General features: G+C 40.9%; 45 protein-coding genes and 2 pseudogenes. 33 read left to right on the top strand and 14 right to left on the bottom strand.

The window, feature by feature from the left end:
• Window positions 1–489 (bottom strand): response regulator (locus tag AB4114_RS30870; RefSeq protein WP_441991841.1); only part of this gene is annotated, 489 nt, incomplete at its 3' end.
• Between the two features lie 185 nt (window positions 490–674).
• Between AB4114_RS30870 and AB4114_RS30865 the strand changes: the two genes are divergently transcribed.
• The 4 genes from AB4114_RS30865 to AB4114_RS30850 all read left to right on the top strand — a co-directional run bounded on the left by AB4114_RS30865 (window position 675) and on the right by AB4114_RS30850 (window position 5,031).
• Window positions 675–1,592 (top strand): ABC transporter permease, encoded by a 918-nt coding sequence (locus AB4114_RS30865; protein ID WP_441991840.1) that lies wholly within the window; start codon window positions 675–677, stop codon window positions 1,590–1,592.
• A 27-nt stretch (window positions 1,593–1,619) separates the two neighbouring features.
• Window positions 1,620–2,519 carry a carbohydrate ABC transporter permease gene (locus tag AB4114_RS30860; protein ID WP_441991839.1) on the top strand — a complete coding sequence of 300 codons (900 nt, stop codon included), beginning with the start codon at window positions 1,620–1,622 and terminating at the stop codon, window positions 2,517–2,519.
• A gap of 72 nt (window positions 2,520–2,591) precedes the next feature.
• A complete protein-coding gene (locus tag AB4114_RS30855) occupies window positions 2,592–4,157 on the top strand; it encodes an ABC transporter substrate-binding protein (protein WP_441991838.1) in 1,566 nt (521 codons plus the stop codon).
• Between the two features lie 220 nt (window positions 4,158–4,377).
• Window positions 4,378–5,031: a hypothetical protein gene (locus AB4114_RS30850; protein ID WP_441991837.1), complete on the top strand. Its 654-nt coding sequence runs from the start codon at window positions 4,378–4,380 to the stop codon at window positions 5,029–5,031.
• Between the two features lie 53 nt (window positions 5,032–5,084).
• Here the strand turns inward: AB4114_RS30850 and AB4114_RS30845 are convergent, their stop codons facing one another.
• Entirely contained in the window at window positions 5,085–5,642 is a 558-nt protein-coding gene (locus AB4114_RS30845) for an NADPH-dependent FMN reductase (RefSeq protein ID WP_441991836.1), read from the bottom strand.
• A 305-nt stretch (window positions 5,643–5,947) separates the two neighbouring features.
• Here AB4114_RS30845 and AB4114_RS30840 point away from each other — a divergent pair, with 305 nt between their 5' ends.
• On the top strand, window positions 5,948–6,166 hold the full coding sequence (locus AB4114_RS30840; protein ID WP_171636023.1) for a hypothetical protein: 219 nt from the start codon (window positions 5,948–5,950) through the stop codon (window positions 6,164–6,166).
• A 74-nt stretch (window positions 6,167–6,240) separates the two neighbouring features.
• Here AB4114_RS30840 and AB4114_RS30835 read toward each other — a convergent pair whose 3' ends face one another.
• Both AB4114_RS30835 and AB4114_RS30830 read right to left on the bottom strand, forming a co-directional pair.
• On the bottom strand, window positions 6,241–6,720 hold the full coding sequence (locus tag AB4114_RS30835; RefSeq protein ID WP_441991835.1) for a hypothetical protein: 480 nt from the start codon (window positions 6,718–6,720) through the stop codon (window positions 6,241–6,243).
• Between the two features lie 77 nt (window positions 6,721–6,797).
• Window positions 6,798–7,676, bottom strand: coding sequence for a LysR family transcriptional regulator (locus tag AB4114_RS30830; protein ID WP_441991834.1), 879 nt, complete (start codon window positions 7,674–7,676; stop codon window positions 6,798–6,800).
• A 147-nt stretch (window positions 7,677–7,823) separates the two neighbouring features.
• Between AB4114_RS30830 and aroC the strand changes: the two genes are divergently transcribed.
• The 4 genes from aroC (at window position 7,824) to AB4114_RS30810 (ending at window position 12,501) form a co-directional block, all read left to right on the top strand.
• On the top strand, window positions 7,824–8,879 hold the full coding sequence (aroC, locus tag AB4114_RS30825) for a chorismate synthase (RefSeq protein WP_441991833.1): 1,056 nt from the start codon (window positions 7,824–7,826) through the stop codon (window positions 8,877–8,879).
• Between the two features lie 138 nt (window positions 8,880–9,017).
• Window positions 9,018–10,361, top strand: a complete 1,344-nt coding sequence (locus AB4114_RS30820; protein WP_441991832.1) for a spore germination protein — start codon at window positions 9,018–9,020, stop codon at window positions 10,359–10,361.
• A complete protein-coding gene (locus tag AB4114_RS30815; protein WP_441991831.1) occupies window positions 10,358–11,419 on the top strand; it encodes a GerAB/ArcD/ProY family transporter in 1,062 nt (353 codons plus the stop codon). Before AB4114_RS30820 ends, AB4114_RS30815 begins: the two co-directional genes overlap by 4 nt.
• Window positions 11,416–12,501 (top strand): Ger(x)C family spore germination protein, encoded by a 1,086-nt coding sequence (locus AB4114_RS30810; protein ID WP_441991830.1) that lies wholly within the window; start codon window positions 11,416–11,418, stop codon window positions 12,499–12,501. Before AB4114_RS30815 ends, AB4114_RS30810 begins: the two co-directional genes overlap by 4 nt.
• Window positions 12,502–12,702: 201 nt before the next feature.
• Here the strand turns inward: AB4114_RS30810 and pdxR are convergent, their stop codons facing one another.
• The gene (gene pdxR / locus AB4114_RS30805; protein ID WP_441991829.1) at window positions 12,703–14,139 is read right to left on the bottom strand and encodes a MocR-like pyridoxine biosynthesis transcription factor PdxR; all 1,437 of its coding nucleotides are present in this window, start codon (window positions 14,137–14,139) and stop codon (window positions 12,703–12,705) included.
• A gap of 562 nt (window positions 14,140–14,701) precedes the next feature.
• Between pdxR and AB4114_RS30800 the strand changes: the two genes are divergently transcribed.
• The 18 genes from AB4114_RS30800 (at window position 14,702) to cydS (ending at window position 35,251) form a co-directional block, all read left to right on the top strand.
• On the top strand, window positions 14,702–15,103 hold the full coding sequence (locus AB4114_RS30800; RefSeq protein ID WP_441991828.1) for a GNAT family N-acetyltransferase: 402 nt from the start codon (window positions 14,702–14,704) through the stop codon (window positions 15,101–15,103).
• Window positions 15,104–15,407: 304 nt separating this feature from the next.
• Window positions 15,408–16,103 (top strand): DUF7002 family protein, encoded by a 696-nt coding sequence (locus tag AB4114_RS30795; protein WP_441991827.1) that lies wholly within the window; start codon window positions 15,408–15,410, stop codon window positions 16,101–16,103.
• Between the two features lie 107 nt (window positions 16,104–16,210).
• Window positions 16,211–17,293, top strand: coding sequence for an endospore germination permease (locus AB4114_RS30790; protein WP_441991826.1), 1,083 nt, complete (start codon window positions 16,211–16,213; stop codon window positions 17,291–17,293).
• Window positions 17,290–18,693 carry a spore germination protein gene (locus AB4114_RS30785; protein WP_441991825.1) on the top strand — a complete coding sequence of 468 codons (1,404 nt, stop codon included), beginning with the start codon at window positions 17,290–17,292 and terminating at the stop codon, window positions 18,691–18,693. The genes AB4114_RS30790 and AB4114_RS30785 overlap by 4 nt, the downstream gene beginning before the upstream one ends.
• A complete protein-coding gene (locus AB4114_RS30780; protein ID WP_441991824.1) occupies window positions 18,690–19,799 on the top strand; it encodes a Ger(x)C family spore germination protein in 1,110 nt (369 codons plus the stop codon). The genes AB4114_RS30785 and AB4114_RS30780 overlap by 4 nt, the downstream gene beginning before the upstream one ends.
• Window positions 19,800–20,073: 274 nt before the next feature.
• Window positions 20,074–21,123, top strand: a complete 1,050-nt coding sequence (gene selD / locus AB4114_RS30775; protein WP_441991823.1) for a selenide, water dikinase SelD — start codon at window positions 20,074–20,076, stop codon at window positions 21,121–21,123.
• 50 nt (window positions 21,124–21,173) lie between these two features.
• The gene (mnmH, locus tag AB4114_RS30770; protein WP_441991822.1) at window positions 21,174–22,232 is read left to right on the top strand and encodes a tRNA 2-selenouridine(34) synthase MnmH; all 1,059 of its coding nucleotides are present in this window, start codon (window positions 21,174–21,176) and stop codon (window positions 22,230–22,232) included.
• Window positions 22,233–22,259: 27 nt separating this feature from the next.
• Window positions 22,260–23,408: a cysteine desulfurase family protein gene (locus tag AB4114_RS30765; RefSeq protein WP_441991821.1), complete on the top strand. Its 1,149-nt coding sequence runs from the start codon at window positions 22,260–22,262 to the stop codon at window positions 23,406–23,408.
• A 224-nt stretch (window positions 23,409–23,632) separates the two neighbouring features.
• Window positions 23,633–24,727: an endospore germination permease gene (locus AB4114_RS30760; protein WP_441991820.1), complete on the top strand. Its 1,095-nt coding sequence runs from the start codon at window positions 23,633–23,635 to the stop codon at window positions 24,725–24,727.
• Window positions 24,711–26,189 carry a spore germination protein gene (locus AB4114_RS30755; protein WP_441991819.1) on the top strand — a complete coding sequence of 493 codons (1,479 nt, stop codon included), beginning with the start codon at window positions 24,711–24,713 and terminating at the stop codon, window positions 26,187–26,189. The genes AB4114_RS30760 and AB4114_RS30755 overlap by 17 nt, the downstream gene beginning before the upstream one ends.
• 5 nt (window positions 26,190–26,194) lie before the next feature.
• On the top strand, window positions 26,195–27,361 hold the full coding sequence (locus AB4114_RS30750; protein ID WP_441991818.1) for a Ger(x)C family spore germination protein: 1,167 nt from the start codon (window positions 26,195–26,197) through the stop codon (window positions 27,359–27,361).
• Between the two features lie 599 nt (window positions 27,362–27,960).
• A complete protein-coding gene (locus AB4114_RS30745) occupies window positions 27,961–28,836 on the top strand; it encodes a PepSY-associated TM helix domain-containing protein (protein WP_441991817.1) in 876 nt (291 codons plus the stop codon).
• A gap of 214 nt (window positions 28,837–29,050) precedes the next feature.
• On the top strand, window positions 29,051–31,291 hold the full coding sequence (locus AB4114_RS30740; RefSeq protein WP_441991816.1) for a heavy metal translocating P-type ATPase: 2,241 nt from the start codon (window positions 29,051–29,053) through the stop codon (window positions 31,289–31,291).
• A 228-nt stretch (window positions 31,292–31,519) separates the two neighbouring features.
• Complete coding sequence (locus AB4114_RS30735) at window positions 31,520–31,732, top strand: heavy-metal-associated domain-containing protein (protein ID WP_441991815.1); 213 nt, start codon at window positions 31,520–31,522, stop codon at window positions 31,730–31,732.
• Window positions 31,729–32,358 carry a hypothetical protein gene (locus AB4114_RS30730; RefSeq protein ID WP_441991814.1) on the top strand — a complete coding sequence of 210 codons (630 nt, stop codon included), beginning with the start codon at window positions 31,729–31,731 and terminating at the stop codon, window positions 32,356–32,358. The genes AB4114_RS30735 and AB4114_RS30730 overlap by 4 nt, the downstream gene beginning before the upstream one ends.
• A gap of 378 nt (window positions 32,359–32,736) precedes the next feature.
• Window positions 32,737–34,095, top strand: a complete 1,359-nt coding sequence (locus tag AB4114_RS30725; protein ID WP_441991813.1) for a cytochrome ubiquinol oxidase subunit I — start codon at window positions 32,737–32,739, stop codon at window positions 34,093–34,095.
• Window positions 34,092–35,120, top strand: coding sequence for a cytochrome d ubiquinol oxidase subunit II (locus AB4114_RS30720; RefSeq protein WP_441991812.1), 1,029 nt, complete (start codon window positions 34,092–34,094; stop codon window positions 35,118–35,120). Before AB4114_RS30725 ends, AB4114_RS30720 begins: the two co-directional genes overlap by 4 nt.
• A 35-nt stretch (window positions 35,121–35,155) precedes the next feature.
• On the top strand, window positions 35,156–35,251 hold the full coding sequence (gene cydS, locus AB4114_RS30715) for a cytochrome bd oxidase small subunit CydS (RefSeq protein ID WP_441991811.1): 96 nt from the start codon (window positions 35,156–35,158) through the stop codon (window positions 35,249–35,251).
• A gap of 76 nt (window positions 35,252–35,327) precedes the next feature.
• Here cydS and AB4114_RS30710 read toward each other — a convergent pair.
• Both AB4114_RS30710 and AB4114_RS30705 read right to left on the bottom strand, forming a co-directional pair.
• A pseudogene (locus tag AB4114_RS30710) lies at window positions 35,328–35,795 on the bottom strand (DUF1775 domain-containing protein); the annotation flags it as partial.
• Between the two features lie 45 nt (window positions 35,796–35,840).
• Window positions 35,841–36,380: a hypothetical protein gene (locus AB4114_RS30705; protein WP_441991810.1), complete on the bottom strand. Its 540-nt coding sequence runs from the start codon at window positions 36,378–36,380 to the stop codon at window positions 35,841–35,843.
• Window positions 36,381–36,584: 204 nt separating this feature from the next.
• On the opposite strand from AB4114_RS30705, the gene AB4114_RS30700 reads away from it, so the two are divergent.
• Window positions 36,585–38,798, top strand: a complete 2,214-nt coding sequence (locus tag AB4114_RS30700) for a heavy metal translocating P-type ATPase (protein ID WP_441991809.1) — start codon at window positions 36,585–36,587, stop codon at window positions 38,796–38,798.
• A gap of 360 nt (window positions 38,799–39,158) precedes the next feature.
• Here the strand turns inward: AB4114_RS30700 and AB4114_RS30695 are convergent, their stop codons facing one another.
• Complete coding sequence (locus AB4114_RS30695; protein ID WP_441991808.1) at window positions 39,159–39,776, bottom strand: SCO family protein; 618 nt, start codon at window positions 39,774–39,776, stop codon at window positions 39,159–39,161.
• 14 nt (window positions 39,777–39,790) lie between these two features.
• A complete protein-coding gene (locus AB4114_RS30690; protein WP_441991807.1) occupies window positions 39,791–40,201 on the bottom strand; it encodes a FixH family protein in 411 nt (136 codons plus the stop codon).
• Between the two features lie 267 nt (window positions 40,202–40,468).
• Between AB4114_RS30690 and AB4114_RS30685 the strand changes: the two genes are divergently transcribed.
• Genes AB4114_RS30685 through AB4114_RS30675 form a run of 3 tightly spaced genes read left to right on the top strand, consistent with a single transcriptional unit; the run spans window position 40,469 to window position 41,894 of the window.
• Window positions 40,469–40,846 (top strand): hypothetical protein, encoded by a 378-nt coding sequence (locus tag AB4114_RS30685; protein WP_441991843.1) that lies wholly within the window; start codon window positions 40,469–40,471, stop codon window positions 40,844–40,846.
• A gap of 14 nt (window positions 40,847–40,860) precedes the next feature.
• The gene (locus tag AB4114_RS30680) at window positions 40,861–41,520 is read left to right on the top strand and encodes a response regulator (protein ID WP_441991806.1); all 660 of its coding nucleotides are present in this window, start codon (window positions 40,861–40,863) and stop codon (window positions 41,518–41,520) included.
• 11 nt (window positions 41,521–41,531) lie between these two features.
• Complete coding sequence (locus AB4114_RS30675) at window positions 41,532–41,894, top strand: c-type cytochrome (protein ID WP_441991805.1); 363 nt, start codon at window positions 41,532–41,534, stop codon at window positions 41,892–41,894.
• A gap of 61 nt (window positions 41,895–41,955) precedes the next feature.
• Here the strand turns inward: AB4114_RS30675 and AB4114_RS30670 are convergent, their stop codons facing one another.
• Window positions 41,956–42,255, bottom strand: coding sequence for a winged helix-turn-helix domain-containing protein (locus tag AB4114_RS30670; RefSeq protein ID WP_441991804.1), 300 nt, complete (start codon window positions 42,253–42,255; stop codon window positions 41,956–41,958).
• Between the two features lie 257 nt (window positions 42,256–42,512).
• Between AB4114_RS30670 and AB4114_RS30665 the strand changes: the two genes are divergently transcribed.
• On the top strand, window positions 42,513–43,406 hold the full coding sequence (locus AB4114_RS30665) for an ABC transporter substrate-binding protein (protein ID WP_441991803.1): 894 nt from the start codon (window positions 42,513–42,515) through the stop codon (window positions 43,404–43,406).
• Window positions 43,407–43,410: 4 nt separating this feature from the next.
• Window positions 43,411–43,644 carry an ATP-binding cassette domain-containing protein gene (locus tag AB4114_RS30660; RefSeq protein WP_441991842.1) on the top strand — a complete coding sequence of 78 codons (234 nt, stop codon included), beginning with the start codon at window positions 43,411–43,413 and terminating at the stop codon, window positions 43,642–43,644.
• A gap of 406 nt (window positions 43,645–44,050) precedes the next feature.
• On the opposite strand, the gene AB4114_RS30655 is transcribed toward AB4114_RS30660, so the two are convergent.
• The 4 genes and pseudogenes from AB4114_RS30655 to AB4114_RS30640 form a co-directional block, all read right to left on the bottom strand.
• Window positions 44,051–45,070, bottom strand: a complete 1,020-nt coding sequence (locus tag AB4114_RS30655; RefSeq protein ID WP_441991802.1) for a phosphotransferase enzyme family protein — start codon at window positions 45,068–45,070, stop codon at window positions 44,051–44,053.
• 601 nt (window positions 45,071–45,671) lie between these two features.
• Window positions 45,672–45,797 (bottom strand): annotated as a pseudogene (locus AB4114_RS30650) (class I tRNA ligase family protein); the annotation flags it as partial.
• Window positions 45,798–45,998: 201 nt separating this feature from the next.
• Window positions 45,999–46,469, bottom strand: coding sequence for a hypothetical protein (locus AB4114_RS30645; protein ID WP_441991801.1), 471 nt, complete (start codon window positions 46,467–46,469; stop codon window positions 45,999–46,001).
• Complete coding sequence (locus AB4114_RS30640) at window positions 46,435–48,231, bottom strand: site-specific integrase (RefSeq protein WP_441991800.1); 1,797 nt, start codon at window positions 48,229–48,231, stop codon at window positions 46,435–46,437. The genes AB4114_RS30645 and AB4114_RS30640 overlap by 35 nt, the downstream gene beginning before the upstream one ends.
• Between the last annotated feature and the right edge of the window lie 1,100 nt (window positions 48,232–49,331).

The following is a 49,331-nucleotide window of genomic DNA, read 5'->3' as shown; positions in this document are numbered from 1 at the left end:
GCGACTATGCAGCATATCCTCATCGTAACCGCCGCGAATCAACTGCAAAGCGGCTTCTTGCTTCATGTAGCTCTTGTTTTCTTTGGCTACCGTATCATTGGCAACATGTCGCTGTTCTTCCAGCACGATATCAATTGCTCCCCGCAGAGCATCTTCCAACTCTTCCACATCAATTGGTTTCTCGACATAACTAACCGCCTTCAAGGTTATCGCGGCTTTCAAATATTCTTTATCGGCATAGCCGCTCATAAAGACGATTTTGCACTGCGGGTACTTGCGGCGAAGATGAAAGGCAAGTTCGATGCCATCCATCCGCGGCATGCGAATATCAGTGAGCACGATGTCCGGTTTAAACTGTTCCGCAATAGCCACAGCATCCAGACCGTCTACAGCTTCATGGAGTTCGGTGATGCCAAGACGCTCCCAACTGACGGATTTGAGTACGCCTTCTCGCGTGAATTTCTCATCTTCTGCAAATAGAAGTTTCATGACAGGCAACCCCCCTTAGATGTAGCTATAGATTATCTCATATTTACACGCAATACCACTAGCTACAGGACGTATCTGCAAAAGTTACAGGGAATCGATATTTTGTCGGGTTATCACGTTCCAAGTAACCTGTTAATTTAGTTATAGGAGAGAGACAACTAGAAACGGATGGGGGAAAGGTAGAGATGAGAACAGGACTCCTGTATCGCATGAGATCCAAGAAAGCGCTGTTATTCATGATTGCGCCGGCTGTTATTTACTTCTTGCTGTTCAGCTATGTACCGATGGCAGGCATTGTGCTGGCGTTCAAGCAGTATCGCTATGATTTAGGAATAATGGGGTCCCCATGGGTAGGTTTGGACAACTTTAAGTTCTTCTTTATGACAGGAGATGCCTTCCGAGTAACCAGGAACACACTGCTGTACAATGCGGCATTCATTCTAATTAATAATGGTTTGCAAATTATTGTCGCCATCTTCATGGCGGAGATCGGGTCCAAGCTGTTTCGAAAAACAGCGCAAACGGTTATGTTTTTACCTTACTTTTTATCCTGGGTTGTCGTAGGGGCGGTTGCTTACAATTTGTTTAACTACGAGCATGGAACCGTAAACACGGTTCTGCGTGCGTTGCACATTCCTGAATTAGATATCTATACAACGACGGAGTATTGGAAATATATCTTGGTATTCTTCTCGGCTTGGAAAGCAGTGGGGTATGGCGCCGTGTTCTATATGGCCTCCATTCTGAGCATTGACCGTGAGACATATGAAGCAGCCGAAATCGATGGAGCCAACGTGTTCCAGCGCATTCGATACATCACCTTACCATCACTTCGACCAACGATTACAATACTTGTGCTGTTAGCGATTGGCGGCATTTTCCGTGGTGATTTTGGACTGTTCTATCAGCTTGTKGGTAATAACGGCCTGCTTTATGAAACGACAGATGTCATTGACACTTATGTATACCGCTCACTACTGGTCAATAATGAAATCGGCATGTCGTCTGCGATCGGTTTCTATCAATCCATTCTGTGTTTTGTAACCATCATGGTGACGAATTTCCTAGTACGTAAATCCGATAAAGATAATGCGTTATTCTAAACTTACAGCAACTTGCGAGGTGGAACTATGAGTACGACCAGTGTAAAAAAGAGTCAAATCGATCAGCGAATCTTGGATGCGGTTGGCTATGTCTTTATAGCAGTGATATGTTTGGCATGCTTGATTCCGTTCTTGCTCATCATCAGTGGCTCATTAACGAGTGAGTCATCGATTACTAGCGATGGGTTTCGCTTATGGCCAAAGGAATTTTCGTGGGATGCCTACACCTTCGCGCTCAAGCATCCACAGCAATTTGTGAGYTCGTATTTGTTGACCATCACTTTAACGGTGACAGGTACAGTTGTCGGATTATTTATTTCCGCGATGGCAGCGTATGTGCTGCAACGTCAGGATTTTGAATGGCGCAGCGGATTTTCGTTCTTCTTCTACTTTACGACGTTGTTTAACGGTGGACTTGTTCCCTGGTATATCTTAATGGTTAACTATTTACACATGAAGAATACCTTCTGGGCGCTGCTTGTCCCGCCATTGTTAAATGTGTTCTATATTATCATCTTACGAACGTTTCTGCGCAGCATCCCGGATGCGATTACTGAATCTGCCAAAATCGATGGAGCAGGGGATTTCACGATCTTCGTACGATTGATTATCCCTTTGGCTAAACCCGGTCTAGCTACGATTGGCTTGTTCACCGCGCTGAATTATTGGAACGATTGGTTTAACTCGTTGCTGTTTGTGCAGAATGAGAAACTGTACACCCTGCAATATTTGCTTTATAAAATGTTAGGAAATCTCGAAGGGATTCGCAAGGTGATGGCGATAACCGGTATGCAGGTAACTGACTTGCCTGGCGAGAGTTTGAAAATGGCCTTAGCCATTCTTGTAACGGGACCGATCATTTTCTTGTATCCGTTCGTACAGCGTTATTTCGTTCAAGGCTTGACAGTTGGAGCTGTAAAAGGGTAAAAAAGGGTAGCCCCGGGAATTCCTATTCCCGGTTTATCATAACTTATCTATCATTTATAAGGGGAGAATAACATGGCAAACACGAAGAAATTAGCCACACTCAGTCTGGCATCCTTATTTGCAATGGGAACTGTACTCACAGCTTGCAGCACCAAAGAAGCATCGCCTTCTCCAAGTACATCAGTGGTTCCACAAGCAAGCGCTTCCGCGACTGCAGCTGCTAATACGGGTATTGATACAAGCAAGGAAGTTAAGCTGAAAACGGTTCTGTTAGGCTCCAAGCCGAAGGCTTTTGATGAGGTATATGGGGAAGTCAATAAATTAATGAAGCAAAAGATTAATGCCACACTCGATATTAGCTTCTTGGATTGGGGCGAATATCAACAGAAATATCCTTTGATGTTTGCTGCGAATGAAGATTTCGATCTTGTCTTCTCAGCGACGTGGTCCTATTATGCTCAGCAAGCTACGAAGAATGGTTTCATGCCTTTGACGGAGGATCTAATCAAGAAATTCGCGCCAAAAACATGGGCCGAAGAGCCGAAGGTCGCTTGGGAGCAAGCGAAAATCAACGGGAAAATTTATATGATTCCACAGAACAATTTTGAATACAGCTATCATATGATCGGTATTCGTGGTGATCTGCGTCAGAAGTATAATTTGCCTGAGCTAAAGACGTATGATGATTATGTGAATTACTTGAAAGTAATCTCGGAGAAAGAGAAAGATTTCAAGCCAAGCATTGGAGTAAGTGAGTTTAATTCGGTAGAGTTGATTCAGCCGAACGAGTGGAACTTTGTCGTGCCGCAGCTGCCTATCGTGTATAAAGTAACAGAAGCAACAGGTAAGCTGTTTAGCTATGTAGATACACCAGAATTCGCTACATTCTCTAAGAAAATGTTCGATACCCAGAAGACCGGTGCATGGTCCCGTGATGCGATTGCGAACAAAGTAGATAAAACACAAGGTTTCAAAGATGGTAAGTTAGCTTCTGTCGAGTGGAACCTTGGAACTCTGCTGCGTACGAAATCCGAAATGCAAACGACGCATCCGGATTGGAAAGTGGAGCTATACGATCTAAGCGCAGACAAGAAACGTCTATCTAATCCATTCATCAACAATGGGATGTCCATTCACGCGGGTTCCAAGAACTATGAGCGTGCATTGATGGCGATTGACCTTCTTCGTTATGACCCAGAGATTCATGATTTGACCAACTACGGTATCAAAGGCAAGCACTATGAGCCGGTAGGCAAAGATCAATTCAAGCCTCTACCTGCGTCGGCCGATTTCCCGCCATCTGGTACAGATCCATGGGGCTGGAACTCATTGAATGAGCGTCTGGATTCGACAGTTGCCGAAGAAACGATTAAATTCACAGAGAACTGGAAGAAAACCGTAACAGTTAACCATCCATTGGAGACATTTACGTTCGATGATACCAAAGTGAAGAACGAAGTTGCGGCAGTCAGCAATGTAATGGAAACGTATGGAAAACCGTTATTTTACGGCTTAGTTGATCCTAGCGATGCTGGACATGGTTTGCAAATTTTCAAAGACAAGTTGAAACAAGCAGGTATCGATAAAATTGTGGCTGAAATGCAAAGCCAGGCTGATCCTGTTATCGCTAAAAAGTAAGTGAGTGGACCGCTTCCTGAGTGCAGGGAGCGGTTTTTTTGTTGGGCGAGATAGTCGGGGAAATCGACTATCTCATTTGAAATTAAATGGGGGAAACATATTTCGAATTTATTGAACATAAGTAAACATAACATATGTTATGTAAACAAATTAAAATAGAAGGAATTCACAAACTTCATATGGAATATATATACATAAATTATAAAAGTGAGGAAGAGCCATGACACATCGTATTTTTAAATGTTTTAGACTATCTCTTGTGATAACCATGCTGGCGTTATTGACAGTTGGTTGTTCAGAATTATTTGAGTATAAACCAAGCCTTAAAGCTAATGAAATAGCTCTTACACCTGTAGAGTTGTTCAAGGKGGATGGTGCTAAATTCAAGCCATTTATGGGGGCAATGTCGGGAGCATTTCAATTACGTTATCAAGGTACGAAACCACATGCAACGTTGGATATTGATATTTGGCGAAATGGAAAGAAAGAGAAGACGATCGGGGCAATTGGCGATTTGTTCTTTCAGACACAAGCGGAAAAAAGTAAAGAACTGGAGGTCATCATCTCCATAGATAAAGTTGCTATAGAAGGGCAAGCTGCTCTGAACACGATAAAAGTAGGTTTGCGATCTCATTCAGGATCAAACATAGCTGTTTTTACCGCTCCATGGGATAATCAACTGAACGCTATAGGTTTGATTCAAAATAGTGACCCCCGCATCCTCAACACGAATGAGTCCGTTCATGTCTGGGGAATGCATGCGACGAGTACGAATGAAATTCGTAYGTCGGATTTCACACCTGAAGCGCTAAGCAGGATTGAATATGCGATTATGTTCACCTTGCGTTTTGATGAAATAGACCAAAAAAGCTGAAATAGGGGAACCCTAAAATCAGCTTTTTTCACATTCTTTTGCTTGGATAGGTATTAACGCAATGTCTTCAAAGCCCCGCTCCAAGCAATGACTTGATCAAACATGGTGTTCGCAGCGGCATCCTGACGCGGATTGGGCTTGAGCACTGTGAAGTTCTCAAAATCAGTAAAGAGGGACAAGGTTACCTGAGCACGCACGCCGGCAATATGTAATTCAGCTAAGATGAGTCTTAGGTTCTCTGCAGCACGCGCTCCGCCCGTACCTCCACCATAACTGACGATGCCAGCTGCTTTATCTTTCCATTCATTGAATAGGAAATCTAGCGCGTTCTTCAGCGCCGCTGGTACGGCATGATTATACTCTGGTGTCACGAAGATGTAGCCGTCGTAACCCTGAATTGCTTTCGACCAAGCAATGGTATGTTCTTTCGTGTATTTCATCATCATAGGTGGATGAGGTTCATCATAAAGTGGCAAACTAAAATCTGCCAGATCGACGATCTCAAATATTGCATCCGTACGTTTGCTCGCTACTTCATGTACCCATTGAGCGACGACTTCGCCTCTACGTCCTGGGCGAGTGCTGCCGAGAATAATTCCGATTTTTAACATCGTTATGGCCTCCACAAGATTAAGTATTTACGAGTAGCATAACGGTTGAATAGAATCTTGTGCAATTGAAAATACAGTTATAACAAATGTTTCCCGTGGGGGATCCATAATAAATGATTATTGTTTACATAATATAAGTTAAGTTTACTATTATTCTAAAATTGACATTTTCGCGTCATAAAAACAGATACTTTTTGAAATTTGTATGAACATGGAAGCGGATGTATATGATTTATCATACAAGCTCCTATATAATTTAGGTGAAGACATTTTGATTAGACAAAAGAAGGGTGGTCGCTTTTCTTATGAATACATCCATTTACTTTGTGATATTTTCTGTTATTTTATTGTTTGGCTTATTGTCGACATTCCTCATCGGTTTTTCTCGTAAAAATCGTGAAGGGGATCAGTCCTATTTTCAGAAAACAGGCACGAAGTGGGTAAGGCTTACATCATTGTACGTCATCTCGATTGCAGCAGGCTTATTAGCATTGCTAGCTTTTATTCGATATTCAATTGAATAGACATAAATACAGAAAAAAATCTCCATAACTGGAGATTTTTTTATTTTGACGCGGAATAGGGTGTTATGTAGAAGTTAAGCCGACATCGTTGGAAACGTGTTGATTTTGATAAAGTGAATCTGCAACGATCCGAAAAATGCTTTCCCTTGATTGTAATGCAGTTCACATTTGTACCCATACTCACAGGCAATGGCTTGTAAGGATTTGAACCCAGGGAGCGCTCTAACCATAGTCGTGATTTGCTTCGTGATATGATTGGGTAGTTTCATAACCATCGTGGACGCATGAATGCCATCAACAACGGAGATAAAACTGGGGAACTCGGGTTTCTTGAGAAGTCCAAGATGGATATGATCCTCAGCAATTTGTAAAATTTCTTTGTTCAAACGATTGAGGTTTAAGGTCATGTTTTTATAAAAGTAGATGCCAAATCCGATTTTGTTCGTCAATGGATTTAGGCGTTTCTTCCATTTCAGTACGTTTGCTTCCCAATAAGACTCTAGTTGATCGCTAATTCTAGTCCAGTTTAATCGTGATGTGAGAAAATTTTTCATGCATTACTCCTTAAACAGTTAGATTTCTTACTTTAATTAAGACGTTGGAACAAGGAATATCGTTCATTTACGTCAAACTACGCGAGTAGAATCTGAACAAAACCTTCAGCAGCTAGCGATAATTTCATATCTCGACGAACAGCCAAACCAATGCTGCGCGGTGGAAGTGTTTCCTCCAATGTGAGCTCAAAGAGAGTGCCTGATCGAAGCTCATCCTGTACAAATGACCGACTTATGAAGGCAACCCCGTAACCTAACCGTGCGAACTCCGCTAAGAGATCAATATTCCCTAATTCAATATCTGGATTCACCGCGAATCCTTGCAATGCAAACCATTTTTCTATAGACACTCTAGTACTGCTCCCTGGTGACAAGAAGATAAGAGGTAGCCCCGCGAGTTCCTTCGTAGAGATGGAACGGTTCGTCCAATCTCGGAAATCTTCCCCAACCACGAAACAATCCTCCAATGTCGCTAACGTGTGAATCGTCAAATCCGAATCTTCGATCGGTAGATGAACGATGGCACAGTCAATTTCACCTTCCTTTAAACGCTTCGTAATCTCGCCCGTTTTCCCGTGTGATAAACGAATCCGAATGCCTGGATATTGCCTATGATAAGCATTCAACTGAGGTAACAGGAGGTGCTTAATCAATGAATCACTTGCCCCGATCCGAATCTCACCTTGATGTAATTGCTTCAGATTGAGAAGATGCTTCTGTCCCGAATCCAGCATAGCAAAGGATTGTTCCACATAGTCAAACAGCGTGCGTCCTTCTTCTGTGAGCTCAACACCTTTGGACAGACGATGAAATAATTTAAGCCCAACTGCCTCTTCCATTTGCTTAATGGCATAGCTCACGGACGGTTGCGTTATATGAAGTTCTTGCGCAGCTTTCGTTAAATTTCGGCATTTGGCCGTATGTAAAAAGATACGATACCATTCTAAATTCATCATTTGATATAGATCACCTCTATGACAAGTTGTGTATATTCCAATTTCATTTATTTCATAGAACTCATTATAATTGGCATATAGCAAAAATACAAAAGAGGTCTACGTTAGGCATAGAAGTTACTTACTAAATAGGAGGATTACAATCATATGGCAGGAAATACTTTCGGTGAAATTTTCAAAATTACAACTTTCGGGGAATCACATGGAGCCGCGGTAGGCGTCATTGTGGATGGTGTTACACCAGGCATCGAGATCGATGAAGCCTATATTCAGAAACAGATGGATCGAAGAAAGCCTGGCCAATCCTCGGTGACTTCACCACGCAAAGAATATGATATCATTCATATTTTATCGGGTGTTTTCGAAGGGAAAACGACGGGTACGCCGCTGTTTGTCAATCTCTATAATCAAGATATGAAGCCGGAAGCTTACAATGATATTCAGAACTCGTTTCGACCAGGCCATGCGGATTTCACTTATCTGCAGAAATACGGAATCCGCGATCATCGCGGAAGTGGGCGAGCTTCGGGTAGAGAAACTGCGGGCAGGGTAGCAGGTGGGGCAATCGCTCGAAAACTGCTTGAACATCGAGGTGTACAAGTGGTAGCCTATTCCCAGGAAATCGGAGGAATTCCTTGTCAGACCTTCGATGAAGATGTGATTGAACGCAATGCAGTACGTGCATGTGATCCGATTGCTGGAGCCAAAATGATTGAAAAAATTGAGCAATTAGCTGAGATTGGTGATAGCTGTGGAGGTATCGTAGAATGCCGGATTCGTGGAGTTATGCCTGGTCTTGGAGAGCCGGTATTTGATAAATTGGATGCTGAATTGGCGAAAGCAATGCTGTCTATTGGCGCTGTGAAGGGGATTGAATTTGGTGCGGGTTTCTCAGCTGCAACAATGCTAGGTAGTGAGCACAATGATGAAATGGATAGTGACGGATTTCTCAGTAACCATTCTGGAGGAATTCTAGGGGGGATTAGTACGGGACAAGAAATTATTTTTCGAATTAGTGTGAAGCCGACTTCTTCGATTTCTGTTGCCCAGAAGACGTTAAATGTGAATGGGGAGGAACAAGAAATTCGAACGATAGGTCGCCATGATCCATGTATTTGCCCGCGAATCGTACCCGTGGTTGAAGCGATGGCGTGCTTAGTATTGGAAGATTTGTATAAACGACAAGCAGCTAATCTCGGATAGATAGAACGATAGTTAAATGACCAGTGCAGTCTGAACATCAGGCTGAGACACTGGTTTTTTTCTTTTTTAGAGTAATCGAAACCGAATTGGAGGATATTAAAAGGAGAGGAAATTTCAAGTAAAGAGGCGAGAAGAAAGATGAACAGAACGACATCAATAGAAAAACTAGCCTATATCGATGAAGTTTTTGAGCATACATCTGATTTTGTAAGCAGGGATGCTTATATTTATGAGGCGCATGTCCACATATGCTATTTAGAAACATTGGTTCATTATGAAGAAACGTTTGACAACCTAGTTAATAGGCTGTCACTTCTTCATGGCAAGGACAATCCGATCGAACAAATCGGCTTATCCCCATCGGTAAGAGTGAATGTCCCCTTGACTGAGATCGTGAATGCCGTATTACAAGGTAAGTTGGTTATTTTCCCACAAGAAGGCTACGATAACATGTTGATTGAGCCCTCTTCCGTCAACATGAATCGAGGTATTACGTCTGCACAAACGGAGAATCCGATTCAGACTTCGTTAGATGCCTTTACGGAAGACATTTATGCCAACATAAGTCTTATACGCAATAAAATGAAAATCAAAAATTTACATATTCAGAACTTTACCCTTGGATCTACACTTCCACGTGATGTGGCTGTTCTTTATGTGGATGGACAAGTGGATCCAAAGGTCGTTGAACTCATCCATACCTGCTTGAATGATAATGCCATGATGGATGTTTCGAATGTTCAAGGGCTGCTGAAAGCGCTCAAACAGCCTTCCTACAGTCTTGTTCCAACCTATGTCACATCCGAGCTTCCTTCGACAACCAAACACAATCTGATGGACGGTCGAGTGATCCTTTTCTTAGATCATTTTCCGTTCTCGATTTCGTTTCCCTCTATTATATCGGACTTTTGGGAGGTACAAACAGATAAAGATCAACTACCAATGTTCATGTATTTATACCGAATTATTCGTATCGCGAGTTTAATCATCGCGCTAACCATGCCAGGGTTATATGTAGTTCTTAATTCTGTGAACCCTGAATTGTTGCGGATTCAATTGGCTGTATCGATAACAAACTCGAGAGAAGGAGTTCCCTATCCCGTGTTAGTTGAATTGCTTCTCATGCTGTTTATTATTGAAATGGTCATCGAAGCGAGCATTCGTCTTCCCAAAAGTATTGGTCCAACCATTACGATGGTTGGCGGTATTATTCTAGGACAAGCGGTCGTTCAAGCAAGGTTAGTCAGTTACTTTCTTATCATTGTTGTAGCTGGATCGACAATTGCACATTTTACGATGGGCACCTATATGAACACAGTATCCATCCGATTGTACAAATATGTAGTCATTTTATTTAGCGCTATGTATGGCATACTCGGCCTAATGGTATCGATCGTCTTGTTTTGTTTTTACCTTGGCACAATTACAACGTTTGAGGTGCCCTATTTAAGCCTTTCTACCAAAAGAGTGAAAAACAAATGAGCAATAAAGCCCTATTAACGATGTTTGTCATCGTTCACCTCTCGTTGTATTTTTATATCTATCCCGTCAAAATGATTGAGTCTACATCCAAAGGGCATTGGGAGCCTATTGTTCTTGGTTTTCTTCTAGAATTGTGCTGCGTATGGGTTTATGTGAAGGGACTTGCTTCTTTTCCAGGTAAGGACCTCGTTGATATATGCAAAGAAGTATCAGGGACATGGATGGCGCGTCTTTTGCTTATTCCGCTGATCGTCTATTTATTTCTGGATTCCAACTTTACGCACAGCTATGAAATGGAATCGATCAGCATCCTATTACTGCCTAATACCCCTACGTATTTCATTTTATTGTTGTATATCATTCCCCTTTACGTCGCTTGGAAAGGCTATGACGCGATCTCAAGAGGAGGTATGGTCGTATTCATCTGTGTGTTTCCCTTGGTGCTATTCTCTTTGATTAGCGCAATGAGTAATTTCGATATCAATAACATCTATCCAATCATCGATACTCGGCTCAGTTTCTTCAAGAAACCGACGTTTTATTCTGCCTTTTTCGTGCATGCGGGCTTCTTGTTCTTAGGATTGGTTAAGATGAGGCGGCGATTGCCATTTCGCCAAATCACTTCGATGTTGGGAATACTTCTTATTTTTGCAATGTCCTCTGTGTATGTGCCCATGCTCATTTTCGGTCAGGAATCGATTATTTATTTTCGCTATCCGAATGTATTGACTTCTGACACGATTGATAGTGAGTGGATTGTATTTGATTGGCTCCCAACTTTTTTCGTTATTGCCATGATCGCTATCTCGATGGTAGCAGCTGCAGTGAGTTTCTGGATGATGTCAACGCTGATCGAAAAACTATTTTTGAAAAAGAATAGAGGGATAGCAGTCCTCATCGTTGGCATTTTATCCTATATCTTCAGTTGTTATTTGGATAATATCGATAAACTAGGGAAATATATTACGTTAAATACTATCTTATGCTTCTACTGCATCATTGGTATCMCACTTGTCATCATTCTCATGGGTTTGAGGGTTAGGAGGAAGCCGGCTTGATCCATCGATCATTTCTAACGGTTGTACTGGTTCTAAGTACCCTGAGTACACTCCTTACAGGTTGTTGGGATACGAAAGATATTAATAAGCGACTCATGCCCGTAGTGATGGGAATATGTAAAGAGAAGAATCAGGATTACAGAATTATTTTACAAATTCCGAGTCCTCAAAAAAAAGGCTCTCAATATATGGAGAGCAGCTCCGCGACAATCAACAATGCGGTTGACAACATCCGAACAAAATCGGAAAAAAGTATTGATCTTCTCCATATCCGACTGTTCCTTATCTGTGAAAAAACGGCAAAGGAAGGTATTGGCGATATTATCGATTATGCGATTCAGGCAAACGATATCTCCATTAAAGGGTTACTAGCGATAGTTAAAGGCGATTTCCATGATGTTATCCATCACGAAATCAATGCAAATCCAGAGCTTTCCTCTTATGATTTTTTCAGTGAGCAGGCTGGTTGGACACCTGAAACGACCATCGTACGCTTATGGGAAGCCTACCGAAATATTAAATCCAACACACAAGACATGTCGATTCCTATTCTTACAAAAGGAACAGATACCCTGTATCAATTTAAAGGATCAGCCATTATGGGTGGGGATAAAATGGTAGGGGAAATTTCTTCGGATGAAGTATTAATTTACAATGTATTTCAGGAAAGATATACGGGTGGAACCATTGAAGTTGCCGAAGATAGTAGTGTGAGGATTAAAAAAGCAACTATTAAACATGCCCTCAATTGGACTGCATCAGGGCCTCAGATAAAAAGTCGTATTCTCTTGAAAGTAGAGATTTTGGAAAATAAAAACGAAGAAACGGAGGGTCAAATTACGAAGAAACTCAAAGAAATCATCGAGAAAAGAGCTCAAAAACTAATAACAGATCTTAAAAGTGATAAGGCAGACGTTCTAGCTATAGGACAACTTTTCCGGAAAAAGATGAACGATGAACAAATAAGAGATTGGAAAAAGATTTGGTTTGAAGACTTGGACTATGAAATCTCCGCAGAAATCACCATACTCAACAGTATCTATGTAAAGTCTCCGAATAAAATCAAAAAACAAGACCAATAGAGAGAATAACGTTTGTACAATAAAACAGCAGCAGTCAAGGACTTTATTTTCTCGTCCATGGCTGCTGCTGTTTTGGATCTTAGGGTCAGACTACCACTATAATTTCACTAAACTTAAATAAGTTACTATCATTTATGGGGTTGGCTCGTTGTAAAAAAAGCGAATTGAAAAAGGCCGCAAATTTGCGGCCTTGTAGGGTCATTAATTACTGCACATCTCTAAAGCAGCATGAAGTTGTTGAATACCCGGAATAATTTCATCGAAATGGGGCCTTGCAAAGCTTAGACGAATCCACCCTTTATTGGATCCATAAACAGTTCCCGGTATAAATATAACGCCTCTTTTGGTGGACTCTTCAAGCCATTTTAATTCATCAACTTCACGATTGATTCTACACCAAAGTGTAAGCCCACCTTGAGGTATGGAATATGAAATCGTATCTCCCATAATTTCTGTTAGCCCTCGCATGAGTTCATTTCTCTTCTTTGCTAATTCTGTTCGCAAGAAATGAATATGATTATCGAGATGACCTTCCTTGATAAAATGGTTGGCAACCCACTGCGGAATGCTGCTCAAGCCGAAATCCATCTGTTGTCTAGCATCGGATAAACGACTAATAACGGATTGTGGAGCGATTAACCAACCAATTCGTAAGCCAGAAGAAGCCGTTTTGGATAGGGAACCAATATATAAGACATTGTTATTCTTATCTAATGATTTCAAGGTAGGAGGTGGATGACCATCGAAGGCGGTTAATGTGAAGGTGTCATCTTCAACGATTGGGATGCCTAGCTCCGATGCAATTTCAAGCAACCTAATTTTTCGTTCAGTAGGCATTACACTACCCGTTGGATTTTGAAAATTAGGGTTTACAAATAACATGCGAATTTTGTGTTTGCGATATAGTGCCATAACTTCTTCTGGATTTATGCCGTGCTCATAGGAGGGGATACGGAATAAGCGAAGGCCAGCCGATTGAAACATGGGCAACGAATAACAGTATGACGGGTCTTCAATCGCAACCGCGTCTCCAGGATTCAATAAACATTGTAGAATTAAATATAAGGACTGTTGGGAACCAGCTGAAATTAATATAGATGAGTAAGTTGTATGAATGTGAAGATGCTTAGCAAGAAATGAAACAAGCGTTTCTCTCAGTTGTGCGCACCCCTGCGGGTTATCGTAACCTAGTTGTTCATGAAAGGGCCGCTTTTGTAAAAGTTCACGGACGATATCCTGCGGATATAGATCTGGTGACAACTGGCCGCTTGCAAAGTCGATAAGCCCCTTTTTGTGAAGTAATTCTTCGCGAATACGGCGTACGAATGGTTGATTGGGGAGGAAATTTCCCCCTTCTACATACTCTTTCCAGTTGGGAGTTTGGTTAGTCATGTTCTCCTCATTCAGATTGGAAACAATGGTACCATTGCCTTTACTACTTACCAGTATGCCAGTAGCACGAAGTTCTTCGTAAGCAGCTACCACAGTACTTCGGTTAACGCGTAGTACGGCGGCCAATTTTCGTTCGGAAGGAAGCGTACTGCCAGGAGGGAACTCTCCAAATGCTATGCGGTGTTCCATGTAATCTGCAATTTGTTGATAAATAGGCGTTTTGCTTGATCGATCAGGCTTCCACATATAATATACCAACTTTTATCAAATTTTTGTCATAACTATCTGAAGTTACGTTAAATGAGCAACATTAAAATATAAAAAAACACCCAGCTTTCCATAGGTAGGGTTGTCATTTTTAACTATTTTTCTCATTCTTGGCAACTGTTCTTTGTAATTTTTAAGTATCATATCATATATGTTATTCGCTTGTGTATGCTAATTAAGTAAAATTTTACTATTAAGTTATTAAAACGAAGTTATGAAAAGTATAGGTTTCTGAGGTCACATTGGATGGTTTGTTTTCTTGTTGAGTGGATGGTTACATCGTGAGCAAATGTAGTTATGATGAGGATTGTGTGTCTTTGTTATTTTAAATATCATATGTACTTATTATCAATAGTTTATCATGATTGTGGCACTGTCGCTCGCTTAGGCGGCGAGAAATTTTCAGTTATTTTAGACGGGATTCATGCTAGTGGTCAAACGGTTGGTGTGGCTGAGCGAATTATTGCAGCGTTTAAATAGCCGGTATGCCACTCGGAGCGTTGGATATTGAATACATATTGAACGAATGAGGGTAAGTAACATGAGTAGTTTAAGAGTATTAAAGGATCGTTATGATGAGGAAATTGTTGAGCTCATATTATCTTTTCATCATCATGAGTTCATTGACTTGAAAGAGAATAAATGGGGAAACACCTTGGAGCAGACGAACACGCATGATATCTTTCCTATTAAAAAGTTTTTTATATATATCGAAAATCGGGGGATGGAACTCTCTTTTGGACAAGAATTATTGGACGTAATTCTTGAGTATGCAAGGCAGCAAGGAGCAACAACCATTTTCTTGGACACGCCTGCAATTGCAAAAAGGTCTCAACACTTTTTTGAGGAAAATGGGTTGGTCGCGATAACCAAACATGATCTGCCGATTCGTTATGAGTACCCTGATCGAAATTCGTTATTTCATCGATTTGATTTCATTTAGGGCTGTAGAAGCTGCATGGATGAAGCATATGTTCAATTAGTTCGATTAGAATCCGCTAAATTGGCGGATTTTTTGTTTTCAATCTAGTCATCTTATCTATAGGAACAATAGAAACAACAACATTGATCACTTCCTCCTACAAGGGTAAGATAAGGATGTTCCTTGCATGCAGGAAGGCAATCATAGTGAGTGCCGCGGCTCTACACAAATATGAATATAGAGGTGACTTACTATGAATACAAGGTTAGTGAGGTGAAATGGAATTAAGACCTTTTATTGAAACAACGAAGGTAGATTCTTCCATATGAGAAATGAAATCGTAGATAAAATAACGAACAGTAAAAAAAGGAAGTCATTCTTTCATTTTACGAGAGTACGGAACTTGCCCTCCATAGCGCATCTAGATGCTTTGTATTCCTGTCATAAGGTTGACCCTGCTTTATCGAATGAGAGACGGTTAGTGAGGCAAGAAATTCATTTAGACGGACATGTATTTGTTGCCAATGCTCATTTACGAATTGCAGACCAAGTCATGAGTGAAACCATGACTCATCAGCAATTTCATAGCTATCTGGATCAGCACGTATTTTTTTGGCCGACACCAAGAGATTGTCTAAAAATGCTGGAGATGTATGCGAGAAGAGAATCAGATGAAGCCTTTGCCATTCTTCAATTTGATGCGCATGCGTTGCTTGATGAGTTTTATGACGATATTAAATTATCTAAGTATGATTCAGGAAGCTCACCGCGGTACCCAAATCGTTGTGCCTATAAGAAAAGTTTACAGATGTTTGTTACACTAGACCAATTCGAGATTGCGCGAGACCATGATGTGCCTTCAAAACCTTCTGAGATACGCGAGGTTCTTGTGGAAGGGGAAGTAACGAGCTTGTCACGTTATTTACAGTATATTTATTGYGACAATAGGGAGGGGATTCCCGAAAAATGGAGGGAGTTTGCCCAATCTATTCAGGATTTTAAGAATCTAGCCACAATGTAAAGAAGCCTAACCTTATATGGTTCAGGCTTTTTTAGCTTTGTACCGATTACCTAAACTTGGGATAAAAAAATATCGAGTTGGAAAATATAGGAGCAGGAGGTGAGCTCATGTCAACGTTTTCCAATCCTAAAATCAATCCCTTACTTGCCTGTATTCTATGTATGAGTGGAACTTTAGCCTTAGGCCAAATTTCAGGTTCCATTATAATCATTGAACAAGCCAAACGGGATGCGTTTGTCAGCAGTATTATTGGCAGCATCGTGTTCCTCGCCTATGCTTTTTGGGTTTATAAAATAGTAAACAAGCTACCTCCAAACCACTCCTTCCTCCATGTGCTTGAACTTAAGATGGGAAGTATGATCGCATGGTTAGTTAGATTATGGATCGCCTTATATTTAATATGTGAGTTGTTTATCATTGAGAAAAATGTTGTCATATGGGTTAAATCATTTTTTCTGCCTTTTACACCGATTTGGGCGATCGCATTGCCCTTATTAATGTTGTGTGCCTACTTAGCTGTTAAGGGAATTAAACCGATCGCTATTACTTATTCTGTTTTAATCCCACTTATTATATTTCTAATTGTTTTTATGGCGGTGTTTACTTTTAAATGGAGACATCTTAATTTGCTGCTTCCGTTATTCAGCGAGGGAACCCGTCCAATCGTGGAAGGAACGATTACCACCATTCGGACTAACATGACATTGTTTTTGGTATTATTGCTAAAACCACATACGGAAGGCACTTTCAAATGGAAGCATTTTGTACTATTGTTGTCTGTTATTTCGTTGTTTTTCATCAATGCTGCTATGAGTGTATTGACAATATTCGGACCCTACGAAGCTTCCAAACAACGGTTCCCCCTCTTTACACAGTGGCGATTAGTTAGAATCAGCAGTTTCGTGGAGCATCTTGACTTTTTATCGATCTACCAGTGGCTTTGTAGTACTACTATTCTAATTAGTGTGGGACTGTTTTTAATAGGCGATTTGCTGACATCGAAGCATCGGCCTAATAAAATTGCAATTGGTATATGCACGACGATCTTGTTTATCGGAGTAGAGCTTCATATACATGATACCAATTTTTTAGCTTTTACTAAAAATTACTTCTATCCACTATCCACGTTATCCATCCTCTGTTKGACTGCCATTGCCTACATGACAACAAGAAAGAGAGGGTTGCTATGATCATCAAATATGCCAAAGTGGCTGATTTCAGGGCATTGTTCGCTTCTTGCTATGATGTGAAATTTCAGCTACACAGCGGTGCGCAAGTTGTTTATTGCGAAGGCATGGTGGATAGCAAGCAGTTGAATGAAAATGTGCTCCCACGAATGACGGACATGATTCGAAATGATGAGTTGAAGCTTATTGACGAAAACGAGGAGCTAAGTCAAATTGAGCAGCGCGTTTTTTCAGGAAACGTGATTGTCTTATTTTTCCATGAGAATAAAACACACGCCTACGAAGCCGATATTTCCAATCCGCCAAAACGGCAACCCGAAGAATCCATCAGTGAAATTTCTATTCGCGGACCGCGCGATGGTTTTACAGAGGAAGTCATTACAAACGTTGCGCTCATTCGCAAACGATTAAAAACGTCTTCACTGCAATATGAACATTACGTTGTAGGTAAAAGGGGGAATGTAAGTTTAGCAATTCTATATATCAGAGATATCATTAATCCGGATTTCGTTGTTGAAGCGAAGCGTCGAATTTCTCAAATTGATGTGGACTCTATTATTGGCGTCGGGCAATTGGAGGAATATTTAAGTGATTCCAGTGATTCCATATTTCCATTAGTGGACTCGATTGGAAGACCTGATTTCGCTGCAGAGGCACTTCTACTAGGTAGATTTGTGATCATTTTGGACGGATCTCCCATGGCAATCATCGGCCCATCAAATCTTACCGAGCAGTTAAAATCACCGGAGGATGCCCATTCTGCTTACTATTATACGATATTACAGCGCTTCTTGCGTCTTGTCGGTTTAATAGTGGCGATGTTTCTACCTGGATTCTATATTTCATTGACTTGTTTTAATATCGACCAGCTGCCGTTTCCATTACTTGCAACCATTTCAGTAGCACGTATGGGCATACCTTATTCAACGACGATAGAAAACTTATTAATTCTGGGCTTATTCGAACTATTTCGTGAAGCAGGCATACGTCTGCCGAAACCTGTGGGTCAAACGGTGACAGTAGTCGGGGGGCTTATTATTGGGGATGCTGCAATTCGTTCTGGACTTGCCTCTTCGGCTTTGCTAATGGTTACAGCAGCGTCTGCTGTGGCATCCTTTACTTTGGTTAATCAATCCTTGACCGGAAGTGTCACCATTATTCGGATTTACATTATGGTGATATCATCCTTGTTGGGTATATATGGATTCTTTATCGGATTGATTTCTGTGGTTGCTTATACCTCAACACTAACATCTTTCGGTATATCCTACTGGTCACCGATCGCCGAACTCAATGTGAGTTCGTCCCTATTAGCACTATTTGATCGTCCTTTCAAATCCAAAACCAAAAGACCGGATATGCTACATCCAATTGATTCTACATCTCAGGGAGAGAGACAATGAAACCAATGGCACTCATCATCACACTGTGTAGTATGATCTGCCTATCCGGGTGTTGGGATAATAAAAATATTCAAGATTTACTTTACGCGACTGCCATAGGGGTAGATTATAAAAACAATCTGTATGAGGTCTACATTCAAATGGTATCTTTTGGTAGTGTAGCTAAGTCAGAATCAGGTGGTAGAGATACCGGCCCTCAAATATACGTTGGAAAAGGGAGTGGGAAGACGCTCTCTTTGGCATTAGGAAATATCTATGAGACGGTGCAAAAAAGGATTTATTGGAGCCATGTGCGTACGTACTTATTAACTGAAAGTGCGATGCAATCCGGTGGGGAGGATTATTTCGATAATTTAAAGCGGTACAGGGAATTTAGATATACACMTTGGATATTCGGCACAAAAGGATCATCCATTGAGGATATCTTTAAAACGCCGTCTTTTTTTCAATCGTCACCGATCACCAGCATTCTTGGCCAACCTGAAGATAATTATCATCAGAGATCGTTCATAAAGCCTTTACTTGCGCAGGAATATCAAATTAATCTGAATGAACCTGGTGAAACAGCCATTGTACCAACTCTCACCGTTGATAAAACAGCATGGCAGTCCGAGAAGAAAGCTGAAAATAAATTGAAAGTAAATGGCGTTTTTGTTGTACAAAAAAAAGGTTTACAAGGTTGGATAGCAAACACTCATCTTAACGGATTGCGATGGATGGAGAAAGATACATCAAGATCATCGATTGAGATCAAGCACGCGATCATTTCACTTGAAAAACCCAAATCTAACATATCACTTACAGAACAAGATGGGAAACCGGTGTTTAATATAGAGGTTAAAGTCACCGGAAATATTGTTGAGCTACTTGACAGCCATCCAACCGAGGAAGAATTGGAGAAAGAAGCAGAGGAGCAAATTAAAAAAGAAATTCGAGCTACGTTTGAAGAAGGGTTAAGGATAGATGCTGATATGTACAATTTTCGTAATGTGATGTTTAAGAAAAGATTGAAACACTGGCAGGATGTTGAGCTTTCTACTTCATCGTTAAACCAAATCAATGTCCAGGTCAAAATCCAACATACAGGAGAGCTTAAGAAGATGTGAGTTGTTGGAGTTCATAAAATGGAATACGACTAGTGATACACCTTACGCTCCTTAAAGCACGTTTAAAAGCTTAACTCTTAACTGAGTTAAGCTTTTGTATTTATATCAGCGATATACCGCGGCGCAAAACGAGATCTGGCAGCTGCACTGCTAGATAAAAGCGTCTAAGAGCGATCGCTCCATTCGAAGGTGTTTATGATCAGGTAAATAGGTTATGATGGTATCATAATAAAACATTCATATTTACTGCTGAATAAAGAAAGGAAGAGGTACATTGTCGACATCTGATAAAATTAAGCTTACATCCTATTCAACCAAGGGTGGATGCGGCTGTAAAATTGGTCCTGCAGATCTTTCTGAGGTGATTAAGAAATTACCTCCAGCGCTTCCAAATCCCAACCTTCTTGTAGGCATTGACACCAGTGATGATGCTGGAGTTTATAAACTAAGCGAAGAGCTTGCGCTAGTGCAAACGGTAGATTTTTTCACACCAATCGTGGATGATCCCTATTCGTTCGGGCAAGTAGCTGCAGCTAATGCGATTAGTGACATTTATGCGATGGGTGGCAGGCCGCTTACCGCTCTAAATATTGTAGCATTTCCGATTCGTACGTTGGACAAGGATGTGCTAGCTGACATATTACGTGGCGCTGGCGACAAAATGAAGGAAGCAGGCATTACACTGGTAGGTGGACATTCCATTGACGATAATGAGCCTAAGTTCGGCCTTGCTGTTACTGGGTTGGTACATCCTCAGAAGATACGCACCAACGCGGGAGCGATTCCTGGAGATAAATTGATTCTGACGAAGCCAATTGGTGTAGGGATTTTGACCACTTCAATTAAGAAGGATAGGTTAAATGAACAAGAAATAGAGCGAGTAACACAGGTCATGGCTACACTGAATAAAACGGCAGCAGAAACGATGGAACCATTTGAGGTGCATGCTTGCACAGATGTTACTGGTTTTGGCTTAATCGGACACTCTCTTGAAATGGCTAAAGGTAGTGGAGTCGGCATCCGCCTTATCGCAAATGAGGTGCCTTTATTACCGAGAGTTAGGGAATTGGCTGAAGAAGGTTTTGTTCCTGGTGGCACAAAAAATAATTTCGCCCATGTACAGAACTCAGTTACTTTCCCAGACACATTAGATCAGATCGGTCAATGGATCTTATGCGATGCCGTGACATCTGGAGGCCTTCTAATTTCCGTGGCTGGAGACCAGGCAGATGAATTGCTTACTAAGTTGAAATTAGGCGGAGTCGAGGCAAGTATGATCGGGGAAATCACAGAAGAACATTCGGGACGTATTGTAGTCATCTAAGCGAATGCTACGTTAGTTTTCTTACGAAAACTTTAAAGGGGCGAGATTCATTGTTTCAAGACATCACCATAGAAGAATTGTTAGCTCTTAGAGACAAGAAAGAGTTAGTTATGATCGACGTCCGTTCGCCTTCCGAGTTTCAGGACGCGACGATTCCAGGAAGCATAAACATTCCATTTTTTGATGATAACGAGCGTGCAGAAATTGGAACCATTTATAAGCAAGTAAGTGTACAGGCTGCTAAAGATAGAGGACTTGAGATCATATCAGCCAAATTGCCGACTTTTGTAAAGTTATTTGAAGGAATCAAAGAACAAAAAGCGGTATTCTGTTGGCGTGGTGGCATGCGAAGTCATACGTCTGCGACAGTTCTTTCGTTAATGGGAATTAGAACTTATCGTTTAACAGGAGGCTTTCGTTCCTATCGTAGATGGGTCGTTGCCACGCTTGAGAAGATGGATTTCAAACCTCGCATATGTGTGATTTCTGGGAATACAGGAGCAGGGAAAACGGCTGTCTTAAGACGTCTTCAAGATGATGGTTATCCTGTGCTGGACTTAGAAGCAATTGCCGGGCATCGGGGATCTATATTCGGTCATGTCGGCCTCCAAGCAAACAATCAGAAGACATTTGAAGCCCATCTTGTCACTAAACTTATGCAATTGAAGGATTCACCTTATTTTCTGATCGAGGGAGAAAGCAAGCGGATTGGAAAAGCAGTCATTCCTGAGTTCATCGTTAGCAAAAAAGATTCGGGTGCACAACTTTACATAGAAATGCCCCTTCTTGAACGTGCTCGACATATCATTGAAGAGTATCGTCCATTGGAAAACAAGGTAGAGTTGCTTAAAGCCTATAGCCGTATAAAGAACCGAATCCACACTCCGATCGCAAAAGAAATTGAAACAGCTCTCCATGAAGATCATTTTGAGAAGGCAGTTAGCCTCTTATTGGAGCATTATTATGATCCGCGATATGAACACGCTATGCATAAATACGAACAAGAAATTATTACGATTCGAGCAAACACGATAGATGAAGCGGTAATAGCTGTAAAGAATTATTTGAAAGAAGTAGATGTAGAAAGTAAAAAATTAAATTACACGTAATCTTAGATTGATAAATGGAGTGTAAGAATGGCAACAGGACTAAATGAGACAGTAGAGGATCGCATTTACTTGGACTATAATGCAAGCACGCCGATTGATCCGGAAGTTTTGGAGGAAATGTTACCATTTCTAACGAGCTATTATGGTAATCCATCTTCATCCCATTGGGCTTCTGAGAAGATTAAAGTGGCCATCGATCTTGCCAGACAGCGTATAGCAACGTTGCTAAATTGCAAAACTAGCGAAATTGTCTTCACCAGTGGGGGAAGTGAATCCAATAATCACGCAATCAAGGGATCTTATTTTGCCAATAGACATCGTGGGAATCATATCATTACGACAAAAGTTGAGCATCCTTCTGTCCTTAATCCGTGCGTATTTCTTGAATCTATCGGAGCTAAGGTTACATATTTAGATGTGGATGCGTATGGGTTGGTGGACATCTCAGATCTTGCTGCAGCAATCACGAAGGATACGATTCTCGTGTCCATTATGCATGCTAATAATGAAGTAGGAACGGTCCAACCACTCCAGGAAATGGCTCAAATCACGAGTAGAAGAGGGATCATTCTACATACCGATGCAGCGCAATCTTTAGGGAAAATCGAAGTTAATTGGGATGAAATGAATGTGAATCTGCTTACTGTTGCAGGTCATAAACTCTACGCTCCTAAAGGAGTCGGTGCCTTAATCATTAGAGAAGGAACTGCGCTTATTCCACACAATCACGGAGCCAGTCATGAAGTGGGCAGAAGAGCAGGTACCGAGAATGTGCCATTCATCGTAGGTCTTGGGAAGGCGGCAGATATCGCTCATAGAAGAAATGATCATAAGGTGATCAAGACATTATCGAACCTATTTTGGAAAAAGCTATCGGATGCATTTAAAGATCGTATTGATATGAACGGACATCCTGACAAGCGATTGCCAAATACGTTAAATGTCAGTTTTATTGGTATGATTGGGGAAGAGATTTTAGCAAAGATCCCTGAAATTGCTGCCACCACCGGCTCAGCCTGCCATACGGGAAGTATCGAGATGTCACCTGTACTAAAGGCAATGAAATTATCTCCAGAGGTTGCGGCTGGCACTGTGCGGTTTTCAATTGGGCGCTATACAACTGAGAATGAAATAGAGAGAGCTTGTGCAATGATCATAGAACGAATTCGTGTTTAGATCGGGTCCGGCGATACAAACATTAAGCTCCCAACCCCGCAACATTTGAAACATAAATAGACGACTCATGTAGGAGGCCTCTCACCAGAGCTTGCTGATTTCAGCAAAGTTGTGGTTTGACAGGCTTTTTTTGCATATGAGGTACTATATTAGGATGTATAAATAAGCGGAATGAGGGAAACTATACCAAATACTGAAACGTCACTACGCTAGGGGGGACAGCAATGGAGGTTTCCTTCTCTAGGCTGCAAATCGTGTTTTTGTTGCTATTATCGCTTGGCATTTCCAATCATGTGCTCATTATTCCTCATCTTCTCCAAGCTGCAAAACGCGATGCATGGTTTAGTATTTTGCTGGCTTACCTAGCTTTAATTGGTTGGAGCTTGATCCTGTATATTATTTTGAAATCAATCGGAATGGTATCGTTTTACCTTTGGCTTAAAGACCGGGTAGGTATGATTGGATTATCAATTGTAAGTGGCTGCATCGCTCTTTATTTAGTTGCTGCCGGGATGATGATCGTATTTGATACGACAAAGAACATCAGCATCCACTTTCTTCCAAAAACGCCTGATATCGTTGTCATTCTTAGTTATATTTTTTTGTCTTACACCGCAGCTAAATCGGGACTCAAAACAATTGTCTATATGTCTTCAATGTTACTGCCTATTGTATGGATGTTAGGTGTCGGAGTATCTCTGATGACCATGAGCAGTAAAGATTATGGTATGCTACACCCCCTTTTGAAGGAAGGATTTGGCTCAGACCTGTCCGGAAGTGTGGTCGTTTTTGGTGGAAGCATTGATTTGATGGTTTTGCTCTTGATCCAGCATAAACTGAGCAAACCGCTTAATTATGGCGTCATTTTCGTATTACTGACATTATTAATAGGGCTAATCATGGGTCCAACTCTAGGATCCATAGCAGCCTTTGGTCCTTACCAAGCTGAAAACTTGCGATTTCCCGCTTTTGAACAATGGAGGCTAGTGATGCTTGGCAGACAAATCTCTCATGTGGATTTTTTAGCCGCATTTCAGTTGATGGCAGGTAGTGTTGTGAGAACAGCCCTAATCATCCATCTCCTAACTGAACTGGCTGCTGCCTATTCTCAAAAAAATCGACAAGTCGTAATGTTACTCAGTGCTGCCATCTTGTCACTTCCTTCGCTGTTAAAGGTCAGCGACATCAGGATGCAAAAGATCATCCATCATTACTTTTACACCTATTCGCTATGGTTCGGAGTTGCCTTAACAGCGGTTCTTTTTATGATCATTTATCTTCCGCAACGAAAGGGGAAAGGCAATGAATCTATCACCTGAGGAATCAAGGCTATTCGCAGAGCAGGACGCCTGGTTAAGGGGTGGAAGCTTGTTGACAGGTCAGCTGCAAGAAGCATTCGCACAGTATTCAGACATCATTTTTCCAGCGCTTCCCCAATTAGAAGTATCCGATCAATTGACAGCTTTCTACTGCGAAGGCATGATTGATAAAACCGAATTAAACTCGTACTTTACTAGGGTATGTCAATATATAAACCGTTTACCGGTTAATCTAGGGGATGTTCCGAAGTATTCGGATGAAATGCCTATTTTCGATATTAACTGGACGTTCGGAGATATGGTCATAAATTTGTTTACCGGCTGTTTGATTCTTTATCGTAAAGGTGATACATACTTTTGGGTGGTAGRTATTTCCAAGGTCCCCCAACGCGCGATACAGGAATCCAATACGGAAATCTCAATCAAAGGCGCGAAGGATGCTTTCACAGAAGAAATGTTTACAAACATATCCCTAATAAGGAAAAGATTGCAAACTGGATTGTTGTTCAGTGAAAAGTTCGTCATTGGAAGTTTAAGCAAAACCGAAGTATCTCTGCTTTATCTGAGTCATAAAGCGAACCCTGCGATAGTTGCAGAAGTACGTAAACGATTGGAAACCTTTCAAACAGAAAGCATTGTTAGTAGTGGCCAGTTGGAACAATGGTTATCGGACCGAACCTTTTCATTGTTTCCCTTGATTGATTATATCGGTCGGCCTGATTTCGTCGTTGAAACGCTGCTTCGAKGAAGATTTGCGATTGTGGTAGACGGGTCACCTATGGTACTCATCGGACCGGCTAACTTCCTTGAATTGTTAAAGACACCTGAAGATGTCCATTTCCCTTATCATTATGTGATATTTCAACGCGTCCTCAGGTTATTGGGGCTTATGCTCAGTATTTTTTTGCCGGGTTTTTGGATMTCAATTGCAAGCGTAAATCTGGACCAGATACCATTTGCTCTCCTTTCAACGGTAGTCCTTTCACGTGAAGGGGTTCCGCTGCCTTCGTTTCTTGAAGCGTTACTTCTGATATTTCAGTTTGAATTGCTTCGGGAAGCAGGCGTTCGACTACCGAAGGCCGTTGGACAAACGATCGGCATTGTAGGAGGACTAATTATAGGAGACTCCCTCATCAGGGCTGGCCTTGCATCTCCGACATTGCTTGTAGTTATAGCGCTTTCCACAGTTTCAGCGTTTAGTCTCGTGAATCAATCTTTGGCTGGCACTGTAAGCGTGGTCAGGATTTTTATTTTTGTAATCTCTTCCTACCTTGGCATTTACGGCTTTATTCTGAGCATGTTCTTGCTTTTGATCTATCTCTGCCGACTTGAGTCATTTGGATTGTCTTATCTCGAACCGATATCTTCCTTACGAATGAAGGACTGGCTAGCTGCGTTCGTCGTTGATCCGTTTCGGAGATCACGAGTTTCGTCGGCTATGCTAAATAAACGGAAAAGGTGAATGCGTTGAAGCATAAACGGCTATCGAAGCTAGTTGTGATGCTTGGATTATTGGTGATGTCGGGCTGCACCACTGATGTCAAGGATATTGATAAGATAAATTATGCGTCTACCATAGGCGTGGATTACAAGGATGGGAAATATCACGGTTATATCCAATTCAATGATTTTCAATCCGTTGCCAAAACAAGCGATACACAGAGGTCGCCTTCAAAAATTTGGGTGGGTGAAGGAGTAGGGGACTCCTTCGAAGAGTCCCTTTTTGATCTTTATAGAACGTCGCAGGAAAGAATTTATTGGGGTCATGTGACTGCTATTGTGGTTAGCGAAGGGGCGTTCAAGCAAGGCATTGGTAATATTTACGATAGTTTTGTCCGATATTATGAATTTCGATTGACCCCCTGGGTGTATGGAACGCGAGAATCAATAAAGGAAATTCTCAGCACTGGTGGTTTTTTTGGACAATCTCCACTTAGTACCATTCTCCATGAACCAACAGGGATTTATTCCCAAACCTCCTTTATTAAGCCCATCAAGCTTCATAGATTAATCGGTCAGATGAACGAGGATGGCTTTACCTCATGCATTCCGACCCTAGCTGTAAACAAGAAAAACTGGGTGGAAAAAAAGAATAAGGAACCTAAACTAACGATCGATGGGGCGATATTCCTAAAACGTGAAGTCTACAGAAGCTATATTCCAATAGAGGAATTGATCGGACTTCGCTGGATACAGTCGGGTTCTGTACGAGCAGGTGTGTCAGTTCCGAGTAAGACGGAGCCATCGGTTGAAATCGTTGTCGATAATCCCAAAACTAAGTTGAAGATGGTCAAGATAGATGATCGTCCTCAATATAATATTGATATGAAAGCGACAGGATATGTTGTCAGCCGAACCAATAATCAATTGCAGGGGATTCAACAATTAACCCAAAAGTCGACAGAGAGCATTGAAAAAGAAATCCGGAAGTCATTCATGGCAGGTATGAAAAGGAATACGGATATCTATAATCTTGAACACAATTTATTCCGTTACCATTATCAAGATTGGAAGGCCATCACCACCACGGAGGGGATGTTGCTAAATGAAAATGCGATCCGAGATGTCCATATTGACTTAAATATAGAGCATACGAGTTCGGGAAAGAATTCGACTATTCATAGAAGTGAGTAGGTTGAATTAATTGCACTGGTACCCATAATCTGGACACTTGCACTAGGGCACAAATATCAAAATGGCGGCGCATGCCGCCTTTTCTTAGTTTACTAGAGTAAGCACCGGGGGGATTATATTATGTCTAAGAAAATTTTTAGCGAAAAAGAACGAAAGTATTTATCAACGAATAAATACGTTGCCAAGATAATCGAGAATTACAGGAATCATCTTTTGTCGGCATCGTAGACCTAAACCACTCTTTTTTTCGAGAGTCCTTGACAGAGGGGCAAGATCACTCCACAAGTAGGAGCACCTGCTTTTTGTTAATCTTGTTCGTTTTTTTGTGCGAATAAAAGAAGCGTAATCAAAGAAAACGCAAATAAAGCTAAAAAGGGAATTGTAATAAAGCCAAACCAGTTTATATATTGACCACTGCATGGTATCCCAACCGTGCAGGGCAATATTTGAGACATGCTCGGTACCTTCTGTTCCAAGTAGTGAAAGAGTGAAAAGCTCATTCCAACGATACTTAATATGCGAGCATATGGAACAATCCCTCGATCGTTTTTGTAAGCAGCAAGACCAAGAAGGGGAGCTAATGGATACATGCATATGCCATGATCCTGCTCATTACCGGTGTTTACTTATGGTGGCCAAGAGGAAAAAAATCCATTTACGGAATCATTCTTCCTCGAATCAAACAAGGAAAACGAACATTCTGGCGCGATATGCACGCAGTGACGGCATTATGGCTATCTCTTTTTATCGCTGCGCTGATCGTGACAGGACTACCATGGTCAGGTGTTTTGGGTAACTATATTAATAAATCAGCAACATACCCTGAAGGCATGTTCTCGTTTATGCCAACACATCTCACATCCACGGTTCCCACCAAAGATGTTGTTAGCGGTGTGCCTTGGGCGGCTGAGCAACTGCCGATGCCAAATTCCACGCCTGGCGGAAGTGGAGCGCTTTCGGTAGAGAAAGTAATGGGACTTGATCGAGTGAAAGAACTTGCCCAAGGTTATCAAATTGCACTTCCTCAAGATGAGAAAGGCGTTTACACCATTTATTCGACGACTGCTGATCCCAAGAAACAAGCGACATTGCATATTGACCAATATAACGGTAAGATTTTGGCGGATCAGAAGTTTCAAGATTTCAGCCCTATGGCTAAAGCTGTGACCCTTGGAATAGCCTTGCACCAAGGAGAACTGTTCGGAGTTACGAATCAGATTATTTGCTTGCTAGTGTGTTTAGGTATCATTTTAGTTGCTCTCAGTGGGGTCATCATGTGGTGGTTAAGAAAGCCTAGCGGTCGTGTAGGGGCGCCATCACTTCCCAAAGATTTTAAAATGGTTGAATGGGTTGCTCTAATAACGATTGTGTTAGGAATTGTGATGCCTCTGGTAGGGATCTCACTTCTCATTGTATTGATTTTGGAGGCTCTACTCATTCGCAGAATTCCTGTCTTAAAACGATTACTCGGTTGATAAGGCTTAACTTCGAAAACGCTAAACTGCAAACTTCCTGCAATTAGCGTTTTTTCGTTTCATCATTTCTATGTAACCGAATCTTCACACAATGATTACGAATACGGCACAACTATGGCTCTTTCGAGTCATTTGTAAATTGCTTAAATTCTTTATAGTGGATATGAAAGAACTATTTATAATCCACTATGAAAGAATTGGAGGATTTACTTCCATGGTTACGTCAGAAAGTCAACATATTGTTTTGGATATTGGAGGCATGACCTGCTCAGCTTGCTCAAACAGGATCGAAAAAGTGATATCACGCTTTCCTGGGGTGAGTCAGGTTCGTATCAATTTAGCTTTGGAAACAGACTACGTGGCATTTACGAAAGAGGATGTTTCAACGGCTCAAATTATTCATAAAGTAGAAACACTGGGGTACACAGCTAGACTTCAGCAGAGGAATCTAACCCATCAAGAGCATGCAAGAAACCTACAAAGCAAGAAAATGGAGGTTATTCTTTCCGCACTTCTATGCTTGCCACTCTTGTGGGCAATGATGACACACTTTACATTTACCTCATTTATTCCTGTGCCAGCATTATTGTTAAACCCATGGATTCAGTTTCTGTTAGCTACTCCGATCCAGTTCGTTTTTGGATTACCCTTTTATAAGGGAGCTTATTATGCAATACGTAATAGAACGCCCAATATGGATGTACTCGTGGTGATTGGTACCACAGCAGCTTACAGCTACAGTGTGTATCTATCCATAGCATGGTCAGTTTCTGCAGGGGCTATGAATATGACCTATTTTGAGACGAGCGCGTTCTTAATTACGTTTATTAAATTGGGAAAATGGCTTGAAGCGATAACCAAAGGGCGAACTGGGCTTGCCATTGAAAAGTTAACGAATCTACAGGTTAAAACAGCCACAGTCGTTCGCAATGGCATAGAAAGTCTAATTCCGATTGAAGAACTTCAGATTCATGATGTCATTCGATTGAAACCTGGAGAGCGAATCCCCATTGATGGCGTAATTCTAACGGGGACAACCTACATAGATCAGTCYATGCTGACGGGAGAAAGTATTCCAATTAAAAAAACAGAGGGAGACTTGGTATTCGGTGCCACGCTAAACAAGACAGGAAGCGTTACATTTCGTGTAGATAAAAAACTCGAGGAGACAATGCTCCATCAAATTATTCAACTTGTAAGCGAAGCACAGAGCACGAAAGCTCCCATACAGCGAGTGGCAGATGTTATTTCTGAATTTTTTGTTCAAATCGTGGTTGTTATTGCTATTGCTACCTTTATCGTTTGGTATGTTTGGCTAACGTCACAGGATTTAGGCGATGCCATGCAAGCGGCAATTTCCGTGCTAGTGATTGCTTGCCCATGCGCATTAGGGCTGGCAACACCTACTTCAATCATGGCGGGATCAGGTAGAGCGGCAGAGCATGGGATTCTATTCAAACGAAGCGAGCAGCTTGAAAATCTGCACAAGACCGATACCGTTGTTTTCGATAAAACAGGGACACTTACACTGGGAAAACCAGTGTTGACAGATATGATGGTTCACTTAGGAGAAGAGGATGAGTTCCTTAGGATTATTACCTCTGCTGAAACATTATCCGAGCACCCTGTAGCTGCAGCCCTCTTGCAAGCAGCGCAAAATAAGAATTTAACATTGATGGAGGCAACTGACTTCACCGCGAATCCTGGAATGGGTATTCAGGCCAAAGTTGGTGAACATACGGTCATTGTTGGGACTAAGAATTGGTTGCTCTCGAATAAGGTGAACTTTGCTGATGGGGAAGATCAAATCTCGAGACTCTTGCTGGAAGGTAAAACGGTCATGCTTGCTGCGATTGATCAAACATTCGCAGGGGTATTGGCAGTAACCGATGAATTAAGGAGCTCATCTGTAGCTACCATCAGAGAGTTAAGAAAAATGGGGAAGGAAGTGATCATGTTAACAGGAGATCAGGAGGAAACAGCGCGCATTATAGCGGATAAGGCAGGTATTCATCATGTGATCTCAGGTGTTCTCCCTGAAGGTAAAGCCCAAGTCATCCGAGATTTGAGGAAATCGCGCAAAAAAGTGTTGATGATTGGCGATGGTATTAATGATGCTCCTGCCCTGGCTAGTGCTAACTTTAGCATTGCACTTAGTAACGGAACGGATGTGGCAATTGAGGCTGCAGATATTACGTTAATGAATAATAATTTAATGCGTATACCTCAAGCCATTCTAATTAGCCGAAAGACGATCGATAACATCAAGCAGAATATGGTTGGTTCGCTAATTTATAATGCTATCGGTATTCCCATTGCAATGACAGGCTTAATGATGCCTTGGTTAGCTGGTGCAGCGATGGCGCTTAGTTCAGTAACCGTTATATTAAATGCTCTACGATTACAAAAAATATCGTTTCCAGTGGATGATTTTCAAGGAGGAGAAAGTAATTGAATATGTCGGATATGCATATGAATGCCGGGAAGTTCTTTCCTGTTTTCTTTTTCTTACTGTTGATAGGAACCTTTACCCTCTTTTGGATATGGTCAAAAGTTATTAATCGTCAAGATGATTCAGAAGATTGACATTAAAATAATCAAAGTTTATTAAAAGAACTATGTGTTCACACACAAGAATACAGTAGTTAAGAGGCAATTGTAAATTTGAAATGGGAGGAATAACATGAGTAAATTAATTTTCAAAGTGGAAGGTATGTCATGCAGTCATTGTGTAAATGCAATTGAAAGTACGTTAAGACAACTTGGTGCTGTGGGATCAGTTGATTTAGAGAATAAATCTGTTCACATTGTGTATGATGATGCGAATACCACGATAACATCAGATTTACTTAAAGAAGCAATTGAAAATAAAGGATTTGAGGTGATTGCTCAATGAAACGTAACCTTAGTAAAGTATTGGGATTAAGTGCTCTGATGAGTACGATACTTCCAAGTTTAACAGTCTCTGCTCACGAACATGGAGCGGATTCGTCAACAGATATGCAAATGGGTCCATCACAGCTAACCATTAATACAAGTATAGTTTCATTGATTTTCGTTCTCTTAGTAGCCATAGTACTCTTTTTCCATTTAAGATCGAAGAGCGCGTACTTATCTAAAATGACAGGTATGATGGCTGCGATGACAATTGCCATGGTATCGAGCTTAGTTGTTGGTACAATTGCAGGAATTCTCGTAACAACTTTATTTCTTTCAACGGTGATAGGCGTTACATTTGGCATGCTCATCGGTTATGTATCTGGCAAGTCATTACATTTGCTAGCTTCTCTGGATGGCATGTTAGCAGGAATAATGGGGGGCATGATGGGGGCCATGCTAGGTGTTATGGTGATTTCAGATTACCCTACACTTTCCATCATTTTTATAGATCTAGTACTAGTCGTTTCAATGTCAGTTCTCTACAAGCTTTTAGATAATGAAGAGATGGTGCACATAAAGAATAATGGGGGTTCAGTTTCTAATCTCAGAACGCCAACCGATTTTTCACAGATCGAAGTATAAAAGAAATCGAGTGAGATCATCACTCTGGATGAAATTATCCTTCTTGACGTTTATTTTTGTAAATTAAAATGTCGAGAAGGATAGCATTTTGGGATGTTCATAGGATCGTTACCGATTATTCGAAACGTCGTCACAATGATTGTGAAAATAATCACATTCTTTCTTGATTATCATTTATAATAGTTGTATAGCTGGAATTAACATCTATGTTCGGCAAGAAGGGGTGGAGTTCAATGAAACCTAATCACGATAATCAACGGATTGCTAAGCAGGAAAAGCGACTTATTATACTATGTATCGCTGTAGCAAGCATTATGTTGCTCTCGTTAACTAAGTATCTATTTAAATAAGAACAATACTAAAAGAGGGGGGATTTTCATGTTTCTAACTAACTACGATCCAGTGATGTACAGTCGAATACTTACCGGGTTGACCCTTGCATTTCATATTATTTTTGCCACTATTGGGGTAGGGGTTCCTCTTATGATCGCCCTTGCGGAGTGGATAGGCATCAGACGCAACGATGATCATTATCTACTTATGGCAAGGCGTTGGGCTCGCGGCTTTGTTATTACCGTTGCCGTCGGTGTCGTTACGGGAACTGCAATTGGGCTTCAGCTAAGTCTATTATGGCCAAGCTTTATGAAAATAGCCGGACAATCCATCGCTATCCCGCTCTTCTTGGAGACATTCGCCTTCTTCTTTGAAGCGATATTCCTTGGCATTTATCTCTATACCTGGGACCGCTTCAAGAATAAAATGGCACATTTCTGGATGCTCATTCCCGTCGTAATTGGATCTTCAGCTTCAGCGTTCTTTATTACTGTGGTTAATGCATTTATGAATGCGCCAGCAGGTGTAACCGTAAAGGATGGCAAAATAACAGATATCTCTCCTTTTGGCGCAATGCTGAGCCCAGCTATGCCAACTAAAGTCTCACACGTACTCGTTACTGCTTACCTAACTTGTGCTTTTATTTTAGCGGCTATCTCAGCTTGGTCATTACTCAAGGGACGTAATCATGTATATTACAAAAAAGCACTCAAACTCAGCATGATATCAGCTTGTGTATTTCTTCTTTCAAGCGCTATTATTGGGGACTTGTCAGGTAAGTATCTAGCGAATTATCAACCTGAGAAGCTGGCCGCGATGGAATGGCATTTCGAAACGTCGAAACAAGCTCCTCTCGTCTTGGGAGGTATCTTAACGGACGATAATGAGATCAAATACGGTGTCAAAATCCCGTTCGCCCTCAGTATTCTCGCTCATGGACTTCCGAACGCTGAAGTTAAAKGGCTTAACGATATTCCTGCTGATGAAACGCCACCGCTTTGGATTCATTATTTGTTCGATCTCAAAATGAGCTTCGTTGCCATGATGGTTATCATCRCACTGATTTTTTTATTCTTATTATGGCGCAAACGTTCACTTATTTATTCGAATAAATGGTTGCTGCGCGGTATTATTCTCGCTGCACCACTTGCAATGTTGACGATAGAGCACGGCTGGATTTTCGCAGAGGTTGGTCGCCAACCTTGGATTCTTCATGGAATCATGAAAACATCAGAAGGAGCTACCGTCTCCGATCATGTAGATACGATGCTCATTATCTTTGCACTTCTTTATATTGTACTCGGATTGACGGCCATTCGGGTAATGTTGCGCATGTTCCGTAATAATCGGGCAGAGGATGAAATCGTGGCAAGAGGGATAGAAGGGGGAGGAGGTGTGCAATGAGTTATGAAGTGATAGGAATTTCTATTTTATGGCTATTCCTGTTCGGTTACTTAATTATAGCCTCGATTGACTTCGGCGCTGGATTTTTTAGCTATTACAGCACGATAACGGGTAAACGGCACCTGATCAACAATGTGATCGAACGTTATCTTTCCCCCGTATGGGAAGTTACTAATGTGTTCCTTGTCTTTTTCTTTGTCGGTTTTGTTGGTTTTTTCCMAGATACAGCGTATTATTACGGCACTGCGTTATTGCTTCCAGGAAGTGTAGCTATCATCCTGCTTGCCATCAGGGGATCGTACTATGCCTTTAGCAACTATGGGGGGAAGAAAGACAGTCGTATTTACTTGTTCTTATATGGGGCAAGCGGACTTCTTATTCCGGCTTCTCTTTCAACCGTCTTGACGATTTCCGAAGGCGGTTATATCGATGTCGACGATAAAGGTCAGGTGACCTTCCTGTTCAGCAGACTGTTCTCAAGCACGTATTCTTGGTCGGTCGTTCTGCTAGCTCTTATGAGCGTGCTATATATCTCGGCAATGTTCTTGTGCTATTACGCCAATCGGGCGAAGGATCATAGCGCATTCGAAGTCGTACGTAAATACGCGCTCGCTTGGAGTGGTCCCACTATTCTAAGCAGCCTTCTCGTTTTCTTCGCTATCCGCGGACATAATATGGGGCATTTTCAACGGATGGCGGACTATGCATTCATTTTCGTTCTATCCTTTATCTGTTTCCTAATTGCGATTTATCTAGTATGGACTCGTAAACGTCTTGGCCTGGCATTTATTTTCGTATTGCTGCAATTTGGATTTGCATTCTTCGGCTATGGGGCCGGACATCTACCTTACATTCTATATCCCTACTTAACGATCTATGATAATTTTACCAGTGAACCTATGGCTATTGCATTGATCTCTGTCTTCCTATTGGGTCTCTTATTGCTTATTCCGTCTTTGTATCTTCTTATGCGCCTTTTCTTGTTCGATGCGAACTATGTGCAGGGCAAACACAGCAAATCATAGCTTGGTCATAATTTAAGTAGGAAAGAAGGGCTACTATGTTAGAAAATTTTCTTATTTTCGTCGCACCATTTCTTGTAGTTATTGGCTCCATTGGATCGCTATTCTGGATTGGCGGAAAATCAGTGAAATAAACAGAAATAAAAAAGCTCGTATCAGCCTATGATGAAGGCATGAAACGAGCTTTTTTATACATTTCCTAGCATAAAGTTACTTAGCTTTTTTTGCAAAAGCAGCAACTACTGCTACTAATCCTAGCACAAGTGCAGCAATAGAAAGATAAAGAGGAAGATTTGAATTTGTAGTGCCTTCGTCAAGTGCAGCTGCAGTTGATCCACCACCGTGATCATGTCCATCTGAATCCATTTTAGCAGTTGCTGGCTTTGGATTCACCGTTGTTACGGAGGCAGGCTTGTCTGAACCGGCAGCCCCAACCCATTCAACGACACTTCCATCCTTGTAAGTTTGGTAGGCTTTCCACGAAATAGAAGCTGCTTGATCTCCTACTTTTCCTTGCATGTTGAATTCACCAAATTCAGTACTTGAAAGTCCTTCTCCAGTTGCTGACCAAACGACGCTAGTAATTTTACCTGCGCTGTCTTTGGTTAACTCATATTTCCATCCAGACATAGGTTCGAAACGAGAAACCGCGACTTCTGCTGGAATTTTAATTTCTACTTTAACAGTAGGTCATTGTTATTTCTCCCTCTTTTTTTGAAATATCTATAATGATTTAAACATCTTTATCGTGTGGTCATAAACCATTTCATCATCATTTGTATCCATTACCCTGATCTCAATATGCCATTTACCCGGGAAAGGGAAGTAGTGCCCTTCAGCGGTGAAAGCAGCTGGATTGACCGACGATGGTTGAAACGGCACCTCAATAGGGGACACAGTATCGTCGTCCAAGTATTTCATGTACACATGAACATATTTAGGTGCTGAAGAAGTGGGGCCGTGAGATGTCAAAGTAAACACATTTTTCCCAGGCGTATTGGGTGAGATATGGAGCTGTAAGTCCCCTTTGGAACTTGACTCTTCCAAGATAAGGGTTTGTTCAACAGCGTTGGATTCAGATGAGTGAAAACAGCTACGATGATCACAATTAACGCCATTAATGAAAAATCGATGCTTATGAATGTTGGGCGCAGGCAGTGCATCTACTAATGTAGAGTGCGCATAAGATTTATTAGGGACAATGAGAACGAGTAATATAGCTATGTGAACGATAACAATCCACATTTTTTTTGATAATAGCATTGAATATCCCTCCTTTCTTAATGTACTCCTAATGTCAACATAACAGCATGACTCGAAAGAGTTATTTTTGGACTTGAATTTGTCTAAATCATGGTATTTACGATTGATTACATTTTAAAAAGTTCAAACGATTCTAGCATGTTCTTCGTACATAGCCCATATAGTTGCAAGTAAGTACGTGGACTTGTATGGGAGGCAGGACAAGTGAATGAAGATACCCTATATCAAAAAGTTAGTTTGGATATCGATGGAATGACATGTGCAGCCTGCTCTGCCCGCATTRAGAAAGTCGTAGGCAAGATGGCTGGCGTTCGCGAGATTGTAGTCAATTTACCATTRGGACGAGCTACCGTAGAGATGGATTCTAATTCCGTTTATAAAGAACAAATTATTACGCGTATTGAGCAGCTTGGGTATTCCGCAAGAACCTCTCGGGAAGGGAATAAGATACAGAAAAGGATGTTTGGGTTAGGCACAACACTGCTGATTTCTGCGTTACTGACGATGCCACTCTTGTGGGCAATGGTGCGCCATTATACCCTGACATCCAGTATTTGGATTCCCGAATTATTTCTTCAGCCATGGTTTCAATGGGTACTTGCCACACCAGTTCAATTTGTCATTGGTGCTCCATTTTACTTTCAAGCATGGAAAGCATTAAAAAATAGAACGGCCAATATGGATGTGCTTGTAGTCCTTAGTACGACTTGCGCTTACATGTACAGCCATTATATGACAATGCATATGATGCAATCGGGGATGGCGGACCCGCATTCGGTGTATTTTGAGACAAGCGCAATGATTATTACCGTTGTGCTGCTTGGTAAATGGTTGGAGGCATCTGCCAAAAGAAGAAGTATGAAGAGCATACATCAATTACAAGAACTAAGCCCACAGACAGTTACAGTTATTAGCCGGGAGCATTTACAGGAGACTATACCATTAAGTAACATTAAAGTCGGAGACACCCTGCTTGTTCTACCAGGTGAGATCGTTCCTACGGATGGACGAGTATTGAACGGCAATTCATCTGTTGATGAATCTTTTATTACTGGCGAGTCCGTACCTATAGGTAAACGTCAACATGATTCTCTAATAGGCGGATCACGAAATATGGACGGGATCATGATCATGCAAGTGACTGCGGTTGGATCTCAAACAGCGCTTGGCAAAATGATCTTTTTGATGGAAGAAGCACAAGGTTCAAAGGCGGAGATCTCGCGGTTTGTTGATCGCATCGCAGCTGTTTTTGTTCCTACCGTGCTGGGGCTTTCATTGCTTACCTTGTGCATATGGGCCGTATGGCTAACACCTGGCGACTTCAAAGGGGCCATGTTCAAAGCCATAGCCGTCCTTGTTATCGCATGCCCTTGCGCGTTAGGTTTAGCAACACCAACCTCGATTTTGGTTGGTACGAGTCGAGCGATGGAAGCAGGCATTCTATTTAAAGAAGGCAAATATGTTGAGCAATTACAGGAAGTCGATGTCGTTTTACTAGATAAAACTGGAACGCTAACCCATGGAACTCCACGTGTTACGGATTTCATAACTGCTTCGGGTCAGGAGCAGCGATTACTACGTCTGTTTGCTGCCGCTGAGAAAGGAACAGAGCATCCCTTTGCTAAAGCTATTGTAAAAGAAGCCATTCGGCGCGGAATTCAAGTGAAAGATTCACTTTCATCGCAAGTGATTGCTGGTAGAGGTGTTATAGCGCATGTAGATAACCACCGTATTATTATTGGTTCTAAATCCTTAATGAGAGATTCAGAGATTTCCATAGAGAGGTTTACTAAAGTAACAGAACAATTAGAGATTGAAGATAAAACCGTGCTTTTCGCTGCAGTGGATGGTGCTCTTGAAGGTATTATTGCTCTTATGGACACGTTGAAACCAACTACACCACAAGCCATACGAAGGTTAAAAAAGTTACGTACAGAAGTGGTGATGGTGACTGGGGATCAACGGAGAACCGCGCTTGCTGTAGCAGCTAGGGCAGGTATAAAAGCAGTTTATGCAGAAATGCTTCCACAGGACAAGGTGGAATTAGTACGGCTCCTACAAAATAAAGGTAAACGTGTTGCAATGGTGGGGGATGGCGTAAATGATGCCCCAGCTCTAGCCGCCGCTGACATCGGAATTGCCGTAGGTACCGGTGCGGAGATTACGAAGGAAGCAGCAGATGTCAACTTACTCCATAGTGACTTGGGTAGCGTTGCAGATGCCATTGTGATAAGCCGGAAGACAATGCGTAACATCCGTCAAAACCTGATTTTTGCTTTCTTGTACAATATCTTGGCTATCCCATTAGCATTTATGGGTTATATGGCACCCTGGGTAGCAGGAACAGCAATGGCGCTTAGTTCTGTGTCGGTCGTCTTGAATGCATGCAGATTGCAAAAAGCATCTTTGCGAAATTAATTAAGTAAATTCCATTAGTTAAATAAACAGGTAACGAATTCACTTATCAAGTGATTTCGTTACCTGTATTTGCATGCAATCTGTTATTTTCTTTCTGCAAGCCATCGAGCAAGATTGGCTGTATGACGCTTAACGTTTATTGAAGGTGAAATAGATCTTTCGAGGCATTTGGAAATTATCAAGACGATGGAGTTGGAATTAGAAACGATCCTTATAGCTATAAGGACCGTTATGGATTGAAAATCATGAAGGAGAGAGCACTTGAAATGGGGTGGATTTTGCAAATCAATTGCGATCATGGAAGAACGAGTGTGGAGATAAGAAGAAAATGGCTGAGATAGCCTTGTTGTTGGAGTTTTCTTAGGATGATTTAGACAGTTTCTTGATATCTTTTTCAATAACTTTGTTGTCCATACTATCGCCCATATCATATATTTTACGAATCATACCTTCTTGATCAATTAGAAACAAAGAACGTATAGAATGGGCGAATTGTCCGTCTTTTTGTTTGACAGCCATGATGCCAAAATCATTCGCTGTTTTTATCACGTCTGACTCATTCCCTCTAAGCAATTGCCATCCGGCAGCTTGGTCGATCCCAAGCAAACTTGCATACTTTTCTAAAGCCTCAGGTGTGTCTCGTTCAGGATCAAACGTTATACTAAGAAACGCAACACTTTTTCCGAATTTTTTCTTTTCCTTTAAGTTATTTTGCATTAATACCATATTGGAAGTCGTGACAGGGCATATGGTCGTGCAGTTGGCGAAGAAAAATTCGACTAATCGAACTTTGCCACCAGTATCACTTAGTTTGACCTGTTCTCCTTTCAAATTTTGCAAGCTAAATTCGGGAGCGACTTTTATTTTAGGTAAAGGATTAGTACCTTGTTGAACCCAGTAAACCGTACATAAAACAATGGCTGCTATACATACAAGAGTAACCGACCTTAACCATACTTTTCTATTTGTTTCTTGCACGTTCAGCTTCCTCTCTAATTGGCTTCTACCTTGAATTGTTTGGTCGGCATCGTATGCATGCCTGCCGCTGTTGTATGCGTAGTCACGCTATAGGTGCCCGCTTGAGAAAAAGTTTTGGTAATGGCATATACACCATCTGACTTTTTAACGCCTTTTATCTTTTCGTGGTCATCAGATTGTCCTTCTTTCCAAATTTCAAAGGTGATTTCATTCGCTTTTTTAACATTCACCCCATCTTGTGTAATCGTCGCAATAAGTTCAACTTGTTCTTTGATCTTAGGCAGCTCAGGGATTACTTTCACATCAACTTGAATCATTTCCATGGAATTGTGATCCATGTCTGCCATTTCCATGCCACCATGGCTGGAATCTTGACATCCTGCCAGTAGGACACTAAATAGAATAAGCCCGTACCATTTTTTCATAATAAATCGTTCGACTCCTTACATTTATCGTTTCTTAGTCATTATACCCACCTTCTTGTACGATGCCATGACTATAAAGAGCTACTTAACTTATATTTAGTTGTAATTTTGACGATTTTTCGTACATATTGTGCGATTAATAGCCCTTATGAGTCATTTTGAAATGTTTGTAATTGAGTATATTAATAGTAGGTGAGAAGGAAGGAGAGTACTGTGACATTTGGAGGTCCGCTTAATGTATTTGGTCATCTGTTGTTCAGCGCTCATATGCTTCAGCAATCTATCCTGTATTTGGCCATGCCTCCTCTAATTTTAGCAGGATTACCTGAAGGTTTTTACAATAATATCATGGCTATCCCCGTATTACGTTCGGTGCTTAGATTGTTAACGAAACGCCTTGTCAGGCTTGAAAAAGGTTGGTTATATCTTTATGAATGGCCTGTTGTTGACCCCTGCGTGTGCGTGTATTATTTTCTCGCAATCCACCCTTTACCAATTGTATACACAAGGCTCACATATTCTTTGTACGCCTTTCTATTACACAGTAGTGGACATACCACGTTGTCATTTATGCAAGTGTTCTTGGAATTGCCTTTTTTCAATGGTATCGAACAGAACGAAATGAAAATTAGATTTAGAATTTGAAGGGAGGTAAAGGGATGATTCAACCAATTCGTGTTCTTATTGTTGATGATCACCATCACKCCAGAGAAGCAGTTCACGATATTTTAAGCAAGGAAATGTCTTTCGAGGTCATTGCTGAAGGTAAAAACGGGCTAGAAGCGATAACATTGACTGAGGAGTGGATGCCCGATCTCATTCTGATGGATATTAATATGCCCCTAATGGACGGGCTTGAGGCAACCAAACAAATCAAGGATAAATTTCCGTATGTAAAGATCGTGATGATGACAGTATCTGATGATATTACGGACTTATTTGAAGCTGTGAAAAAAGGTGCTCAGGGCTATTTACTTAAAAATTTAAGCCCCGATTCATGGCATGAATATTTAAAGGCTGTTGCCGTTGATGAAGCTCCGATGTCTAGGGAGCTAGCCTTACGTCTCTTAAAAGAATTTACCACCGCTGAAAAGATGGAAGTAACTGCACATTCATCCATTACTACAAGGGAACGTGAGATATTAAAATGGGTGGCAAGCGGCAAATCAAATCGGGAAATATCTGATGGCCTATCGATTTCTGAGCATACGGTGAAAAATCATTTAAAAAACATTATGCAAAAGCTGCGGATGGATAATCGTGTTCAACTTACCCGTTATGTCTATGAACAAGGATGGATAGCAAATATAAAAAGATAGGAGTACTTGAAATGAAAAAAAAGATGTTACTTACATACACTTGTTTTGGATTAATGTTAGTTCTAGCTGCTTGTGGCTCCAGTACGAAAGTAGAGCATACGGAGCATGAGGGAAGTACATCTACTTCAAGTCCTTCTGCTTCTGTCAGTGCAAGCAATGCCGAAACGCTGTATAAGGGGAACTGTATGTCTTGTCATGGTGGAGAACTTCAAGGGAAGATTGGCCCTTCGTTGGTGAAAGTAGGGGGGAAATTAAGTGAAGAACAACTTGATGCCAAGATTCAAAATGGAGGTGGTGGGATGCCTGGTTTCAAATCTAAGCTGAAAGAACCCGATGTTCAGGCACTTGCTGAATGGTTAGCTGCAAAAAAATGATTGTTAAAAAACGCCATTTCCAATGTGATTGGAGAATGGCGTTTTTTGACAATCAGATGAACTAAATAACTTTTTCCATCCGATATCCGATTCCCCATATGGTTCGAATCATAGAGGCAGCTGCTGGTGAATAGAGTTGCATTTTTTCTCTCAATCGCTTGATATGGGTATCTACTGTTCGGTGTTCACCACTTTCTTCGCAATTCCAAATCTCTTTTAACAGCATCTCTCGTGTGCAGATCTTTCCGATATGAAGAGAGAAATAACGTAATAGTTCGTATTCTTTCAATGTTAAAGAGATCTCTTGTCCATCTACCAGTACTCGTCTTGCATGATGTTCAATTGTTAGATTCGCTTTCATTAGTGCTTGGTCCCCGTTGTCTGCTTCATCAATTTTGGCATTTTCACTTTCCAAGTACATACGAATTAATTTTCGTGTGTGCTCTAACAGGATAAAATAAATTTTAATTAGAAAAAAATAGGCATATCTGAAAAGTAAATTGAAATTGACTTTAATTCTTCACATCTTCCTTGATCAAATAGCACTTTGGAGTCATCACTAACCCTAAATATTGCTATATGATGAATGACATATGAAACATAAAGGGAGTGTAATTTTTGAAACGTCTTGGATTTGTAATTGCGAGTACAATTGTTTTTTCAACATTAGTGATAGGGTGTTCGTCGGCGAAGCTTGAGGAAACCTCTTCTCCGAAGCCTACAGTCAGTGGACAACAGACGACGGCAACTACACCTACGAATAGTATTGCTGCCTCGAGTGGAGATTTTCTGACTTTCAAAGACAGTACGAAACAAGAAATTACTTTAAAGAACAAACCTCAGCGTGTTATTTTGTTAAACACTGAAATTCAAGAATTGTTCTATCAAGTRGGAGGAAAAGCTGTTGGATTAGCGACTGCACCGGGAATTCCTCTCCCTGAAACATCAAAAGATGCTATACAGGTGGGTGAAATTAACCAAGTTAGCTTGGAAAAAGTGATGAGTCTAAAACCTGATCTGGTTATAGGTCAAACTATGTTCCACGCATCCTTGAAGGATTCGTTATCTTCTTCTAAAGTACCCTTGGCTTTAATAGATATTAAAAGCTACGATGATATTAAAGCTGCTGCAGAACTATTTGGGAAATTAGCGGGGAAAGAAGGAGAGACTAAGACTGTGCTTGATCAAACGGAGAAAAAAATGCAGACCATTATAAGCAAGCTTCCACAACAAAACCCAAAGTTTGCGATGATTACTATCATGCCAATGGGTATTAGTGTACAGAAGAATTCGACGCTTTCACTGGATGTAGCCAATCGCTTGAAGCTAAAGAATGTTGCTGAATCGCTCCCAGCAGGTATGATGCCGAGTTCTGCTCCCTGTAGTTTGGAAAAACTTGTTGAACTAGATCCAGACTTTTTATTCTTCACCGTGCATGGCACAGAAGATTACGGGAAKGAGAAACTTAAATCCGATTTAGAAAGCAATCCAGCTTGGAAAACATTAAGGTGAAGTTATTGCAGGAGAGAATGGAGCAGGCAAAACAACATTCTTTCGTTCCATCATGCAATTCCTTCCTAAGCAAACAGGAAAAGTTCAAATATTGGGAAGAACATTGGAACGTAAATCTGATCAAAGATGGGCTCGATCACAGATCGGTTACGTTCCACAAACGCAAGGGCAAGGACAGTTTCCGATCTCGGTGTCTTCTTGTTTCTGCTTCGTAAGAGGGAATTATGAGTATCATTAAAGTGGCACAGTAAATAGTTATCTTTTGACATCAAAATGGCATAATTATAGCCGGTGTTTGAAAGCGGTTCTACACGAGAGATAGAGAATCTCATCAAGAAATGCTTACAAGTCTCATTGATTGATATGATCTGCGTTTGACCTGCGTTTTAAAAGTTGGCAGTTTTGATGCAGTCAAAGAGCCCGGCAAAACAAACAAGATTTAAAAAATGCTGATGGCTGTGTTCGAATAGTGACTGCTTCACAAAATCCGTATTTTATACATATGTCTATAAATCGATTTAATGCTGCTTTGTAACTACTGAATGTTCATTTAGTGTTATACACCATATAGCCTCGATTTTCGTTCTGTTTTTTTATAAGTTCCCTTTCTTGCCAGTGGAATTGCTTTTTCTTTTTCAAGGGGGTTAATGAATACTACTATTATAAATGCTTTTAAATTCTTGAACAAAGTCAATCGGCAGCATAGGTTCATCAGAAGCGGCTACTCGTTGAAGCTCTTTTAACCAGTTCTTTGATTTTTCATCCAAATTTGACACTTCGTTTGCTTGATGAAAATAAATATACAGCAATGCATATCGAAGTTTAATACAATCTTGTAAATGTGCTATTTCTTCTTCTTGGATTGTATTTTCCTTCAGATATCCTTTCATAAAATGGCGGAAAAACAATTTATAATATTCCGCTTTATTTTCAAATTCCTTAAACGGATAAAAAAGTGCATAACACAATGTAATCCMGATATCGTTAATGAAATACGTATAACCGCAATCATCAAAATCGAACAAATAAATGTCTCCGTTATGCAGATAAAAATTACTTTGATGAAAATCAGTATGAGTCAAACCGTATGTATCTTTGGACTTGGGCAGAGAAGTAAGTTTTGTTAATCTTTCTTTTAGAATTGAAATCATTTCATCATCAGGTCGCAGGTATTTCTCCGCCTTTAATTGAACTTCTTGATCCCAGGCTTGTCGTTTAAACGCCGGATTACTCCATTCATAACCCTTTGTGGCATGATGGATTTTCCCCAGAAATTCGCCCCACTTTTCGTAAAGCGATTCATTCCAATCTTCTTCCGACACTTCTTTTCCAAGAGACATTTCGTATGAAATGGCTAAGAACGAACCATTTTCTGCAGCAATTTCTTCAACCATATTACCCCTGATCGATGGTACAGCATTTGAAACTTCCAGTCCTTTATTCGACAAAAAATTTAAAAATTCAATTTCACCCCGTATATTATTTCTTGATCTTCTAATTGTATGTGAGATTTTTAATATGAAAAATGCATTGTTTTTCTGGTATTCATAAACAAAGCTTTCATAACCGCCCAATAAACGAACGGTGTCATTATTAATGTCATATCGCTTTATTGCTTCGGTAAGGATCTCTTCAGTGAATTGCTCTTTAATTTCTCGTATCATCTTCTATACCTTCTTTCTAAGTAGTTGCATAATTTTTTTAATCGAAAATTTCGGCGACCACCCTGACGGAAGGCCTCCTAAGGTAATTGTCCAGCAACGCCCTCTCTTAGTAGCACATCCTCATCCGGTCCGTCCGGCTCGAACAAGGGGATCTCCTCTCTAATGAGCGTTTCCGAGAAAATACCCGCCCAGCTTGTTCAGCTGCTTTACAATCATGCTCTCGACGTGTCTCGGCACCTCCTGACACGATACCGGCTCGGAAGAAAGCACGAACGAGACGGGAATCCGCGTCACCTGCGGGTTCTCCTGATCATCTAATCGATCGCTCCATTCGTGAATGCTTAACTTTACCTACCAAATAAAATTCCACTTATTTCCGCGATATCCTGCCCGTTCGCTTAATGAAAACGGCAGTTCTGGTCAGCTGCCGTATGTCGCATTCTCGAATTGGAGCGTGAATTGTGTGTGTGTGTCTGATCTGAAAGTGAACCAGAGCAACTTCAATATGCAGTATGATGACCTGAGTTTCCCGAACGGGAATAACGCTGTCAAATGACGTTTATCCCATAACGCAAAAAGCCGTGGTGAAATGGATGATCCGTACGTAAAGTACCTCCTCTCCCCTTAACCGAAAATACCGCGCAATCACGTCACTCTGGCAGTAAACTTGCTACTCGCCCAGTGATCCGTTTGCGTAAGGCCACGCTCCTCCAATAAAAATACTCATTTAAATTTCCTCCTAATATTAAAAATTATTGAAAACAAAAAAGCCCTCGTCCTCTAAAAGGACGAAAGCTGTCGCTCACGTGTTTCTACCTAAATTTACCGATCCCTTCAGGTGACCGGCCTCTACAGGTACGTCACCACATGAGGCCATATATAACATTATCCATACAATCAAAGCCCTGAAACCAGGGCTTATTCGCCATTAGTTATATTTCTCAAACTCGCTTTTTATCCAGGTTTGGTTTTGATGAGCAATGTATTGTTCCATTCGTACTAACAAATCAACCAATTCGGGTTTCGTCAGTTGCATATAACGTTGTCTGACTCGATCTATGTCACGATCCTGCTTAATGTGCTTGAATGCCTCCAGATCATCATTCAAGGGCTTGTGGGACCTCTTTAATGGTTTATATACCTTAGTAGTACTATGTTTTAGAAAATGATTGTGAAGTTCTTTGTTCTTTCGAATGGTATTTTGGTGTATACCTTTTCCGTCCGGATCAATTTCTTTCGATTTATCCGAAACTGTTCTGTAAGAAACTGTCTTACCCTCATTATGAAGAGTGTCAATGGCCTTTACTCCAAGTTCTAATGAACGGTTTTTCTTCTGTTCGTACGATGCCTGAAGCCATTCCAGTTCATTTATTTGAGGAGATACGAATTTCCGGCGCATATGTTTCATCCTTTTGAGATTTTTCGATTAACTGGATCTCCTTGAGCTCGTACTTAGCTCTATTTTTTGCGATCTTCATTTTCTTTGCTTCAAGCGGTAAACCCATTTGCTCAAATCTTTTTTCACTTTCATCTGCCMAATTATAATAAGCTGTAATTTCTTCTCTAAACTCTGGACGAGGAACTTTCGCACCGCATCCCATGCAAGCCATTTTAGTCGGGCATACCGAGTCAGTTGTGCATATGCCACCCACAACCTTAGACATAATGCCTACCTTCTCGCGATAATCATTATATATCTCTTTTAATTCTTCAGGACCTCTGATGATACCCTTTTGAATATCAACATATGAGATCCAGTTTTCATGAAGTGAGTTTATTGATGCTGAAACTTGTTGTGTTGTTGGAGCTGAGTAGTAAGAAGTCACCTCAATATCCTTCTGATGGAGCAGCGTTTTCACAATGTCAACTGGAATTTTCTCAGTTTGAACAGCATGTGTAGCAAATGCATGTCTCAAAAGATGAGCTTTTAGAATCACTTGATTGCCTTCTGCCGACTGTATTACGATGCCGTGTAAAAGAAATCGAAGTATAGCATTTATTGAAAACACGTTGATGTGTCTAGATTGGTATTGAAAAATGTACTTTCTTTTTGGCATCAAATGTCTTCTGCTATCTACATCATACTGTACTTCTGGAACAGATTCTGTCTTGTAGGATTCCTTAAGTACTTTGAGTATTTCAGTCATAAACTTAAAAACATCTTCAGGCATATAATAGTTCTCCGGTTCTTCCCTACCTTTAGGAGTGAGTCGGAAAATATAGTTTTTTCTTGGGGGACTATTACTTTTATCGACTGTCACTACACAGCAGTCCTTATCATAACTAATTTGCAGCAATTCGTTTATTCTAGCGCCAGATGATGTGATGATATCCAACGCAAATCGTGCAAACATACATGCTACATAAATCGGTTCGATGTTGATTAGCAGTTTGTTGGATAATCTTTGTGTCCTCGTTACATAAAAACCTTGCATTAAAAGCCCAGGGTTACCTGGTAGAAAAGGAGCACTTGTCTTTCCATCCTCTCCGATCTCATATCCCCACTGATTTAGGTATTTCTCAACCTTTTCACGGTGCTCCTCAGTTGTATATTCTGTTGACCACTGACCCAATAACCTCAACCTCAATATATCTAAGAACCATGGGCCATCCCCTTGCGTACCATCATCTAACTTTTCTGCTTTGATAAACTCCATAAAGCAGTCTTCATCTTTAAAAACTCGGTATCGGTTCTTTCCTTCGTGGACATAATCAAAACTTGATATATCCCATAGTTTGAAATGCCAACGTTCGTTAACATACTCCGATTCATCATAATAAAAATCAATTGGAAGCTCCAAATTTTGCTCTTTTGCGGTCATTATGGCCTTACGGTATGATTCACGAAGTCTACTGACCTGATTCCATCTCAAATGACCTTCAGCCCTTATTTCGGGCAATAATGGCGTTACAGCAGATGTATCTTCCTTTCGCTTGGTCTTCGCATTGGTAATTGCCTTAGTTCGAGCACTAAAATCTCTATTGTCATAGGGAACGTTTGGAAGCATATATGCGGAGAGGGCAACCTGTTTTTCTTCACTGAACTTAGTGCCCAACCATTTTTTTAGATTAAACATAAATGTGTTATAGCCGGTCAAAATAGATTGCCGTTGTCGATCGGAATGTTCAGATAGAATTTGTCCTGTAACGTATAATTCCACACACGAAACCGAGCATTCAAAACACTAGTAATATTCATGATTGATTGCGGCGTTAAATTTCTGTCTGATAAACACATTAATGCTAGAGCAAATTGATTTGCCCAAGGATGCCCGACACATTGCCGGGCAAAATATTTAATGTTTTTTTCCTCAACTTTGTCCCAATAGTAATCCCCGTTCGGATCACATAATAGCAACAGTTCTTCTGGTATTTTATTGTGAAGTAGGGAAACCCAGTTTTTGATTTGTGTTTCTTCTAGTAATAAATGCACACCGGTTAAATGTACTCTTTCGATTTTTGAATATCGGAAAAGAGCGAATCATATAAATCTTGTCCCTCGTTATACATCTGAAAATCAGCATAGTGGAAAGGACTTTGTTCTGCCACAGCAGCTTCTTTTACGCCTTTTTCTATGTCAAGATAAACCCATCTTATTAATAAAAATAGTAACAACGGTGCAAATAATGCCTTTTTTACACAAAGGATTCTCCTTTTTTAAGATTACTATTATCCGGGAAAGGAATTTTTATACAGTACAAATATTTTCCGTAAAATATCGCGGTCTTCGATTATCTCAAACGATGGTGGCATTCGAAAAAACATTCGGGGTTATGACCGTGCGACAGAGGGTAATGCGGCAGATGGCTACATGTTGAAACTGTAAAACATGATGGGCTTCGGTCCAAATAACAGACCGAAGCATACACGTTCACAGTGCATTGAAAAGGCTGCAATATCATATGCGTCAAATAGCCCCCTCATCTAGCTGGTATAGACGGGGGTTCTTTGTTTCGATACTCTTTCCTGCTCGGCCTGTAAATTGCATTGAACTTACCAGCTCTTTTAACAACAAAAGGAGCAGTTGCCGCGACGGCAAACTGCTCCTAGATCACTTAACTATTGTTTTCCGTACCTTAAAAGTTATGGTGTATATGTTTAAATATTGCAAAAAACTCCCTCTATGAGGAATAGATTTTCTTTTAAATACTCTCTAAATCTTAGGATTTCGATGCTTTGCTAAAGGTTAGGGACAACGTGCCTATGGGATAATATTGAGTTAGATGAAAAAACTGGGTGTGGAAATATAAAAGAATGCCTC

The organism is Paenibacillus sp. 2RAB27 (assembly GCF_052115445.1).
Lineage (GTDB): Bacteria > Bacillota > Bacilli > Paenibacillales > NBRC-103111 > Paenibacillus_E.
Note: the sequence above shows the minus strand (reverse complement) of the source record. Positions and strands in the feature narration are given on the sequence as shown.

Excerpts from the sequence above, each read along its gene's own strand:
- AB4114_RS30835 (WP_441991835.1), bottom strand. The coding sequence starts at position 6,720 with ATGAAAAATTTTCTCACATCACGATTAAACTGGACTAGAATTAGCGAT.
- AB4114_RS30840 (WP_171636023.1), top strand. The coding sequence starts at position 5,948 with ATGAATACATCCATTTACTTTGTGATATTTTCTGTTATTTTATTGTTT.
- AB4114_RS30800 (WP_441991828.1), top strand. The coding sequence starts at position 14,702 with ATGAGTAGTTTAAGAGTATTAAAGGATCGTTATGATGAGGAAATTGTT.
- pdxR (WP_441991829.1), bottom strand. The coding sequence starts at position 14,139 with ATGTGGAAGCCTGATCGATCAAGCAAAACGCCTATTTATCAACAAATT.
- AB4114_RS30745 (WP_441991817.1), top strand. The coding sequence starts at position 27,961 with ATGATCCTGCTCATTACCGGTGTTTACTTATGGTGGCCAAGAGGAAAA.
- AB4114_RS30705 (WP_441991810.1), bottom strand. The coding sequence starts at position 36,380 with ATGCTATTATCAAAAAAAATGTGGATTGTTATCGTTCACATAGCTATA.
- AB4114_RS30670 (WP_441991804.1), bottom strand. The coding sequence starts at position 42,255 with ATGAAAGCGAATCTAACAATTGAACATCATGCAAGACGAGTACTGGTA.
- AB4114_RS30685 (WP_441991843.1), top strand. The coding sequence starts at position 40,469 with ATGCTTCAGCAATCTATCCTGTATTTGGCCATGCCTCCTCTAATTTTA.
- AB4114_RS30845 (WP_441991836.1), bottom strand. The coding sequence starts at position 5,642 with ATGTTAAAAATCGGAATTATTCTCGGCAGCACTCGCCCAGGACGTAGA.
- AB4114_RS30785 (WP_441991825.1), top strand. The coding sequence starts at position 17,290 with ATGATCATCAAATATGCCAAAGTGGCTGATTTCAGGGCATTGTTCGCT.
- cydS (WP_441991811.1), top strand. The coding sequence starts at position 35,156 with ATGTTAGAAAATTTTCTTATTTTCGTCGCACCATTTCTTGTAGTTATT.
- AB4114_RS30855 (WP_441991838.1), top strand. The coding sequence starts at position 2,592 with ATGGCAAACACGAAGAAATTAGCCACACTCAGTCTGGCATCCTTATTT.
- AB4114_RS30645 (WP_441991801.1), bottom strand. The coding sequence starts at position 46,469 with ATGCGCCGGAAATTCGTATCTCCTCAAATAAATGAACTGGAATGGCTT.
- AB4114_RS30765 (WP_441991821.1), top strand. The coding sequence starts at position 22,260 with ATGGCAACAGGACTAAATGAGACAGTAGAGGATCGCATTTACTTGGAC.
- AB4114_RS30730 (WP_441991814.1), top strand. The coding sequence starts at position 31,729 with ATGAAACGTAACCTTAGTAAAGTATTGGGATTAAGTGCTCTGATGAGT.
- AB4114_RS30820 (WP_441991832.1), top strand. The coding sequence starts at position 9,018 with ATGAACAGAACGACATCAATAGAAAAACTAGCCTATATCGATGAAGTT.
- AB4114_RS30735 (WP_441991815.1), top strand. The coding sequence starts at position 31,520 with ATGAGTAAATTAATTTTCAAAGTGGAAGGTATGTCATGCAGTCATTGT.
- AB4114_RS30675 (WP_441991805.1), top strand. The coding sequence starts at position 41,532 with ATGAAAAAAAAGATGTTACTTACATACACTTGTTTTGGATTAATGTTA.
- aroC (WP_441991833.1), top strand. The coding sequence starts at position 7,824 with ATGGCAGGAAATACTTTCGGTGAAATTTTCAAAATTACAACTTTCGGG.
- AB4114_RS30830 (WP_441991834.1), bottom strand. The coding sequence starts at position 7,676 with ATGATGAATTTAGAATGGTATCGTATCTTTTTACATACGGCCAAATGC.
- AB4114_RS30690 (WP_441991807.1), bottom strand. The coding sequence starts at position 40,201 with ATGAAAAAATGGTACGGGCTTATTCTATTTAGTGTCCTACTGGCAGGA.
- AB4114_RS30760 (WP_441991820.1), top strand. The coding sequence starts at position 23,633 with ATGGAGGTTTCCTTCTCTAGGCTGCAAATCGTGTTTTTGTTGCTATTA.